This is a genomic window from Viridibacillus sp. NPDC096237, from assembly GCF_050278625.1.
Classification (GTDB): Bacteria; Bacillota; Bacilli; order Bacillales_A; family Planococcaceae; genus Viridibacillus.
Window position 1 is genome coordinate 89,720 of sequence record NZ_JBNNTI010000002.1, and the last position, 57,671, is coordinate 147,390.

Sequence of the window (57,671 nt, forward strand, 5' to 3'; positions counted from 1 at the left end):
TGCTTGTCGGGGCTAAACGGGCCGCTTCAGATTTTAGTTACATATTCCGTCTGTATTGTCCTCCTACTTGGTATAGGGCGTTGGTGATTTGGCCTAGACTTGCATATTTTACTGTTTCCATTAGCTCTGCAAAGATGTTACCTCCTGTTACAGCTACTTCTTTTAGTTTTTGAATAGCTGCTTCGACTTCCTTTGCATGTTGTTCGTGGAATTTTTTTAGATTTTGAATTTGTGTTTCTTTTTCATCTTGTGATGCTCTGGCAATTTCCATACTGTCGATTGCTTCTGATGAAGGAGGATTTGGATTCAAGTATGTGTTAACACCGATTATTGGTAGTTCACCTGAGTGTTTCAACATTTCATAGTACATCGATTCTTCTTGAATCTTGCCACGTTGATATTGGGTTTCCATCGCTCCAAGAACTCCACCTCTATCATTAATACGATCGAATTCTTCCAATACTGCATTTTCTACAAGGTCAGTTAGTTCTTCAATTATAAATGCACCTTGCAATGGGTTTTCATTTTTTGTAAGTCCGTGTTCTTTTGTAATGATCATTTGAATTGCCATTGCACGACGAACAGATTCTTCTGTTGGCGTTGTAATCGCTTCGTCATATGCATTCGTGTGTAATGAATTGCAGTTATCATGCAATGCCATTAATGCTTGTAACGTTGTACGAATATCGTTAAAGTCGATTTCTTGTGCGTGTAAGCTACGACCAGAAGTTTGAATATGGTATTTTAGCTTCTGACTACGTTCATTTGCACCGTATTTATCCCGCATAACGATTGACCAAATACGGCGAGCTACACGACCGATTACTGTATATTCTGGGTCTAAGCCATTTGAGAAGAAGAATGACAGATTCGGTGCAAAATCATCAATATTCATCCCACGACTTAAATAGTATTCTACATAAGTGAAACCATTAGCCAAAGTAAATGCTAGCTGCGAAATCGGGTTGGCACCAGCTTCAGCAATATGATAGCCAGAGATCGATACAGAATAATAGTTACGTACTTTTTGATCTATGAAATATTGCTGAATATCCCCCATCATACGTAGGGCGAATTCTGTAGAGAAAATACAAGTATTCTGCCCTTGATCCTCTTTTAAAATATCAGCCTGTACTGTTCCGCGCACAACTTGAAGTGTCTTTTCACGAACGTCAGTAAATTCTTCAACTGTTAAGCAACGTCCTATTTTGCTTTCTTGAATTTTCACTTGTTGATCAACAGCTGTGTTCATGAACATTGCTAAAATAATTGGCGCAGGTCCGTTGATTGTCATCGAGACAGACGTTGATGGTGCACATAAATCAAATCCATCATAGAGCTTCTTCATATCTTCTAGCGTACAAATACTAACTCCTGATTCACCGACTTTACCATAAATATCTGGGCGGTAATCTGGATCTTCACCATACAAAGTCACAGAGTCAAATGCTGTTGATAAGCGTTTTGCATCATCGTCTTTAGATAAGTAATGGAAGCGTCTATTTGTACGTTCTGGTGTCCCTTCACCAGCAAATTGACGTTTCGGGTCTTCTCCTTCACGTTTGAAAGGGAAAACTCCTGCCGTATACGGGAATGAACCAGGTACATTTTCTCTATACACCCAACGCAATATTTCTCCGTAATCTACGAATTTTGGTAACACAACTTTGGGGATTTTTAAACCTGCAAGGCTAGTAGTTGTTAAAATTGTACGGATTTCTTTATCACGTACTTTTGTAACAAATTCGTCTCCTACGTACGCTTCCTTAAGCGTTTTCCAGTTTGCTAAAATATTCTTTGATTCTGCAGTTAATTGATTTTTTATGTCCTCAGCTAATGAAGTTAGTGACGCAACCAACACATCGTCTGGTGCTTTTTCCTGAACAGTTGTAATTGACCCTTCTAGTTGGAATAGCTTACGGGCAAATTCAACTTGCTGCTCTGACTTTTTATGATAATTACGAATTGCATCTGTAATTTCACGTAAGTAGTATCGTCTATCATTCGGAATGATGACATCTTGCTTTTGTGTTTTTACAAAATGCTCGTAAGACGTTTCCCAATCAAGACTACATTTTCCGTTAATAACCTGTACAAGCTCTGCGAATAAAGAATTCGTTCCTTTATCATTAAACTGGCTAGCAATTGTACCGAATACCGGCATTTCATCTAGATTTTTTGACCATAGTTCATGACTACGTTGGTATTGTTTCTGTACTTGGCGAAGCGCGTCTTCTGACCCTTTACGTTCAAATTTGTTAATGACAATTAGATCAGCAAAGTCAATCATATCAATTTTTTCTAACTGCGTCGGTGCACCAAATTCACTTGTCATAACATACATGGACAAATCAGAAATTTTTGTAATAGCAGCATCCCCTTGACCGATACCGCTCGTTTCAACAACGATTAAATCATATCCTGCCACTTTAACAACATCTAAAACGTCTGCAATTGCATCTGAAAGCTCAGAGTGAGATCCCCGTGTTGCAAGACTACGCATATAAACGCGATTGTTAAAGATAGCATTCATACGAATACGGTCTCCAAGTAATGCCCCACCCGTTTTTTGCTTTGTTGGATCAATAGAAAGAATTGCGACCTTTTTATCAGGAAACTCTTGTAAGAATCGGCGGATCAACTCATCTGTTAATGAACTTTTTCCTGCACCACCCGTACCAGTAATACCGAGTACAGGTGTGTTTTTCGATAAACTTCGAGCTTTTTCTAGGAACTCTGTTAACTCACCATCTTTTGCTTCTTCAGCTGCAGTTATAAGTTGCGCTAATACTTCCGGTTGTTCCGTTGATAATGTATCTAACTTACTACTTAAATTCTTTTTAATTGTTGTGAAGTCACTTTTTTCAATCATTTTATTAATCATGCCTTGTAAACCCAGCTCACGACCATCTTCAGGCGAAAATAACCCGGCAATGCCATATTCATGCAGTTCTTTGATTTCACGTGGCAGGATTACACCACCACCACCACCGAAAATACCTATATGCGGAGCGCCTTTTTCCCTAAATAGATCTTGCATGTATTTGAAATATTCAACGTGACCACCTTGATAAGAAGAAATCGCTACCCCTTGCGCATCTTCTTGGATGGCCGCATTAACTACTTCTTCAACTGAGCGGTTATGCCCGAGATGAATAACCTCTACGCCACTCGACTGCAAAATACGGCGCATAATATTAACCGATGCATCATGGCCATCAAAAAGACTAGAAGCCGTGACAAATCGTACGTGATTTTTTGGACGATATACTGCTGCTTGAACCATATATAAGCTCCCCCTTGTTATGAACGAAAACTAAGTTGATCATTTCTCTTCCATTCCCCGGAAATGATTGGATACAAAAATTGTGCAAGGTTATAGAAACCAAAACTATATGAAAAGTTTGAGTTTTCCTCCCTTGCACAAAGCGTAGAATTATTTCTTCAAAATACCATTTAAGAAAAAAGTCGTTTGCATATCAATATAATCATCGATTGTATAATTCTTTCTGAAAGCCCATCGTCTAAATGCCCATGTTTGACCTTGCACTACAATATCATTTGAGATGAGATTGATTTCTTTTTCTGATAGAGACAGTTCCCCAGACTGAACGCAACCAACTAATAGATTTTCAAATAACCCAACCATCTCAAGTTCCTTTGTTAAAACGTAACGTAATGCGTCTTTTGGTAAAGATTTAGACTCTTGATACATGACTAGAATTTCATCTGACATAGAATCTATAAGCAAAAAATATTGGCGTATGGACGCCTTTAAACCTTCTATTGTACCCGCTTCCGTCGGTAAATTTGCTAACCTTAAACTTACTTCACGATAAATATCGTCACAAACTAGATACAAGACGTCTTCTTTTGTTCGAATATATTCATAAAGCGTCCCTATACTAAAGCCAGCTTCCTTAGCGATTTCTCGAGTCGTCGTACGATGAAAGCCTTTTTGCTTAAACAGTTTAATAGCTCCATGAATCATCTCATTACGACGCTTTTCTATCAGACTTTCGTCTTTAACCGACGATTCTACTTGTCTCTTATTTAGTCTTTTTACCATATATTATTTCGTTAACATACGAGAAATCACAAGGCGCTGAATCTCTTGTGTTCCTTCGTAAATCTGTGTAATTTTCGCATCACGCATATAACGTTCAACTGGATAATCTTTCGTATAGCCGTAACCACCAAATACTTGCACAGCTTCAGTTGTAACATTCATCGCCGTATCTCCAGCCATCAATTTCGCCATAGCTGATGCTTTCCCATATGGAAGATTGTTGGACTCTAACCAAGCTGCTTGGTATGTTAATAATCTTGAAGCTTCAATTGACGTAGCCATATCTGCCAATTTAAAAGATACACCTTGATTTGCTGTGATAGGTTTACCAAATTGAACGCGCTCTTTTGCGTATGCAACAGATGCATCTAATGCACCTTGTGCAATACCAACTGCTTGAGCAGCAATACCGTTACGTCCCCCATCCAACGTCTTCATGGCAATTTTAAAACCGTCGCCCTCCGCACCTAACAAGTTTGCTTTTGGTACACGACAATTATCGAAAATAATTTCAGTTGTAGGTGATGAGCGAATACCTAGTTTCTTTTCTTTTTTACCAACCGAGAAGCCTTCAAAATCAGATTCTACTATGAATGCACTAGTACCGTTCTTAGCTGTTGGATCTGTAACAGCAAATACGACATAAATTTCAGCAATGCCCCCGTTTGTAATGAAGATTTTAGAGCCGTTTAAGATGTAATCATCTCCATCTAATTTTGCAGTAGTTTTCATACCACCAGCATCTGAGCCTGAGCTTGGCTCTGTTAAACCATATCCACCAATTTTAGTACCCTCAGCCATTGGTCGTAAGTATTTTTGTTTTTGTTCTTCATTACCAAATTTATAAATTGGCCAACCTGCTAGAGATGTATGTGCAGAAAGTGTTACTCCAGTCGAAGCACATACGCGTGATAACTCTTCAACTGCAATGCAATATGCTAGGTAGTCAGAACCGATCCCGCCATATTCTTCCGGCCAAGGAATACCCGTTAAGCCTAACTCTGCCATTTTATCGAAGATTGCACGGTCAAAAGTTTCTGTTTCGTCGCGTTCTGCGGCTGTTGGTGCCACTTCGTTTTCAGCGAAATCACGTACCATTTTACGAATCATTTCATGTTCTTCTGATAATTGAAAGTTCATCTCTATTTCCACCTTTGTATAAGTTTTTTAATCCCTATTTATTTAAATGTTTGCTTATGACGAGTCGTTGGATTTCGCTTGTTCCCTCGTAGATTTCCGTTACTTTGGCATCTCGGAAAAAGCGTTCAACCGGATAGTCTATCGTATAACCATAACCTCCAAAGACCTGAATTGCCTCTGTCGTTACTTCGACTGCAGTTTTAGAAGCGAACAATTTCGCCATGGATGCTTCCTTGCCACAAGCTAATCCTTTAGTTCGCAAATCTGCTGCACGGTAAACGAGTAGTCTAGTCGCTTCAACGGCTGTTGCCATATCCGCTAATTTAAAGCCAATTCCTTGATTACTAGCGATTGGCTTACCAAATTGATGACGTTGTTGTGCGTAGGCAATTGACTCTTCTAAAGCAGCTTCTGCAATCCCAAGAGCCTGTGAAGCTATACCGATACGACCAACATCTAAGTTCGACATGGCTATTTTAAAGCCGTCTCCTTCTTCGCCAAGTAGATTATCAGCAGGGACAATCATATTGTCGAAATTTAGTTGAACTGTACGTGAGCCATGTAAGCCCATTTTATATTCGTCTTTGCCAATTACTAAACCTGCGGTTCCTTTTTCGACAAGAAAAGCTGAAATTCCTTTCGAGCCGAGCGATTGATCTGTTGATGCAAAAACAATATATACATCTGCCTCTCCACCATTTGTAATAAATACTTTTGAACCATTAATAATATAATTATTGCCGTCTTTTACTGCTTTAGATTTTAATGAACCTGCATCTGATCCCGCAGATGGTTCTGTTAAACAAAAAGCACCTAAATATTCACCTGATGCGAGCTTAGGCACATACTTTTGTTTTTGCTCTTCATTGCCAAAATAGAGTATAAGATTTGTCACGACCGACGTATGGACAGATAAAATCACTCCAATCGTCGCACTCACTTTTGATAACTCATTAATAGCTATAATGTAGGATATAAAATCCATATTCGCTCCACCGTACTGTTCAGGTGTTGTAATGCCCATTAGCCCTAGCTCTCCCATTTTAGCTAGAATGTCGCGTGGAAATTCCCCATTTTCCATGCTCTCAACTTTTGGTACAATTTCTGTTTGCGCAAAATCTCGTACCATTTTGCGCATCATTAGTTGTTCTTCTGTGAACATCAATTCCATAGTGGAGCACCCCTTTTAAGATTCATAGATGTAAAAGCCACGTCCTGATTTCTTACCTAACCATCCTGCTTTCACGTATTTACGTAATAGTGGGCATGGACGGTACTTGCTGTCTCCAAAGCCTTCGTATAAAGTTTCCATAATATAAAGGCAAGTATCTAAACCGATAAAATCTGCTAATGTTAAAGGTCCCATTGGATGATTCATACCCAGTTTCATAACGTCGTCAATAGCTTCCTTTGTCGCTACACCTTCGTAAAGTGTATAGATGGCTTCATTAATCATCGGCATTAGAATACGGTTTGCAACAAACCCTGGAAAATCATTTACTTCAACTGGCACTTTTTCAAGTTTTTTTGTCATGTCTTCGATTGTTTGATAGACATCATCTGCAGTAGCTAAGCCACGAATAATTTCAACAAGCTTCATCACTGGTACAGGATTCATAAAATGCATCCCTATAACTTGCTCTGGACGATTAGTCACAGCAGCTAACTCTGTAATCGGTAATGATGAAGTATTTGAAGCTAAAATGGCATGTGCTGGTGCAATAGCGTCCAGTTGTTTGAAGATAGATTGTTTAATATCCATATTCTCAACAGCTGCTTCGATGACTAAATCAACATCATTGGCATCATTAATGTCTAGTGATTTTGTTAGACGGGCAAGAACTGCTGCTTTTTCGCTTTCGGTCATGCGCCCTTTTTCAACATTACGAGAGAGATTTTTTGTAATCGTACTTAAACCTCTAGCAAAAAACTCTTCCTTCATATCATTTAGTTTGACGTCAAATCCTGCTTGTGCACATACTTGTGCGATACCAGAGCCCATTTGACCTGCTCCAATGACCATTATTTTTTTAATACTCATTACTCGAATCCCCCTTTTTTGGTACTTCAATCATAATGGCATCTCCTTGGCCTCCACCTGAACAAATAGCTGCAATACCGATACCACCGCCACGACGCTTTAGTTCATAAGCTAGCGTAAGAATAATTCGTGCACCCGATGCCCCAATTGGATGCCCTAATGCTACAGCTCCACCATTTACATTAACTTTCTCTGCATCTAGCTCTGCAATTTGATTACTTGCTAGAGCAACAGCTGCAAATGCTTCATTAATTTCAAATAAATCGATTTCTTGTAATGTTTTCCCTGTCTTTTCTAAAATTTTGTTGATGACTAAGCCTGGTGTTTGAGGGAAATGCTGTGGCTCAACGCCAACTTCTGCATGCCCTAAAATATAGGCAAGTGGTGTATGGTCTTCTGCTTTAGCACGTTTTTCATTCATAAGAACTAAAGCACATGCGCCATCATTAATACCCGGTGCATTCCCTGCTGTGATTGTACCTTCAGTCGTAAATGCAGCTCTAAGTTTTGCTAAAGATTGTAGTGACGTATCTCTTCTTGGCGCTTCATCCGTATCTATTTCTATCGGATTTCCTTTGCGCTGAGGAATCGCCACAGACACAATTTCTTCTGCAAATTTGCCAGCGTCTATCGAATCTAAAGCGCGTCTATGACTGCGATACGCCCACTCATCTTGCTCTAGCCTTGAGAGTGAAAAGTCTTTTGCCGTGCTATCACCGTATGTCCCCATATGTACATGTTGTGGATCGAATGCGCAAGATAATCCATCATATACCAGGCCATCTATCATAGTTGCATCTCCCATGCGTAAGCCAAACCTTCCTTTTGGTAAATAGTAAGGCGCATTTGACATTGACTCCATGCCTCCAGCTACGATAACTTCCTCGTCCCCTAAACGAATCAGTTGATCAGCTAGTGTCACACTACGTAGTCCTGAAGCACAGACCTTATTAATCGTTTCTGTTTTCACTGACCATGGAATTCCTGCTTTTGAAGCAGCTTGGCGAGACGGTATTTGACCTTGCCCTGCTTGTAATACATTTCCCATAATAACTTCATCTACTTGTTGTGGTAGGACTTTTGCTCTTTGCAAGGCCGCTTGAATTGCAACTCCTCCTAAATCACTTGCAGTAAGAGTACTTAATGCTCCACCAAATTTCCCAAAAGCTGTTCGCGCACCACCTAAAATCACCGTTTTTGTCAAATCAGACACCCCTTGTCTTTATTATGCATACGCTTACATTATTCTTTTCAAAGTAAACGAGAGCTCATTTATTCTATTCGACTGAACGCTCGCTCAACAAAATTTTAGAAAAAAAGAGAGCGTCTAGAACTCTCTTTTTCACTTAGTAATATTGTACATAATCACCAATTCCAACACAATTAATTATTGGCTAATTGGTTCCTCAACAACTTCTTCTACTGGTGGTTTATATTCGCCACACACTGATTTCTCTAGTAATTCAGCAATATCATATGTGCCAACCTGCTCTTCAACTTCTTTCGCTTTCGTACCATCTGAAAGCATTGTTAAACAGTACGGACAACCTGATGAAATCATCGTTGGATTAACTGCAAGTGCTTGCTCAGTTCTCGCAACATTCACGCGATTACCAACATGCTCTTCCATCCACATTAAGCCCCCGCCAGCTCCACAACACATACCAGTTTCACGATTACGTTCCATCTCAACTAACTTAACACCTGGAATAGCTTTTAAGATTTCACGTGGTGGATCATAAACATCGTTGTAACGGCCTAAGTAACATGAATCATGGAATGTAATAGTTTCTTCAATTGCGAATTGCGGTTTAAGACGACCTTGTTTTACCAAGTCATAAAGTAATTCTGTATGGTGATATACTTCACCCGTCCAACCAAAGTCACTATATTCATTTTTGAAAATATTATATGCATGTGGATCAATCGTTACTAATCTAGTAATACCTGTTTTTTCAAATTCACTAATATTAGCTGTTGCTAACTCTTGGAATAAGAATTCATTACCAAGACGACGTGGTGTGTCTCCTGAATTCTTTTCTTTGTTACCTAAAATCGCAAACTTCACTCCAGCTTCGTTCATCAACTTAGCAAAAGATAATGCAATTTTTTGTGAGCGATTATCAAATGATCCCATAGAACCAACCCAGAATAAGTACTCGAACTCCTCACCGGCTTTTGATACTTCTTTCACCGTTGGAATATGAACATCCGGACGAGCATCGCGCCAGTTTTCTTTTTCTTTGCGGTTAATCCCCCACGGATTTCCTTGTCTTTCGATGTTTGTCATTGCGCGTTGTGCGTCTGGATTTACACGTCCTTCTGTCATGGTCAAATAACGACGAAGGTCAATAATTTTATCTACGTGCTCATTCATTACTGGACACTGGTCTTCACAGTTACGGCAAGTTGTACAAGCCCAAATTTCTTCTTCAGTGATAACATCTCCAATTAATGATGGACTATAAACATCTTCAATTACAGCCCCCTCTGCTCCAGCTGCAAGAGCTAACTGATTTCCTTTTGCTTTGTTGAACATAAATGATGGTACCCATGGTTGTTGACGTGTTGCAACGGCACCAGTAAATGTTAAGTGGTCTCTTAATTTTGTAATTAAGTCCATTGGTGACAGCATTTTTCCTGTACCACTTGCTGGACACATATTCGTACAGCGGCCACATTCTACACAAGCATACAAATCAATTAGTTGAAGTTGTGTGAAATCTGTAATTTTCCCAACACCAAACGATGGAATTTCTTCTTCTCCATCCTCCCCTTCTTCTTCCATCTCTTCAAAGTTAATAGGCGTTAGCTTACCAACATGATCTAAGCGGTTGAAGTAAACATTTACTGGACCTGCGATTAAATGCGCGTGTTTTGATTGTGGTACATATACTAAAAAAGTTAAAAGAATTAATAAGTGGATCCACCACATAACAAAGAACACAACAGCTGCAGCTGTAGGTGGCAAAAACCCAAAGACTGTAGCAATAGATGAAGCAATGGGCTCTGACCAAGATGCAGCGTGGTCATGCCAAATCATACCCATACCATTACCTGCTAGAACTGTAACCATCAATCCACCGATAAAGATTAATACTAATCCTGATTTAAAACCACGCTTTAAGCGTACAAGCTTTTCAATATAGCGACGGTAAAACGCCCAAACAACAGCTACTAAGATTACTAAAGACACAATCTCCTGCAAGAATGTGAAATACGGATATACCGGGCCTAAAGGTAAGTGTGACCCCGGTTTTAATCCTTTCCAGATGAAATCAATTGCGCCTAGTTGAACTAGTATGAAGCCATAGAAAAACATAACGTGGATAACACCACTTTTTTTATCTTTTAATAGCTTCTTCTGACCAAATACATACACCCAAATTTTGTGTAAACGTGCTTTAACATCATTGTCAAATTCTACTTGTTTCCCCATTTTGACGAATTTATAGCGCGTCTTTAACAAGTAACTGAATAAAAATAAACCATAAGCTACTACTACTAAAAATAGTATCCAGTTTGCAATTAACAATGGATTCATAACATTTCCCCCTCTATGATGCACGATTGTTACATTTCGCTAAAACACACGCTAAGTGAATTACCATGAAATGTATATGTTGTAACCATTGTAAAATATGAATGATCATTCAGTCAACAAAATTCGTAGAATTCATAATTTTAAGTTTATGTATAATTTCACACAAAACCCCCTTTGTCTTGTTGTTTATACACAATTCTCAAAGTTTATTAAAAATTCTAGCATATTTACTGATATTTTACATGCGAATTCAGAATTTTCATCAAAATAACTAATGTTTTATAAAATTCACTAGCGATTTATTCTATTAAAGTACAAAAAAAGACTAACCAATTACTGTTTAAGTAATTGGTTAGTCTTTTTTTCATTTAAAAACTATAGGTTCTAACAATGGTCCAAAATGTTGTTCTGCCGATTCTACATGTTCTTCAGAAATACCTAGTAAAATTACTGTCGCTGGGCCAGCTGTTTTTTTAACTTCTAATGAGCTCGAGATTGCAACATCTCCAAGCAATTTTTTAATTTCAGAAAGAATTCCCTTTGATCCGACTGGCCAAATACGCCCTATCAAATTTGTATCGATTGCTTTTTTCACTAATAATAAATTGGCAATATACTCGGGGTGCTCCAGTAATTCATACCCAACTAACGGTTTACCATATGTAAACCATTGAAGCGTATTGACATCCGCTAAAGGTCTAACCGGAGCTCCTATCATTGTAATGGCAACTCCAGATTGCAAAGTAGGCATATTCGTTTCTGAACTGCCTTTGATTGGTGGCACAGGTAGACTTAACTCATCGAATAGCCAAGTAATACCTTTCACATAACGTCCCCAGCTCGCTTCACTACTGAAATTATGCATAACTATTGCTTCAGGTTCTGCGCCAGCTGCCCATTGCTCTAGTAATGTTACACGAGAGGAATAATAACTTGTTACATCATCCGGCACCTGAACGACATCTTGCTCTTTTTCTCCAATCGCTCCGGAATTATCAGTTGTTACGATAAAGCCATTCGATAATCGCATCGCATTTCTCATTTTTTAATGTGCCTCTTTTCTTTGAAAGGCACGAGATAACACGGGCATTACAACTGCAGCAATTACTACGTTTAACAGCGTTGTCATTAATAGTAATGGCACTATTGAAAAGAAAAATTCTGGTGAATTCAGCCAGTAAAATGGTAAAGGAGCCAAAATTCCGTTAGTAAAAACGGCGAAAATCCATTTTGAATATTTTCTCCCCGCATTATGAAGCTTAGCAAAGCCCCATAATATGATGAACATTTCTACAGCAATAAAGATATGCAATGGACCAAGGAATGAACCACCCGTCATCGCTGAAATTAGATGACCAATTGCTGCTGCTGTACCTGCTGCTACTGGTGGTAAAAAAACTGCACCTAGAAAAGCGGGAGCAGAATCGAGTGCCATAGATCCCATACCGCCAGGCACTTTAATCATTGCTCCAACTGCACATAGAGCTGCAATCATTGATGTTAAAGTTAAAGTTTTAAGTTTCATAATTAATCATTCATTCCTTTGCTTTTTTTGAACGCCCACCATCTTTAAATACCTTTGCACTACGAACATATTCAGTATCTGGTACATTTAAACGTGCATTTACTACGCGTGCCGCTGCAAATAAATAATCAGATAAACGGTTTAAATAACGCTGAACCACTAATGGTACATCGCCCTCTTCAGATTCTTTTAGTAAAGTAACCATTTGACGCTCTGCTCGACGAGTAATTGTACGTGCAATGTGTAAGGTAGCAGCTGCAGGTGAGCCACCTGGTAAAATAAATCTTTCAAGTAATGGTGGTTCATCCATTAATACATCAATACGTTTTTCCATAACTTCTATAGGTCCATCTGTCATTTTGTAATGACGCTCCTTCATAACATTAGCAAGGTCCCCACCACAGTCGAATAATTCGTTTTGCATTGCTTCTAAATCTTCTAATATATCTTTAAAAATCGCAGGGTCTAACTCAGTCATTGCCTTACCGATAAATGAATTTAATTCATCAATTGTGCCATATGTTTCAACACGTTGACTGTCTTTGTCCACGCGTGCTCCGATAATACTAGTTTTCCCCTTGTCACCTGTACGTGTGTATAAATTCATCTCTCGTCCTTCTTTCCTTTATTATTTTATTGTTTCAGCTATACCATACCAAATACGTGTTATTTGTGGGCTAATTTTAAATAACCCCTGATAAAATCTTCCACAAACATCACGGATCTTACGTGTATTAGCATCAATTGGGACAACGCCTCTACCCATTTCTGTAACAATAACAATAAGTTCCTTCTCAGTACCTAACACTTGCAGTCGCTGTAATAATTCCGAAGCTAACGTATCCTCAGCTACACCTAAATGTTCTGCCACTACATTTTCAAGACCTGAGACAACAATTGTCGAAGCTTCTGGCGCAGACATTGGTAACTCACTTTCTAGCCAAGCAATATCTTTTTTCCCCTGCTCTTCTAGCCAGTTTCTTACATAGTCCCTTTTACCATTATAGGCTCCACCGATAAAAACGTGCATCGCTGTCCCTCCTCGAACTCTTTTTTCGTTGACCAGTGTAAAAGATATCGCTCATCATGAGAAACTTGCCATTCCCAAAATGTTTTTTCCTCTGGTGCGAATTGCATTAGCAAAGCTCTAATTGAACCTCCATGCGCAACTATCCTATAAAACGACATATCATTTGGCAAAGATTTTATGGCTTCTATCACACGAAACATGACTTGCGGTAATGTCTCACCATTTGGTGGTGCCAAATCATATGGATTGTCAATCCAATTGCGATATGCTTGTAAAGCTTTTAACTGTTCATAGGTTTTGCATTCAAAATCACCGAAATGACTTTCACGAAAACCACTATTTTCAATGTAAGTAGCATTTGGAAAATAACAAGCAGCTGTTTCCTTACAACGTTTTAAATCACTTCCGAAAACAGTTGTCGCCAATCCATCTATGACCGGCAAATTTTGATTAGGAATAATCGGCTCATCCGTCCAGCCAAGATACTTTTTTTCGACATTACTTTTAGTTTTAGCGTGACGCATTAACTCAATAGTAATAGCGTAATCCATAAAATGGCCTCCATTCCTTCTATAAAGCCGCCAAGTAAATCACCTGAGCTTCCACGAAAATTGCGCACGGTCCAAATTTTATAAAGACCTGACGCAACAACTACAATCACAAATAATATAAGAGATAAGATGATATCCTGACTCCACCAAATTATGAGAGGTAACCCAATAAACATAGATACACATGTCATAACAAGAAATTGTGGTACATATAATTTTTCTTTAAAAAAGTATGCAAGTCCTTTTTCTTTTGAACATTTTGTTTGGATAAAATATAAGGACATTCCCAGCCGTGCTAGAAATGGTACAGCCACGATCCATATTATAGAAAGTCCACCTTTTCCAATCAATTCGGCTAAGAAGAAAATTTTCGTTAGTACTAAAAACACCAAAGACATCGCACCAAAAGCACCTATCCGAGGATCATCTAAAATTTCAAGTCGCTTCTCTGTATCACGATATGAAAAAAAGGCATCTCCCATATCTACCCAACCATCTAAATGCAATCCTCCTGTACAAATGATAAATCCAACAACAAGTAAAAATGCTGTTAGTAATGGACTTATATCCGTCCAATTTTGCAAACTATAAAATACAGTAGCTATGACTGCACCCATACAAGCACCTAACCATGGTAAAAATGAGAACATCCCCGTTATCGTCGGCTTTGTAAGTGGTAATTCCTTTTGTACAGGCACGATGGTGAAAAATTGAAAGGCAAGTAAAATACTGTGAATAATCGTGCGCAAAAGAATATTCCCCTTTCTAAATTGGATTATTTCCAGTGATGTATTTGTCCATATTCCATTTCAATTGCAATAGTTGCTTCTGCTACAAACCATTGATGAATACGACCAAGCCATTGTTGATAAAGTCTAACTTCGTAACTAGTTGAAATGGGCTCATCTAGTACCTCATTAGAGACGACAACAATCGGTACATTTTTTTCACGTAATGCATGAACCGTATTTTGCATCGCTATAAATTTACGTTCGATACATCCCTCTACTTGAAAACAACACACACCAGTTTCATAACCGTCATAAAATTCGTTCGTTAACCATGTAGTCACACAATCCCATAATATCGCGTCACCTTCAGTTATTTTAGAGAGAATCTTGGAAAATTCAGTTGGTTGCTCTATTGTCGTCCACTGTTGTCCAGCTCGATCATTTTGGTGTCTGGTAATTCTTTGCTTCATTTCATCATCAAACGGTACACCTGTTGCAACATAAACAAGTCTTTTTTTAGGCATAGTTGACGCTAAATTTTCCAGGCATTTTTCTGCATATGCACTTTTCCCACTACGCACCCCACCAGTTATAAAGACGAGTTCGCTTGAAACCAATGCGTCATCTCCTCCTCTAATTGATCCATTGCCTTCTGTGTCTTCATACCTACGCGGAACCATGTACCTTCCATACCGATAAAATTCTCTGTATGTCGCAGTACTATGCCTTTCTCAAGCATATAAATAAAGAAATTTTGTGACTGGGCAATATCGGGTAATTGAAAGCTCACATAATTTGTGACACTGTTCGTAACAACACAATGATTTCTTCGCAAAAAGGCTTGGAAACGCGTACGCATTTTTTCAGCATAGTCACAAGCCTGTTGACGGAAAACATCTTCTTCCTTACTTAAACATCGTGCTCCTATTTCTGCTGCTATACCATTAATATGCCAATGAGATGCAAGTTTCCGTATTGCACTCGATATCTCAGGTGCGGCTACCATATAGCCAAGGCGTATACCTGCAATTGCGTACATTTTCGTCATTGAACGGACAATGATCAACTGCGGATTTCCCTTTACTGATTGTATAAAAGATGCACGCTCATCAACAAAATCTATAAAGGCTTCGTCTAAAACAATGCTACAATTAGACTCTTTTGCAAATGCAATTAACTGATGTAACTCTTCTTTTGAAGGTAATACACCAGTTGGATTATTAGGGGTACATAGATATAGTACATCTGCATTTTGCATTGTTTGTTGAAGTTCGTCTAATGGTAACTTCCAATTAACGAGATCTTCACAAATTGCACGCTGTATTTCTACACCATTTTCTTTTAATGTCGCTTCATACTCTGAAAAAGTCGGATGTAAAATAATTGCATTATTTCCCCGGAAATATGTCGCAAGTAATGAGAATATTTCTGCCGCACCATTTCCTAAAACGATGTTTTCTGTAGAAATGTCGTGATATTTAGCAACAGCAGATAGAAATGGCTCACCTTCAGGATCCGGGTAGCTTTGTAATAATTGCAAGTAATCGATCCATTCATTTTTGATAAAATCCGGCGCACCAGATGGATTTACATTTTCACTAAAGTCTAATATATCAGCAGGCGGTTGAATGCCCAGTTGTGTATATAAACGATATGGATTAGCCCCATGATTAGGTAATAACAACGAAAACCCCTCCTAAAATGACCATCAGTAGCCAAAATAATATAGTTACAACTTGCATCTGTTTAATCGAACGTATAATATGCTGTGGTACAAGTTCCATATGGCCCTCACCCATTTTCGCACGATTCGATATAACCCCTTTATAGCTATTCACACCACCAAGCTGAATACCTAATTGATGAGCTGTAGCCGCCTCGAGCCAGCCACTATTTGGACTTGGGTGTTTCTTCGCATCGCTTAGCCACCCTTTCATGCGGTACGTAAATGGTTTTCTACTTTCATTTTTCGTTCCTAGTAAAAGCAGTAAACCTGTGATTCTACTTGGCACATAATTTAACACGTCATCCGTATGTGCAGCGACATATCCAAAATCGGCGAAGCGCTCATTTTTGTAAGCGACCATTGAATCAAGCGTATTAACCGCCTTATACATCCATAGACCAGTTCCACCAAATAAAAACGCCCAAAAGAGAGGTGCTGTTACACCATCACTCGTATTTTCAGATACTGTTTCTACTACACCTCTCGTTACTTCCGGTACGGATAAATGCTCCGTATCACGCCCTACAATCCAAGATAATTTCACACGTGCTTCCTGTAATTCACCTGATACGAGGGGATTGTATACTTCAAGTGCTGCTTGTTTTAGACTTTTCCCTGCTAAACCTACAGCTATTAATATCGATTCTACAAAAATACCTAGAATAATATTGAGAGAATATGCAGTATAAATTATCGCGAATGTAACTGCTGTTGTTAATCCAACAACGATTAAGACAAGAATAAAACCTTTTGATTTACGATGTTTACCATTATTTAAACATTCTGTTAGTTTAGCAATCAAATTACCAATCCATCGAACAGGGTGTGGCATTTTGGGAGGGTCACCTATTAACCAATCTAAGGTAATTCCAATAGTACAAGCAATAATATGTGCTAACATTTTATAACCATCCCTTGGCACGTTTGTATTCTTGTAGTGCTGTAACTGTCGTTTCATAAACCCCATGACCAATCAGCTTGCCAATATCTGTGATAGGGCCAGCGTATTCCATGAACGTACCATTTTGTGTCGCGGCAATTAATAGGCTATCAGTTGATGTACCTGTTGCAATCGTATGTGATATTGGATCCATGATTTCCTCTTGCTGCATTGCTTTTACCTTTGCTTCAGTAGCTGTTATCATTGCTTGCATAAAGGACTCTTCCGTTAATTTCCCGTTAATGATGACCCAAGTATTGATCGTTCCTATATACGGTTTACTTACTCTTTCATGCGCCTTTGAAACATCCACTGCATTTCCAACACCGGCGGTCACAGCAACAATAATACTTCCAATAGAGCTTGAAAACTCGCGAATAACTACATACTTAGTTGCAACTGCCGTCATCATGGCCACTGTATTAGAAGGCATAAAATTATGTTGTTCTAGATAACTTTTTAACTCCTCATGGGCATCTGCACACATATAACTCAAATCGACTGCACGATTGACAAAAGATTGGAACCAACCAAAACCTGCATTATGAACAGCTGAGGATACGGTTTTTAAAGGAAATTCCGTACGAAGTTCAACAAATTCATCTCTTACTTTGAATTGTTCTTTAGTTACTACATATGATTCACGTTCATCAATAGCGGTTGGCATTAATGTAACTTGTGGCTTTGGCAATTCTGGATGCGGATAGCTTGAAACGCGTGTATTATATACTTCTAAAATTTGTTGTTCTTTCAACACTTCATGTGGTTCACCAATAGCCTTAACATGCCCATTCTCCATTAACAACAGCTGATCACAATATAGTGAAGCTAAATTCATATCATGAAAAACAGAGATAACTGTTAAGCCATTTTGTACTGCTTCAAGACGAATCATATCTAGTAGTTGGCGTTGATGTGCAATATCTAAATGATTCGTTGGTTCGTCTAAAAGTAAGATACCGGCTTGCTGAGCAAGTGCTTGGGCTACAAATGTACGTTGTTGCTCCCCACCTGATAAAAACTCGAGATTTGTATGTTCATAGTAATCCACACCGGTTTGATTCATAGCTTTTTTCACTGCGTGTTCATCTTGTTCTGACCATGTTGAAAACCAACTATTTTGATGTGGATAGCGACCTAAAGCTATCGTCTCACGTACTGTATGTGAAAAGGAATGGGCATGAAGCTGAGGTAATACAGCCATTTTGCGCGCAAATTCCTTCGGTGAGAAGTTTTTAATGTTTTGTTCCTCGATAAGTACTTGACCGGTTGTTGAAGGCAAGATACCACTAATCACTTTTAATAACGTGGATTTACCACTACCATTAGGTCCTAATACACCAAGAATTTCACCCTTCTTCACGGTAAACGAAACGTCTTGTACTATTGGCCTGGTAGCATCATAGCCTCCAGTAACATTTTCTACAGTAAGCATAATTACGCACCCTTCGTTCTTCTTTGTCGGAAAAAGATATATGAAAATACTGGCGCTCCAATAAATGCAGTAATAACACCAATTGGTAACTCTGTTGGTGCAATAATCGTTCGGGCAAATAAATCACAAACAATTAGTAAAGATGCTCCATTTAAAAACGATAACGGTAACAAGTGTCGGTGATCTGCACCAAATAAAAGACGTGTCATATGTGGTACAACAAGTCCTACAAAGCCAATTGTGCCAGACACTGCTACTGCAGCACCTGTTAACATAGATCCACCAATTAGTATAAGCATTTTACTTTTCTTCACATCAACACCAAGATACTTCGCACGTTCTTCTCCAAATAACATAGCATTTAATTCACGACGGTTTAGCCATAATAAAAATGAGCCGATGAGTACAAATGGCCACACCATTTTGACATATGGCCACCCACGCATTGAAACGCTCCCCATAAGCCAGCCAATGATTTGGCGTAACTCATCTCCTGTTAAAGCGATTAATAAAGAAATAACCGAACCCAAAAATGAACTAACGATTATACCTGTTAAAATCAGTGTTTCCATCTTCAACGTACGATCGACTAAACGTGCAAAAGCCATTACACCCATCATCGCCAATATGGCCCCTAGCATGCTGAAGACTGGTAATGTATATATACCTAAAATAGGGGTCGAAATGCCGAAAAAGAGCGTCACCACAGCACCTACTGAGGCACCGGATGACACTCCTAACGTATACGGATCGGCGAGTGGATTTTTCAGCAATCCTTGGAAAGCCGCACCAGCGATTGCTAGTGAAGCACCTACTAATCCTGCAAGCACAACACGCGGCATTCGTATTTTCCACAAAATATTCGTCGCTGTTGGATCCGCTGCCGTGTTCCATAACGTACTAATTGGTACTTTAACAGAACCAATTGATACACCTAACCAAATACTAACGATTAAAATCACAAAGGCTATGGTGTATCCTATAATGGTTTTCTTCACTCAAAAGCCTCTGGATATACTGCTTTTGCAATGACCTCTAATCCTTCAGCAAGACGAGGACCTGTACGGCTTGTTAAGTTCGCATCAACTTGAACAACTTCATCATTTTTAACAGCTGTGATACTATCGAATCCTTGGCGTTTTTTCACTTTCTCGACAATATTTTTTAGGTTGTATTTCACAATAATTGTATCTGGATTACGTTTCACAATTTCTTCAGGGTCAATTTGGAACCAACCTGTTTGATCTGCTGTGACGTTTTTAATATTAGCTAGATCAAACAATTCTTGCATAAATGTATCTTTACCTGCAGTGTAAATATTAGGTTCATCTGATGTTTCGACGAATGCTGATTTTTGTTTTACATCTTTCACTTTTGCTTGTACTTCTTTTACTTTTGCTTTCATATCATCAGTAATCTTCTTAGCCTCATCCGCTTTACCAGTAATGTGGCCAATTTGTTCAATTGTTGAATATGTTTCATCAAAATTCTTAGCGTTTTTTACAACGAAAACTTTTAAACCAGCATCACGTAATTGTTGAAGACCTGCTTCAGAAGTACCTAAAAGTGTTTCGTGTGCAAAAACAACTTCTGGATTTAAGCTAATAATTTTCTCGGCGTTAAATTCCATCTCACCGATTTTTTCTTTTTTCGTTGCCGCTTTAGGATAATCATCATTATCCGATACAGCAGTAATTTCTTTTTCTAATCCTAACGCGAAAAGAATTTCTGTGTTACTTGGTACCAAAGTAATAATGCTCTTTGGTGCTTCTGTAAATTTCACATCATTGCCAAGTGCATCAGTCTCTGTTAATGGATACCCTGCTACCTGTTGCTCTGTCGCTGGCTCACTATTTTCCTTTTTCTTTGTATCCTCCGTTTGGCCACAGCCTACTAACACGCCTAGTGCTAAAACGAACACTAAACAAAATTGCCATATTCTCTTCATTTACTTTTCCTCCTTTTTCATAAAAAAAATCCCTCGTTTTACGACGAGAGATACGATGACAGTGGATATATACATAGCAGTACTGATACTGCACTTTTACTGACACCATTTCTATCCGCGTAGTTCTAATTGGTAGTCTCCATGTTGGTAGGTCTCCTGGCTCGTGATCACAGCTTACCGCGCCTTCCCAAAGCGCTAGGCTTCAGTGACAGATTACGACTTGCTCACACTTACAGTGGCGGGACCGCGTCGGATTTCCACCGACTTCCCTTTTCTCTTTACATAATCTAAGTAAAGAACCAGCATGTATCACAATATACAATTTTTTATTACATCGTGTTCAATTATACAGAAAATTAAATACTTGTCCAAGTTGTTTCAAATAGGGGTGGTAGAATTATGAGAACTACCTACTTGAAGTTTTCTATTATTTTCGTTTTTATTATTTATTTTAAAAGTAAAAATGAATTGAATGATTTTAGCTATTTTATCCTTAATTTGAGCAATTTCATTTCATTTTTCTCCTTAATCTGTCTTTATTTAATCAAAAAGACTATTCTTCACTGAAATAGTGAGGAATAGTCTAATTTGTAAGCGTCCATTAAACCCTACAGCAATTTCTGCAGAAGAAGATAGATGGGGCTCCTTCAGTAATTACATTTTTTCAGGTGCTGATACGCCAATTAGTTTTAGTGCATTGGCGATTGTTGTACGAACTGCTGTGATTAGAGCTAAACGAGCTGCTGAGCGCTCTTTGTTGTCAGCATCTAATACTTTTTCAGCATTGTAGAAGCTGTGGAAAGTTGCTGCTAGTTCTTGAATGTAGTTAGTAATACGGTGTGGTGTACGATTCTTTGCAGCATCCGCAACAACTTGTGGGAAGTCCCCTACTTTTTTCAAGACATCAATTTCTTTCTCTGCATTAAGAAGATTTAAATGTTCTTCAGAAGCAGCTAAACCTTGTTCTTTTGCTTGGCGTAAAATTGAAGAAATACGAGCATGTGCATATTGTGCATAGTATACAGGGTTTTCGTTTGATTGCTTAACAGCTAAGTCAAGGTCAAAGTCCATATGAGAATCACCAGCACGCATTGCAAAGTTGTAACGAACTGCGTCTAAACCTACTTCTTCAACAAGCTCACGTAAAGTAACCGCGTTACCTGTACGTTTACTCATTTTCACTTTTTCGCCGTCTTTCATTAAGTTCACCATTTGGATGATCTCAACTTCTAACGTATCTCGATCATACCCAAGTGCTTCGATTGCAGCTTTCATACGCGGGATATAACCATGGTGGTCAGCTCCCCAGATGTTGATTAGCTTAGTAAAACCACGTTGGATTTTATCTTCATGGTACGAAATATCAGGTGTTAAATATGTGTATGAGCCATCATTCTTTATAAGTACTCGATCTTTGTCATCACCAAATGTAGTAGAGCGGAACCAAGTAGCGCCTTCTTCTTCAAATACATGACCATTTGCACGTAATTTTTCTAGAGCAGTTTCAACTTTACCTGATTTATAAAGTGATGTCTCAGAATACCAAACGTCAAAGTCTACACGGAAGTTTGCTAAATCATTTTGTAATTTACCAAGTTCCAATTTCAAACCATGTTCACGGAAAAATTCAAAGCGGTCTTCATCTGGTTTACTTAGGATAGAGTCACCAAACTCAGTAGCTAGTTTACCTGCGATATCAATAATATCTTGTCCATGATAACCATCTTCAGGCATAGTAGCTTCTAAGCCTAAAGATTGTTTGTAGCGCGCTTCTAAAGATGCTGCTAAGTTATTGATTTGATTCCCCGCATCATTGATGTAGTATTCACGTGAGACATCATATCCTGCAAAATCTAAAACGTTACATAGTGAATCTCCTACAGATGCTCCTCGTGCATGTCCTAAATGAAGGTCACCAGTTGGGTTAGCTGATACAAATTCCACTTGTACTTTTTCATTGGCACCAGCCTGTGAACGCCCATATTCTGTACCTTGTGCTAAAACAGTTGTGATAACTTCTGCTAGGTAGTCTTTACGTAGCACAATATTCATAAAACCAGGACCTGCGATGTCGATTTTCTCGATAGCAGTACCTGTTGTATCAAGATTTTCAATAATGGCTTCAGCGATCGTACGAGGTGGCTTTTTCGCTAATTTTGTAAGTTGCATAGCAATATTAGTTGCATAATCGCCATTCGCCTTATCCTTTGGTGTTTCTAAGTGTACGTTCAGTGTTGATGTATCTTCTAAAAGACCTGCTTTAGTTACTGCTGCAAGAAGCGCTTCTTTAATCGCATGTTGCACTTGTTCTACTGCGTTCATTATTTTCCCTCCGAGTAATTAATTTCTAAAGTATAATCGCCTACTGATTGTCCACCAACGATTAGATCATAGTTTAAATAGAATCGTCCGCTCATTTTACTTTCATGCGGTTCGAATTGCATCTCCTTCGTATACGTCACGATTGGTAATGCACCGTATTCACTATCATAATGACCGTTTTGTTCATGATTAAGTAAAAATGGCATACGCATTTTCACATCACCATTTCGTAGAATAACGGCCTCATTATTACCGAATTTTAAAGTTGAACGAATATGTTTATCTTCTTGAACTTCTTCATATTGTAAGTACGTTTGGTCCCTTTTTTGAACTATCGTACCTTCTGACCAAAGCTCATAAGTTTCAGCTTCTCCTTCAGATTGTCGAATTGTCGTTTTTAACTTTAATTTTACGGGTGCTTTAAGTTCACTAGTCATACTTATGGGCCTCCGTTTCATTCTTAATATAACCTTCTTATTATAGGTTAGATTCGCTTGTTTTTTCAAGGTGCAAGTAAATTTTGGAGGTATCTTTAAAACTTAACGATACAACTAACTTTTGTCGTTTTCTAGGGGAAACGCAATTTTTTTCATTTTCCTTGCAAAATTGAATGTTATAATGGAGGGATAAAATGGTAGGAGAGAATCTAAATGCTGCTCGAATTAGTCATTAATTTTTCGATATTATTTACTTTTGTTATCTTTTCATATTGGTTATACGAGTCATTACAACCTTATCAAGCTAGCTTCTCTGAGCTACAGCCATGGATTGTCGGGCTTGTAGCTGGACTTACAGGTTTACTTTTGATGGGTACGGCTGTACATTACCAAAATAATATTATTAGTGATGGTCGTTTTGTTAGTATCTTACTCAGTGGATTAATAGGAGGGCCTATTGCTATTGCAATTTCCTCTCTCATCATTGGGATTTTCCGAATTTATGTGTTTGGTCTGTCAGAGACTTCTATTCTTTCAGGATTAAATATATTAACAATTGGTTGTGTTATCACATTAATTTCAATAAAAAAACCAATTACTTTCCGCAATGTGAATTTCTATTTTACTTATATCGTAGTCCAAGTTTGCATTATCTTCTTTATTCTTTCAGATACTTGGACACATGGCTTACAAAATGTAATTGAAACTGCATTGTTTTATTTTATCTCATTTTACATAACTTTACTTGTGTTGAAATCAATTCGAAATCAATTTGATCGTATGCGTGAAACTGAAAAAATGGCAGAAACAGATTATTTAACTGGGCTACCAAATAACCGGCGTTTCCAGCAAATAATAGATGATTTACTCTCTAATAATGATCCTTTTTCATTAATATTAATTGATATTGACTCTTTTAAAAAAGTTAATAAAACGTATGGTCATCCTGTTGGCGATGAAATCTTACAACAAATTGGTACTCAATTAAAAGATTTCGTAAAACCGATTGATGCAGAGGCAGCTAGGATTAGTGGTGAGGAATTTTATATAGTTTGCAAAGACGCTCCTCCTGCATATGGCATACATTATGCAAATTTAATTCGATCACAAATCGCTAAAACACCGCTCGTTGTGTCTACCGGTCATGTGATATCGATTACAGTATCCGTCGGTATTTGCTCTTATCCTGATAATGGTAAAACATCAAAAGATCTCGCTTTTTCAGCAGATAAAGCAATTATGCAAGCAATAGCAAGAGGTACAAATCAAATTGTTCATGTTAATCAATTGAATAGTTAATGTTTTTTTAACGCTCTGAAAATATTCCACTTTCTTAGCGTTTTTTGTTGCCATCAATAATTACCATATTCATCCTTTTTATTTTTTTTCGCCCGTTTATTTTACATAAAATCATCACATACTATCGCTAAATTGGTGGAACGGAGCTGTTCATATGAAACGAGCAGACTATTGGCGAAAAAGAAGGGTGAATAAACGCTGGAAACGTACTCTTATGTGGGGTGTCGTGGGCATTTCAGCCGTTTTAACAGTTTTGCTGTCACTCAGAATATATGCGCAAATTGCTGGTGCGCCTTCTCTCGCTGTTCCGAAGGCAACCGTTTTTTTAGATGCTGATGGGCACCGAGCTGGCGATAAATTCTCACAAGAACGCCGTTATTGGGTAAGCTTAGATGAAATTTCTCCTTTTGTTTCAAAAGCACTTATTGCAACAGAAGACAAAAATTTCTATTCACATAACGGTTTTGATTTTACCCGTATTGCAGGCGCATTATTAAAAGATGTTAAGGCAATGCGCAAAGTTGAAGGAGCAAGTACCATTACGCAGCAATACGCTCGTAATTTATACTTATCACATGAGAAAACATGGTTAAGGAAAGCGAATGAAGCACTATATGCATACCGACTTGAAGTCTTTTATGATAAGGATAAGATTTTGGAAGGCTATTTAAATACAGTATATTACGGGCATGGTATGTACGGTATCGAAGCTGCAAGTAGATTTTATTTCGGAAAATCGGCGAAAGATTTAACACTATCTGAAGCTGCTTTGTTGGTCGGAATTCCAAAAGGACCAGGCATTTATTCCCCTGTAGTAGATAAAGAAAAATCAATAGGTCGTCAACAATTGATCTTAAGTTTAATGACGAACCAAAATGTCATTTCAGAAGAACAATCAGAGCGTGCGAAGAAGGAGCCCCTTGATTTTAAATTTGAGGAATGGGAAAATTCGAAGTCGCTTGCACCATACTTTTTAGATACAGCTTGGCAGGAAGCAAAAGATATCTTAACGGAGAAAGGTCGTCGCTTTGAAGAAGGTGGTTGGGTAATCAAAACAACATTAAATACTTACCATCAAAAAGCTGCTGAGGAAGCTGTTGAAAAAGCTTTACCGAACGATGAGCTAGAAGTTGGCTTTGTTAGTATGGATCCATCAACTGGTTATATTACTGCGTTGGTTGGAGGGCGACATTATTTAGCAAGTACATTCAATCGGGTAACACAAGCAAAAAGGCAACCAGGATCCGCTATTAAGCCATTTTTGTACAGTGCAGCATTAGAGAAAGGTTACACTCCATTAACGTTTATGGATACTAGTCCTACTATTTTCACTTATGACGATGGACGTTCAAAATACGAACCTAAAAATGTAAACGGTCAATTTGCTAATCATCCAATGTCATTGGCACAAGCAATTGCCATTTCGGATAATATTTACGCAGTTAAGACATTTGAAACTATCGGCTATAAAGCATTTAGTAATGTACTGAATCGATTTAATATCCAAGGTAAATTACAAAATTCACCGGCAGTAGCTCTTGGTACTTCTGAAGTAAGCTTAATGAATTTGACTTCTGCCTATAACACTTTAGCTGCAAAGGGCGTTCAAAAGAAACCGACAACAATTATTTCGATTACAGATGCACATGGTAAAGTAATTTATAAAGCGGAAAAGAAACAGAAAAAGAAACAAATAATTAATCCAGATGATGCGTTTTTAATCACTCAATTGATGACAGGCATGTTCGATCCCGTCTTTAATGATTACGCACCTGCAACTGGTATATCAATTCGTAACAAACAAACAAGACCTTATGCAGCAAAATCCGGTACAACTTTAACCGATCAAATGATGGTTGGTTTTACCCCTTCTTTAACTGCTGGTGTATGGAACGGTTATGATAAAGGAAAACAGATGACAAGCCCCGAAGATTCACGAGCTACAAAGCAAATTTGGATTGACTTTATGGAAAAAGCACATGAAGGATTACCAAGTGAGCCATTTATAGCACCAGATAATATTGAAGGTGTAATTGTCGATGTAAAAACAGGCGGTCTCGCAACATCAACTTGTGATCGACAACGACTTGTTTATATGAAAAAGAAGGATATTCCGAAAAAATTATGTACTGACCCAAGTATTGTCAGTGATTTAACGAAAAAAGATGAAACGTCTTGGCACCTGTTCCCTTTTTCACTATTTGAATAAATAAAAAAGCTTCATCTTCTAAGGAGTCCGTTATCCTTAGCAAGATGAAGCTTTTTGGTTCCTCGAAAACGTGAGTTACATGGGGCATCCGGCTTGGGTTTGTCAAAATGCCGCATGTCACTCATAGAAATCGGTTACCTAGTGTCCTAGCTTACTTTCGCAAGTTGTAGTTAAAGTGTACTGCCTTTCAAGGACAGTTTCAACCACGGATTGAAACCGCTTAATAAATGTCACACTTTGTTCAATCATTTTCAAAATTTTAGAAGTCTAATTCTTTACGCAATTGCTCTGAACTTAGAGACCACATTTTCTCGTTAAAGCCGTGTAAAAACTCGCCTAATACTTGTTTTGACTCAGTATCCATATGCTCTACGATGATATGACGTTTCATAGATTTATCCATTTTATTGACATGGTCTGCTAAAATTTTATAACCGCGGCGTTTTTCTCTATTGACAATCATTTCACAAGCTGTTATACCTGCAAAATACGCTCCGCCTTCTTTATGATCAATTGTCACCCATACTAGCCAATATGGTTTGCCACCTTCTGAATCTTCTCGATTAGTTGTAAATTTAATACCTCTTTCAACATCACTACGTGCGTGCATAGCCCCTACTTCTACTGTGGCTTTTTTTTCTTCAATATCAATGATAACTGGTGATACGTTCTCAAGTGTTAAAGAACCTACACCAAACCCTTTATGTCCGTCTGTTGGATCGTTTTTAATAATCGTAAATCCTAATTTTTGTTTTGGTTTTTCTTCATTAGTCATTCGCATAATCCCTCCGTTCTGTTATTATAACGAATATACACTATATTTTAAATGAGGAGGACTCTTTATGCCTATAGTAACAATCAAAATGATCGAAGGTCGCACTGACGAACAAAAACGTAATTTGGTTGAGAAAGTAACAGCTGCAATTTCTGAAACCGTAGACGCACCAAAAGAAAATATTTCAATTATTATTGAAGATATGCAAAAATCTCATTTCGCTGTTGGTGGCGTACGTAAAAGCGACATTTAATTATATATATGCAAAACCGGCTGTCCCTTTAAGGGATGGCTTTTTTATTGACTATGTTGAAACCGATTGTTGATATTTGACTATAAATCTAAAATCGATTCTAATATAAGAACTGATTTCCAATGAAATTCTTGACCCTAAAAACACTGATAGCTATTCTTGTTCTCATTTTCAACTAAAGAAATAGTACGTTTCGGTCTATCGATGGTTACGGAGATATAGATGTTTATGAAGAATATACAATTGTTTGGAAAAACTCTGCTAAATCTAAAAGAGATTTAACACAGCGAAACAATGAAAATAAGAAATGCAGAAACAGGTAATGGTTCAACTCTATTTTGATGAGCTCGAGGAAATAGGCTTGCTTCTATGGAAATAGAACCAAGATTTATTTTTATTTCAGTGTAAATGGACATTGAAATCTAACGGAGCCTATGTAAAAAAATCCCCACTTGGAGGATTTTCTTACTGGATTGAAGCTGTTGCAAGTTGCGCTATAAATTCGAAGGCATCTGTCATCTCTTCTTCTGTGAAGTTTAACTTCCCTTTTACAACATGTACCTTTTCAATTTGCTCTTCTTTTGTGAGTTCATCAAAATATAGTAGTGTTGAAACGAGCTCTAGAAAACGTGCACTTCTATCATTCATCATATGAATTACTTTTGGTAACTTATCATGTTGCTTTCCTAGCATTGTTGAAAAACTTGTCCCTTCAGCAGTTACCGCATAGCGATATTGCACATATGATCCTTTATCTTCTTTTTCTTCTGATAAAAAACCCATGTTACAAAGCTCTTCAACGCGTAATGTAAGCTCTTCTGAGTAAGGACCATATATATGAAATTGGTATTTTTCTTGGAATGGAAATTGCATTTTCTTTGCGATATAGACCATCTTTTGTAATTTTTTTCGACCAGTGACTTGACCTGCTAATGACACAAATTGTACGACTTTTGCGTGTTCTTCTAGCACATTTAAATCTCCTTCCGGAAGGTTATTAACCTTTTAATATATCTAAAATTTGTTTTCTTAGTATTTTTTTCTTACCATTCTCAAGTAAAATATCTTCTGGAAAATATAATTTATGATCCGTTCTGCGTTTTCCGGATATAGCATCTACGACGTCCGATGATCTTGATAATTCACGAATTTCCTCATTCGGCATTAATAGATGAATCGGTAACCTCTCCTCTTCTTCACCTGGACGATAAAAATCATATGGTAAATCTGAAGATGAATCTAAAACTAAATAGTACTGAGGGTCAATATTGGCTTTTCGGAATAGATTCTCTAGTTCACGTAGTTTTTGATAATCTTTTGCAGGGTCAATTTCCACATAATTAAACAATTTACGGTTCACAAAGCGTCTGCTTAAATCACTTAAAATAGGATCCGTCTCACGTATCCACAGTTGGAAATATGTCAGTAAAATACTTTCATCTAATGCCAAATAATCTTCAAGTTCAATATTTCCGTCAAAAAACGCTTGGAAATGCGTTGGCTCATGTAAGAATGAATAGCCTTTTTCACTTAGCGCTTTCGCACGATGTAAAATTTTCGTCAAAATTACTTCCGCACTTCGGGATACAGGATGGAAATAAACCTGCCAATACATTTGATAACGACTCATAATATAGTCTTCTACCGCATGCATTCCACTTGATTTGATGACCACTTGATCCTCACGTGGACGCATCACGCGCAATATACGTTCCATATCAAAGTGACCATAACTTACACCTGTATAATAAGCATCACGTTGTAAATAATCCATTCGGTCAGCATCAATTTGGCTTGAAATCATACTGACAACTTGTTTATTTTCATACGTTTTCGCAATAACATTCGATACTTTTAATGGGAAATTAGCTGCAACGCGACTTAGTACTTGATTGACTTCGGTATCGCCCATAATAATATGACGTGTAAATTCCTCATGATCTAAGTCAAAAACATGTTCAAAAGCATGTGAAAAAGGTCCATGTCCTAAATCATGCAATAATGCAGCACAAAGAACGACAAGCCGTTCACTTTCATCCCATTCTGGTCTACCCTTGAACACGTCATCGACCATCCGGCGGACAATTTCATAAACACCGAGCGAGTGATTAAATCGACTATGCTCTGCACCGTGGAACACTAAATAAGTCGTACCTAGTTGCTTAATACGGCGTAATCTTTGAAATTCTCTTGTACCAATTAAATCCCAAATCACTTGATCTCGCACATGTACATAGCGATGGACTGGGTCCTTAAATACTTTTTCTTCCTCTAACTTTGCTGTCGCGTAACTCATAAGGCACCCCGCTTTCGCTCTTTGTATTTATTAATTGAAGTTTTATTGCGAATTATAAAAAAAAATTACACTAGTTCTATCTACAATAATTGATGATCATCCAACTTCGTAACAATCATCTACTCAAGTTATCAAAACATAGCATAATTACTTAAAAACAAAAAATTCTTAACGAATTAACCATTCTACTACAACTATATTTACAAGTATAAATGAAAAAACCACCTTTCGGAAAGGCGGCTAAAGTCTGACTTCAAGCTAGGGATTTAGTAAGTTTATGAACTAAATTCTGCACTAATCAGCCTACATTTTATTACTCTTATTACAAAAATGACTGTCATATCAACATACTAATCGTCTGTTATAGTCGATTCTGTGATTTTAGTTTGGCACGTACTTTTTCCATTAATTCCTCTTCTGTTAAAGCAGCACAAGGACGATTATTTACGAATGCGAATGTTTTCTTTCGTCCAGGACCACAATATGACTGACATGCGATATCGACTGAAGCATTAGCATCGATTTCTTTTAATTTCGGGATTAATGTTTTTAAATTAACGGCCTGACATTCATCGCAAACTCGGAATTCGTTTGCCATCTGTCTACAACCCTTTCTATATTTGAATCTAAAGTCTAACAGTCATTGTATCGTATTTATAGCGGTTCCTTCAAGTTTATAATATGCCATTACCTCATAGCATTCTCTTTTCTTTTCGCTACAAAAGCATTCACAACAACACCTAGCATAATATTTTGCAAGTTTGTGAATAAAAAATAGAGAAAGTGACCACGCTAAGACTATCAACATTATAGGAGGTTACAAAATGGTAAAAATAAGACAAGATGCTTGGTTAAAAGAAAACGATGAATTATTAGCAGAAGCAGTTATTCGTCACGTCAAAGAAGGGAGTACACAGTTAAATGCCTTTGAAGAGGCTGGAGATGCCTTAAATCGTACCGCAGCTGCATGTGGATTTCGTTGGAATGCTGTTGTTCGCAAAATCTATGAAAATGAATTAGCAGATGCTAAAAAAGAACGTAAGGAACGTATGCGTGTATTCGGCCAAACTGTACGTCGTCGAAACACAGGAATCTATGTGCTACCTACTAGTGGTAATACTGATAGTAACGGTGCTCCTGAGCAACAACGTTCCATCCCGTTATCTTCACTTTCACTGGATGTAGTGATAGCTTACTTAATGCGCTTACAACATATTGGTAGTGGCAATGATTCTGAGGCAACAAGATGGCGCCATTTAGCGAATGTGGCTAATGAAAAAGTATCTCGCTTAGAAGCTGAGCTTAATAAGCTAGAGAAGGAGAATCGCCACATGCGCAAAGATTACGAGCAATTTGCTCAAATTATGAATCGCGCACGCCGTATGATTACACTAGATGAAGAGGAAGAGCATATCGCTCCCGTTTTCACAATGGAGCGCAACGGAAATTTAGTTGTAAAAGAACCACCTATGAATTAATAAGAGTGATGTAGAGATAGTGTTACTCTAAGAATTTCACTACCACTCTTCTACTTCCTAATATCATTTATTATCAATCTAATACTAAAACCCGACCCGCTTGCGAGTCGGGTTTATTATTTTTCTCTGTCATTTACTTAGCATCTTTTTATTACGTTCGAAAACACGATTCAAATAAAAACTATAAAGCTCCATCTCTTCTTGTTGTAATGAGCTAATTTGTAGTTCATCACTGAGTTCCATTAATAATTTTTGTAAATCTATAACTGTTTGTTGAACAGTCAATTTTTCATCTAATAACTCTGATAGGGAAGCCATAACTTCTGGACGTACTTGTGGATAATCAAATTTCGTTTGCTCACCCTGCAAACCTTTTTCATAGAAATCTCTTATTAAACTAGCACGCTCTGATCCACTGCCTTCTATGCATAAATAGATTTGAACTGCGATACCTTGGCGCAATCTGCGTTGTGAAATACCCGCGAATTTCTTTCCACCTATACTTAAATCATAGGAGCCTGGGCAATACGAACCAACAATTTCATATGCTTCTACCCGTTCTGCCGCTTTTGGAAATAATGTTTTGATGAGTTCGACCATCACATCATAGCCTGTATTAATATCGATATGTGAATGTCGTTCAGACAGTACAATGGAAATATTTAATACACCTGGATCTAACACAACTGCAAGTCCACCTGAGTTACGAACAATTGGTGAGAAGCCTTTTGCCCTTAAATAGTCCATGCCATCTACAATATGTGGTAAGCGATGGTCTTGAATGCCGAGTACGACTGAGCGGTCATGTACCCATGTGCGAACTGTTGTTGGTGACATGTCTTGGCCAACTAAATGGCATAAGGTATCATCAGCAGCGAATGATTCTAATGGTGAGTGTCCAATACCACTCACGGATTGGTCCCAAAATCGCCATAATTTTTGCTGTAGGTATGCTAACATTTTTTTAATCTCCCGGACTTTAATGGTTTTCTTCACTAGCATACACGAATCAGTCAAATTTCTCATGTCAAATTCATGACTTTCAAGCAATAGAGCGACTTATATTTCTATTTTATGCTAAACTAATTTGGAATGATTCTCACTTAAAGGAGTGTCCATAATAATGATCGAAGCAGCACAAACATTAGATGGTTGGTACGTATTACATGATTTCCGTTCAATCGACTGGGCTTCTTGGAAACTAGTTTCTGAAGAAGAACGTCAAGCAGCGGTTGAAGAGTTCATCAAATATCTAGAAAAAATTAACGAAGCTGACATTGCAAAAACAGGCAGTCATGCTTTCTACTCAATCGTTGGTCAAAAAGCAGATTTCGTGCTTATGACATTACGCGAAACAATGGAAGAATTACAAGAGCTTGAAACAGAATTTAATAAATTAGCAATTGCTGATTTCACAATTCCTTCTTTTTCATACGTTTCAGTAGTTGAACTTTCAAACTACCTTGCTGGAAAAGACTCTGACGAAGATCCGTATCAAAATCCACATGTACGCTCTCGCTTATATCCTGAATTACCTCGTTGGAAGCATATTTGCTTCTATCCAATGGATAAACGCCGTCAAAAAGGCGCTAACTGGTACATGTTACCAATGGATGAGCGTAAAGAATTAATGCGCAGTCACGGTTTAATTGGCCGTAGCTATGCAGGTAAAGTTAAACAAATCATTTCAGGTTCTGTCGGTTTTGACGATCATGAATGGGGCGTTACTCTATTTGCTGAAGATGTATTACAATTCAAAAAACTAATATATGAAATGCGCTTTGATGAAGTAAGTGCTCGCTATGCAGAGTTCGGCGCATTCTTCGTTGGTAATATTTTAGATAACGAAAAATTAGTGAAACTGCTAACTGTTTAATCAACTTCACCCTAAAGAAAGCTCTTTATTTTAAAGTGCTTCAGTATGTCGACAAAAGGCATTCAGAATGCTCACATCCTGAATGTCTTTTGTTATTTTTATATATTTTGGTTATTTAAGGTCCGCTTTTATAGATAACATACTCTTTGAGTGTTAACTTGTAGGCCATTTTTTGACTTTGCCAAGTCCCCTTGGCGAGTTTTTTTAAATTCATAACAGCAAAAGTAAGCATCTCCTACATGGACACTTTTTTAGGCCTTTGAAGATTATCCACCGCATCCTCAATTTTCCTCATAAGATGTTCTTGAAGTACTAGCGGATACAAAGCAATTATTTCAATTTAATCTCTTTCAGCATTTATGTTTATATTACATGTGCAGTTGATTGGAGCGCAGGTGGCGACTCCTGCGGGAAAAGCGGGACAGTCCAAGACCCTGCAGGAGCGTAGCGACGAAGCGGCTTGGCACTCCGCCTGCGGAAAGCGTCCATCGCAACGGCCTTATCTATTTATACAAATTAAAAAGACTGTAGATAAACTCAAATTTCTTCGAGTTTATCTACAGTCTGAATCTCTTTATTTTAAAGATCTTTTTAACTCTTAACTGTCTTTACACCTGTTGATATTAGATGTATACTTCATAAAAGCCCAACATTTGGAGGATGCTATGAAAGATTGGACATTATTTGAGAAGATATGGCTAACAAGCTTTACACTTATTAATATTTATTTATTTTTTGCTTGGGATGATACTCTTTTAGGATTAATCAGCTCTATTACAGGAATGCTTTGTGTTGTGTTAGTAGCTAAAGGAAAATTGTCAAACTACTATTTTGGTATGATTCAGACATCAACATATGCTTATATTTCTTATACATACGGATTATATGGCGAGGCCATGTTAAACGGACTTTTTTACTTCCCCATTCAGTTTATTGGGCTTTATATGTGGAGTAGACATAAGGTAAAAGAAGGTGCTATTGGCGAAGACGTTGAAGTAAAACGTTTAACGACAAAGGGCTGGATTACGGTAATTACCATTAGTATCGTAGCCTCTCTAGTTTACGCAGAAGTATTATCACTAATAAACGCACAACAGGTTCGCATTGACTCCATGGCTGTAGTGTTATCAATTATTGCACAGTTCTTGATGATTAAACGTTATGCTGAGCAGTGGATCATGTGGATCGTTGTTAACGCTTTGTCTGTTGTTCTGTGGATTGTTACATTAACACAATCAGGTGGTAATGACTGGAGTATGCTCGTCATGTGGATTGCTTTCCTATTCAACTCAATTTTCGGCTATTATAACTGGATCAAAATGTCTAAAGGCCAACCGTAGAACGAATAGAAACAGCAAACTCTTAAAATGGAGAGTTTGCTGTTTTTGCGTTTTTTTAAACATATGATTTTATTCGGAAAACATCTTATGCATATCGAACATTAAATTCCGCTAATTTCTCTATAATTTGTTGTTCAACATTTACATCATTTGTAATAGCTTCATCAGAATAAGGTGCAAGAATCTCATGGTACCCTATCATAACAGCATGATGAGCATGCTCGAACATAGAGATATCATTGGTATCATTACCAAATGCAATATAACTCCCTTTAGATATACAGAGCTGCTGTAAGGCACTCCATTTATGAATACCTGTTGGGCTAATATCCAATATCCCTTCATCTCTATGTAAGTGAATGATGACATCCAGTTGTTTCAGCTCTTCATGAAGGGCTTCCATATTACAGGAGGTTAAAATAAGCATTTTAATGATTGAGTTTAGTTTTTCAAGCGGCTTCTTTTCTGCTAAATTATGAGGATTCAGGTTATTTAGAATTGGATGATCTGCAGGACCTGTATAAGCATAATCCCAGTCGCCATCAATTAGATAGGTAACATGGTATTTTTCTAGTAACGCTTTTAGTTTCACTAATATTGTTGGGCTAAATCGAGCTACTTGTTTAATATTCCCATTCTGACATATAAGTGAGCCGTTTCCTCCTATCATTTTATAACCGTGAAACCTTTTATGAAGTACCGGCAATAAGTCACGAATCGGGCGTGCGGATGCAAAAATGACTTCATGTCCACTGGCTGTAAGTTGTTCTAAGCTTCGTAGTATGGGTTCTGTGACTGGTTGGCCTTTAAAGCAAATCGTACCATCCAAATCGAAAACAAAATGCATGTATGACACTTCTTTCTATGAGGCTTCGTGAGTTTTATCCTCTTATTATTTGACTGCGACAATTTTGCCGCCTGTGAGCTGTAAGAGTTCATCTGCAGTTAGCTGGAACACAGCTTTTGGATGACCCGCAGCTGCCCAAATTGTATCATATTGGAAAAGATCTTCGTCAATTAAAGTGAAAATTTCTGATGCATGTCCAAAGGGCGCTACTCCTCCTATGACAAATCCTGTATGTTCACGAACAAATTCTGCATCGGCTTTACCTAGCTTGTCTTCTACAACTTCGGCAATATACTTCTCATTTATACGATTAATACCACTTGCAACAACTAAAAGTGGAGCATTAGTATTTTTCATGCAAAAAATGATTGATTTTGCAATTTGCGCAACCGTGCAACCGATAGCGTCTGCAGCTTCTTGGGCTGTGCGCGCACTGTCAGGTAACTCTACTACCTGATTATTAAAACCTAGTGATTGCAATTTTGTCTGAATAGCAAGTGCACTTTCTTTCATAAAATACAACTCCCTAAATAGATATTTTTTTTATTATACACGAAGAGGCGGTCTTATTTTCATAAAATTGCATATATTTTAATGAGGAGGTTTTGCGATGCCTGTCATAAAATCGACTGATGCGCAACTAGAGTTGCTAGCAAGGTTGATGCGAGCCGAGGCAGAAGGTGATGGTGAACTTGGTATGCTGATGGTTGGCAATGTTGGTGTAAACCGGGTACTTGCTAGCTGTCTCGACTTTAATGATATTCGAACAATTGAGCAAATGGTTTATCAAAGACCAGGTGGATTTGAAGCAACACAGAAAGGGTATTTTTATCAACGGGCACGCGAACAAGATAAACGTTTGGCGCGTAGAGTAATTAACGGCGAAAGATTTCATCCAGCAACACGCTCGCTATGGTTTTTCATGCCTGAGGGTGGTTGTCCTGCTCAATGGTATGGTCAATGGAATACGGGACGCTTTAAGTCGCATTGCTTCTTCTCTCCAAGTGAAAGTGATTGTCCGCAAATTTAACTGTTAGAAAGGATGAATGAATGGTCCAGTATTATTGGACACCTAGCTATCAACAGATGACTCCTCCCCAAGTGACAATTCCGAGTGGTAGACCACCGGGTGGTCTACCACGTGAGGAATCTTATATTGAAAATATTTTACGACTAAATCGTGGGAAGCCGGGGAATTTTCACTTTTCGTTTGAACATAAAGTAAATGGTGGCGAAAATACGCTTACTGTACGCGGTGTCGTGGAGGCAGCTGGGCGTGATCATGTCATTATAAGTGATCTCAGAACGAAGCACCGTTTTCTCTTCCCGATGATTTACTTTGATTATGCAGAATTTGATGAGGAATTGGCTTATTTTAATCAATCTCGGTAAATAGTAAAACCCTTCCTTAGATTGGAAGGGTTTTGTTTTTTTATTCACTAAATGAGTGTTGTTGTAACGCTTGTTTAAAGGCTATTGGGTCATCAAGACGAATAGCGACACGTGAATATTGCTTTTTAAAACCTAATAACAAAGAAGCTGTACATGGTCTTTTCAATTCTAAAATAATATGGGGGTATACTGCTTCAAAATCTCTTGCAACAAATTCAATCGTTGTCTTAGTATTAAGCTTTTTCTCGAGTTCTTCTTGATCTGTTGTGATTGACTTAATGTCATCTAACGAAAGTTCCATCTGCTTTACTAGTCCTAACGATAAGTATAATTTCTGCCCTTTCAGACGTACTGGATTCAAACGTACTGCCTGTATATCTCCAAGAAAAAAAACAACACTATAAACGTTTAATATGAGTAAGATAATGGATAAGATTATTGATTTTTCGTGAAGCCACCAATGGATACCGATTGTTTCGATCACAACCCCGTGAATAAGCATAATTTGAAAGGCGAGTAGACTAGATTTTTTGTGTAAAGTAAAGCTGTTAGGTGTGATTGGAATAGGCTTTTTCCATGAAGCAAAAGCATAATAAAACATAAGTAAATCTGAGATAATCATCTGCACGATTCGTTGCTTCGATACCTTTTTTTGAACCGCCTTTGGAAAGGCAAATAATAAACCTTCATCATAGGTTCGCACTTCACGAATAATGGCTGGCATTAGGATAAAGAGTAATGCAATTAAACTAAGCTCAAGCAAAACTATGGAACCTTCTATGGCAAAACCTACATAAGAAAAACCTACATATGGTGCAAGATGCTGGGCTGGAATTAATAGCTTTGCGAAAATTAATCCACCTGCCATTAGCATTATGAAACGTTTAATCGAAAATTTGTTTTTTCGATTGATTGCAATGATTAATAACGGTGCAACAATTGCTAAACCAAAAAGACTTCCTAGAATAACGCCTTTTGTTTCCTCTGACAAAATAATTTCCGACAATGGCGTTCGATATAATGCAAAGTTCGTCGTTAAAACAAGTAAAAGTAACGCCATCCAAATATAACTTTTCAAATCTCGTTGACTTGCTACCATTTCATCACCCCATCTTCATTATTTCACAAAAAAGCATTAGGTATTTTTAATAAAGAATCAACCTTTACCAAAAAAAACCATCTGATAAATTAACAAGTAGGATTTCTTTCAAAATTAAACATGTTTAAGCGTTGCTAGAATAACCATTACCCAAGCAGCTAAGAATAGGACTCCACCAATTGGTGTAATAGCCCCTAAAACGCCAACACCGCTTAAGCATAGAACGTATAAGCTACCTGCAAAAAATACAATTCCTGCAAGCATTAAATATCCTGCACGTGAAAGTTGAGTAACAGGTCCGATTAATGAAGAGCTCATTAAAATACCAATCGCGATTAATCCTAAAGCATGGAACATTTGATATTGAACAGCTGTATCCCATACGGCTGCATAATGATCGGATAATTTCCCTTTAAGTGCATGCGCCCCAAATGCGCCCAATGCCACTGCAAGGAATGCGTTCACCGCACCTGAAATAATAAAAAATCTCATCTTCTTTTGACACTTCCTTTTCTAAAAATCAAAAATCGAGTCACCATTTGCATCCACTTCATGAAGCTTGTTTGTAGTAACGGAAGCCGGTATCTGCGTCTGAGCCATCTGTTGTGGCAGTTGCGTATTTCGTGCTTGAACTACTTGAATATCTTGCATACCATGTTGTCTCGATGGTGTTGTTGCAACCCCTGGAGATTTAGTTAGTACTACATCGCATAATGCGCGAACAGCAGAAAGTGCTTCACGAATCTCCTGCTCGTTTTGAGCATGCTTTGCCTGCAATAAATGTTTATCAATTTCAGCAACAATTATTTCATTCGAAATCATTTGATGTTTCCCCCTTGTTTCGGCTCAAATTTCAAACACTCAAGACCCGATGACTTTTTTACGATTATTGAAGGCAGCTCTTTACTTTTGAATTGGTATGCTCGGCATCCTCTAGGACTCCGTTGGTCCCAAGTAACATAAAAATGCCTACATTTAAAACAACTCTCTTGCATGACGCTCCCCCTCTTCATACTTCACTTTACCATGATTATAAAAAACCATAAAGTGACGGGTTTTTGACTTTAATGCTAAAGTGGTCTGTTTAGTGGAGGAATTCCGTTGGGAGATTTGATTGTTGCGCTAACTGTGGTGATTGTTGCACTAACTCGGCTCATTGTTGCTCTAACTGCGATGATTGTTGCACTAACTCCACCCATTGTTATTTAGCAGAATATTCACGTCTTAAAAACTCCGATTCCCCACTTTTAAGGTCCATTGGGACATACGTAATTGACCTGCAGATCCCACACCAATATCATTTAGGCTCTCGGCCAAAGGAGAAAAGCCGTTGGGAGATTTGATTGTTGCGCTAACTATGGTGATTGTTGCACTAACTCCACCCATTGTTATTTAGCAGAATATTCACGTCCTAAAAACTCTGATTCCCCACTTTTAAGGTCCATTGGGACATACGTAATTGACCTGCAGATCCCACACCAATATCATTTAGGCTCTCGGCCAAAGGAGAAAAGCCGTTGGAAGATTTGATTGTTGCGCTAACTGTGGTGATTGTTGCGCTAACTCGGCTCATTGTTACTCTAACTGCGATGATTGTTGCACTAACTCCACCCATTGTTATTTAGCAGAATATTCACGTCCTAAAAACTCCGATTTCCCACTTTTAAGGTCCATTGGGACATACGTAATTGACCTGCAGATCCCACACCAATATCATTTAGGCTCTCGGCCAAAGGAGAAAAGCCGTTGGGAGATTTGATTGTTGCGCTAACTGTGGTGATTGTTGCACTAACTCGGCTCATTGTTGCTCTAACTGCGATGATTGTTGCACTAACTCCACCCATTGTTATTTAGCAGAATATTCACGTCCTAAAAACTCCGATTTCCCACATTTACACGCCATAAATCCCAAACAAAAACCGTTCTCTACAATAAGAACGGTTTTTGATATCGTTATTTCGTTAAATCAAAATCTATTGGAGATACTCCCCACTCTCGGAGCTGTGTATTGATTTTAGAATATGGTTTACTGCCGAAAAAGCCTCGATATGAACTAAGCGGACTTGGGTGAGGTGCTTCGATAATTGCATGGCGACTTGTATCAATCAGTCGTTTTTTTTGTTGTGCAGGTTTTCCCCAAAGGACGAAGATGATCGGTTGTTTACGGTCTGACAGCTTTTGAATAACCTTATCTGTAAACCGCTCCCAACCTTTCTTTTTATGAGAATGAGCTTGTCCTTCTCGAACCGTTAAGACGGTGTTTAACAAAAGTACGCCTTGCTCTACCCATTTTGTTAATGTCCCGTCCTCTGGAATCGGAAGGTCCAAATCCGATTGCATTTCCTTCAGCATATTTTGCAAGCTTGGTGGGTGCTTAACACCTTGTTTCACAGAAAAGCTCAATCCGTGTGCTTGACCTGCTCCATGATAAGGGTCTTGACCCAATATAACAACCTTCACATTTTCGTATGTTATATAACGAAAAGCATTCCAGAGCTCCTCTTTAGAAGGATAAATTGTTTGTGTGTCATATTCTTCTTTCAAAAATTCCTGAAGCTGCAAAAAATATGCCTGATCAAATTCAGTGCTGAGTACTTGCTGCCAATCATTGTCGAAAACTTGCTTTGTCATCTATTCTACTCCTTAAATTTAACTGTCACTTCATATCCAACAAGTGCGAACATATCGGCAACAGAACTCTGTGCATTACTTTTTGCTGTTTTTATAACTCCTTGAGTGGATGCTTCCTCAATCATTAGTTTTTTTGCTTCTTTTGCCAGTTCATATGCTTCGCTAATATCTGCTTTTTCTCGGAACAGACCTTCACTTGAAAAAACTTGAACATGATCAAAGTCTATTTCCGGTTCTCCTAGGATCTTTACACTTGGCAATGTTATCGTAGCTGTTTTCTTCTCTTCATTTAATTTTATATCTTTTTCAGAAATCTTCGAAAAGTCTACTCCTGCTTTAACACCACCAGGGATAACAACTAATAATTCTCTTTTAGTTCCTGGCAAATTTAAACCAATCTCTTTACCGAAAAGTTTATTGTCAGAGCGCTCAATCATAACCTTTGTATACGCCTCTGCTGTTGTTAGCTCATTTAAATTTTGAATGCGTTCCATGATTGAACCTTTATTTTCTGTGAACGTACTGCCTTTGATGATATTCATAGTTGCAATCGGAATGATAAATAATAGTGCGAGTACAATAATTATTGCCCATACATACCATTGCATAAAGAACTTCCGCATAAATATATTCCGCAAAAAGCCTTTCTTTCTATCTTTCCTATAGTAAAGAGGCTCTGAAGAATCAAGAATCGTGGCAGATTGTTCTTCTGACTTTAATTCTTTTAACATCTTCTCAAGCTCTCGTATTTTCTTGTTTGAAGTCATCTTAATCCCTCTCTTCAATTATTCTAAAAAGGAGTTTACTATTCCTGAAATCCATTTTCGACATTATTCTACTATGTTCACTCCTATTATAAGAGTTTCTGTTCTATTAATACAGTCCATTGAATTTGGTTTTTAACGGCAATTTTATGTAAAATAATTTTAAAGTAAGTATAATGGGATGGAGTTGGAGAAATGGCTGATTTGCAATGGCGAGAAAAGGTGAAAAGAATTACGAATGTGGCTGAAAGTGGGCAACATGTGCCGGAGCAGGCAAAAATATTTGGCATGGGTTGTTTCTATATATTTTTTGCTTTTATTATTTTAATTTTTCTTTTTCTATTAATTGGATTTATTCAAAAGGGACACTATATAGCAGCCTCAATAGTAGGATTAATTTGTTCAGGTGGGATTGTTATCATTCGAAGAATTATAAATGCAGATCGATTACCTTAATAAAAATCCAAACTGACCTTATCAAAAAGTTAGTTTTTGACCATTTTATTCTAGCCAGTTGTTTCGTTATAATAGGACTATAGAATCGCATTTTTTATATTCCGAAAGTTTAATAAAATAAGTTTTCATTAAAAGGAGTCTTTATCAATGTCACTAAAAAAAACACTAACAATAGCCGGCACAGATGCTTCTGGTGGTGCAGGTTTACAAGCTGATTTAAAAACATTCCAAGAGCATGGCACATACGGTATGTGTGCAGTGACTGTTGTTGCTACAATGGATCCAGATAATAACTGGTCTCATGGCGTATATACATTACCAATCGACGTTCTTAAAGCTCAATTAAAAACAACTCTTTCTACTGGCGTGGATGCAGTAAAAACAGGGATGATTTCTACTGAAGAAGCGATTCAAGTAGCTGGAGAGTCAATTGCAAACTCTGGTACAACGAATGTTGTAATCGATCCAGTAATGGTATGTAAAGGTGAAGATGAGGTATTAAATCCAGGTAACGTTGAAGCTATGATTAAATACCTTTTACCACAAGCACTTGTTACAACTCCAAACCTTTTTGAAGCTGGACAACTAGCTGGAACAGGTACACCAAAAACAATTGAAGAAATGAAAGTAGCAGCTCATAAAATTCATGAACTTGGCGCTAAAAACGTTATTATCAAAGGCGGTAAAGCGTTACAACATGAAAAAGCTGTAGACCTATTCTCAGATGGTGAAAAATTCATTTTGCTTGCAGCTGATAAAGTAGATACTACTTATAATCACGGTGCTGGTTGTACTTTCGCTGCTGCTGTAACAGCTAACCTAGCAAACGGTTTACCTGTTAAAGAAGCAGTGTTCGAAGCAAAAGCATTCGTTGCCGCTGCAATTGAACATGGTTGGAAATTAAACCAATTCGTTGGACCTGTTATGCATGGCGCAAAAGGTGTTTATGGTGTTCCGAACATCACTATTACTGAAGTTTAATATTAAATAATAGAACCTTCGCAATTTCACTTATTGCGGAGGTTTTTTTATGTATATTTTTTCATATTTAATCAACTTCTATAAATTTATGATAGGACAAGAGTTCTTTATGCAAAAAAAATCTTTTTAATTAAACGGCTTATTTAGTCGAGTGTAAGCGGCCAACTACAAATTGATTCTTTGATTATTTTTGTTATGGAAAAGAATAATTACTCCCCCCTCTTTAGTGTTAGCCTATAGAATTGCAAATTTTTTCGAAGTAGATATTAAGGAAATATTTTCATATGTAGGAGAGGAAGATAACAATGATTGATGTATTAGACAGATGGATGCTTGAAAGCGTAGTAAATTTTAATATTTTTGTAGGAATTACGACATTGATTTATATTGGTTCTTTGCTGGTTCTATTTTTTGTGAGAAAGAAGTTTGTTGGTAAACCAGACGAAAGAACAAATGCCATATATTTAAAAGTCATTTCTAGCTCTAAGGCTTCTGCAAAAACAGGCTATTTATCTTTTCCTTTTTAAAATTTTTAATACAGCGTTTCCTATTAAAACCGCTAATATAAAGATCCATACATAAAAGCTTAATTTATCAGGTAAAAATTTCAATACCCATATAGACAGCATAATCGTTGCAATCGTAAGGTAACTGATTTTTTCCTCATACTCAAATTTCTTTAAATTGCTAACGAGAATTATATAACCGATTGGAGGAGTTATTATACAAAAAAAATATAGCGGTCCTTTTTTTAAATACCACGGTAATTTATTTCGCAAAAATTTCCCTTCCTTCCTATTCATCTATCTAATCCTAGTTTAAATAATAACTTACCTTTACACAAAACTTATTCACTTACTTTATTTAAAATAAAAATATAATATCCACATGAAAATCGGAAATATAATACCTACAATATACCTAAAGATAAACACTAAGAAATATAGAGGTTCGAAATCTCTATTTCTAAAACATTTATATAGCACCAATTGGACTCAAAACACATTATCTGCTGTTGCAATTTGTTCCTCTGATAAACCTATATTTCTAGCTGTATTAGCATCAAATTTATAAATACCATTTTCATCTTCAATAATTGTTCATTTTATAATTTCTGATAATTCATTTAACTCTTTTTATTCTTGAATTGATAATTGATTTAACAAATTGTTTGATGATTCTTCTTGTAATTGATAAGAATCATCAGAAGTTTCTGCAGCTTTAGTACTTGAAATTGTAGGAAGAAATAATGTCATTAATAAGGCTGAACTACTAGCTACTAAAATGTTTTTTCATTTTCCTGTTTATTACGTTTCTCAAAAATCCGCCTTCTTCCCTTTAAGTTTTATACAAACTAAAGAAACAAGATCACTTTCTATATACGCTATTTTTCTAGGTAGCTTGTCCTCAAAAAATTAATTCTGACAAAGCTTATGAAGAAAATAGATTTTTTGAGCATACGAATCGCAATCGTAGAATTTTTTCTCTATACTAGAGAATAGATTGCTAGCTGTTGGAAGGAGAATTTAAATGGAAATAGTACAAATCGAAAAGCTTCAACAACTTCTTAATTCCTTTGCGAATAAAGATGTTTATATACATTTAGAGACGACCAACGGGGCTTATGCCTCTCATTTCAATGAAAAAGTATTCAACGCCGGTGCATTTATCCGTAACATTAAACTTCAATATGAATTGGGTAAAGTTACAGCAGGTGTTCCTCACCGCGTTGGCTTGAAAATGGCTCATGGTTGGGTTTATGCGCAAGGCATTACTCACTATGAAATAGATGAACAAAATCGCTTGTTAATGGCTGGACATGACTATGACGGCAAATTAGCAGTAGCACTTGAAATTAGCGAAACACCATTTACTTATTAATTAAGGAGTGATACAGATGACACTACAACCTGAACGACACGTACTTGTCGTATTCCCGCATCCTGATGATGAAGCATTTGGTGTTTCTGGCACCATTTCTACATATATCAATCAAGGTACACCTGTCACATATGCATGCTTAACACTTGGCGAAATGGGACGTAATCTTGGAAATCCCCCATTCGCGACACGTGAGACTTTACCTTTAGTCCGTAAAAAAGAATTGATAGCTTCATGTGAAGCAATGGGCGTTACAGATTTACGTATGATGGGATTACGCGATAAAACAGTAGAATTTGAAGATGACGAGAAAATGGTTCAAATGATGACTGACCTTATCGATGAGTTGAATCCATCGTTAATCATCACGTTCTATCCAAATTATGCTGTACACCCTGACCATGAAGCAACTGCTCGTGCTGTTGTACGTGCCGTACGTCGTATGCCTGTAGAAGAGCGTCCGAAGTTACATGCTGTAGCTTTTGCGAATAATACCGGTGAAGGTCTTGGTGATCCAGATATTGTCAACAATATTCGCGATGTACGTGAGCAAAAGCTTGGCTCAATGCGCGCTCATATTTCTCAAACAGCTTGGATGCTTGAGGAGAATGAAAAACGACTAGAAGCTGGTGAACCAGAAGCTGAGAACTGGTTAACTTATGAACGTTTCTTTAGCTACCGCTGGAATGAAGATTTTGAAGAACAATTTTAAAAGAATACTGACTCCCCCTAGTAATATTTTTTTAAAAGAATGCTAGGGATGTTTTGTTTTCTAGAGACCAATAAATGTATTCATGTTTATTATTGTCTGAAAATTATGTCTTTTACATAAACTATTTACATCTGAATGTAAACTCTTTATGATGAATAAATATTCAACTATAAAAATGAGGTATTTAATATAAAATGAAAAAATTCCCTATATCTACTTGGCTATTATTTATATTTCCGTCACTGATTGGCGTGTTCTTATTTATGACGCCACTTAAGACTGCTGATGGTTGGAAAGTTCCTATTGCGATTTTGGCGAATTTACTTGCCGGATCTTTGGTTTCATTCATTTCCTGGTTTACAGTTATCGTATTCTTCATCGCAGCATTAGGTTCGGTTGCTTATCACTTTATTCCGCAAAAGAACCCTGAAAAGCCAACAATGTTCGATGGTATTTTCCGTGTAAATTGGTTTTGGACAATAGCACGTGTTCTTGGTTTTGTTTTTGCATTTATGGTTGTACAAGACTTCGGTCCTAGCGCAATCCGTAATGAAAATACAGGTGGTCTGTTAATGAATCCAGACGGTGGTCTTGTGACTTTCCTATTCACGATTTTCTTATTTGCAGGCTTACTGCTTCCATTCTTAACTCAGTTCGGCTTACTTGAATTCTTCGGTACAATGATGGTTAAAATTATGCGACCATTATTCAAAATTCCGGGGCGTTCTTCAATTGATGCATTAGCTTCTTGGATTGGTGATGGTACAATTGGTGTCCTTTTAACTAATCGTCAATATGAAGAAGGCAATTATACGCAAAAGGAATCTGCAATTATCGCGACTTCTTTTTCAATTGTATCAATCACATTCTGTATCGTGGTAATTGATACAGTGCATTTAGGTGAGTATTTTATTCCATTTTACGGAGCGGTTGTTCTATGTGGCTTAATACTAGCCTTGATCATGCCCCGTATTTATCCCCTTTCTAAGAAAAAGGACACATATATCAATGGGAAACCACTTGATCTTGAACGCGAAAAATTACCAGAAGGCTATAATATGATTACACACGGTTTAGAAAATGCATTAAATACAGCTGAACGTAATCGTAATTTCAGTAAATTTTTCGTTGATGGTTTTAAAAACGTTTTAGATATGTGGTTCGGTGTTGCACCGATTGTTATGGCTTTTGGTACTGTAGCATTAATGCTTGCCGAATTTACTGGTATCTTCACGTTCTTAGGAAAACCATTTGAGCCAATTTTAACAATGCTTGGTTTACCTGAAGCTGCTGAAGCTGCACAAACTATAGTTGTAGGTTTTGCTGATATGTTCTTACCTACTATTCTTGGTTCTGGTATTGAATCAGACTTAACACGTTTTGTAATTGCGGGTGTTTCTGTTTCTCAGTTAATTTACATGTCAGAGGTTGGTGGCTTAATCCTTGGTACGAAAATTCCGCTTAACTTTTTTGAGTTAATCCTTATTTTCTTATTACGTACTTTAATTTCTTTACCAATTATCGCTGGTATCGGTCATTTAATTTTTTAATAAAAAAAGAAGGACAGTCTTATTTAAAAGGCTGTCCTTCTTTTTATTTATATAGTAAGCATATTATAAATTAAATAACTTGATAAACCTATTGTTTCTGTATTCTTATATAGGTTTCTTTTTAAGGAAATTAACTTTAATATAAGTTATTTTCTTTAAAATATACCATAAAAACAAAGTCTATTCTTTTATACTGCAAAGAAACCCTTGCTTCAAACATATATCAATCATAAATTTCTTATAACCTACTGATTCAAATTCAACACCAATTGCTTGTCCACTTAACTCTCGTATTTCACCTTTACCAAAGACATGATGCTCTACGCGATTATTTAACTGCAAATCTTCTTTTTTAGTAATGGCATTTACGGGAATATCCCGAGCGTGTTTACTTTCTCGATAACTAATTTCTTTTTTCACTAACCCCTTCCCCTTCACTAAACGGCGAACTTGTTTTATGAACTGAGACTCCTCTACATGTTCATCATCTTTTAAATGATAAGTAAGCAATTCTAAATGCTTGCGTGCTCGAGTCATCCCTACGTAAAAGAGGCGTACGGCTTCTTCTATCGGTTCACTATTATCTTCATCCTGTTGTTTTATATCATCCTTTGAAGGAATAACGCCATCAACTAGATCAATCATATACACGTTGTCATATTCAAGCCCCTTTGCACTATGCAAAGTAGATAAAGTGACTACATCACGCCCTTTGTTTGACCAAGAAGTTTTCATAATTTCTTCTAGTTCTTTTAATCGTTTTGCGAATGCTTCAAGATTCGTTAAACCAATTGCTATATGCTCTAATTGATTTAGGACACCTAATAACCCTTCCTCATTAAAGCCAAGATGTTCAGCCGTATTGCGAATCGATTTTTCATAACCCAAGTTTTTACGAATGATTTTAATTGCTTCTTCTGGTTCTAAAACATTTATCTTATTAATTAACTGCTTTGTTTTTTTTAATGCCTGCTCTTGATAGTCTGCATGCCTCACAGTTTGAAGCTGATCAAAAACTGAAGTTTTGTCATTATTGTTTTTTAAATACATCATTTGTTTTTTCGTAATGTAAGCACTCATTTTCGTATGCACTTTTTCAAGAATGTCTACACGTGAATCATTATAGGAAAGGCGCATGAAATTGATAATATCTTCTACAATCCAATGTCGGAAAAATTTCAAATCTACGTCTTTCATATAGAATGGCAAACCTGCTTTATTTAACTTATCCACTAAACGGATGGCGGAAGAATTATTACGGTATAAGATGGCTGTTTCTTGTGGATTGCTACTCTTCTCAATTTCTTGAATGACATAGTTTAGTTGTAGCTCATAGCGCTGCATATTATGGATTTCAATTGACTCCCCAGTTGGATTTTCCGTAAACATTTCCTTTGCATAGCGCTTTGGATTTCGTTTAATGAAGTCATTTGCTGTTTTCACGATTTCTGGTGTAGAGCGATAGTTTTGAGTCATTGTTAAAATTTTTGCTTGTGGATAAATCTTTTCAAATTCTAATAACTTTTGTACGTCTGAACCACGCCACATGAAGATAGATTGGTCATCATCAGCTACAACACAAAGATTATTTTGTGGTTTTGCTAAGATTGTAATAATTTCATGCTGTATCACGGAATTATCCTGACTTTCATCCGTTAAAATGTATTCAAAGCGGTGCTGATATTTCGTACGAATTTGCTCATCCTCTTGTAAAATGCGTAAGCAGTATGTGAGCATATCATCAAAATCGAGAAGTGGGTGATGCGGGTTTTGCATTTTGAATTGTTCATACGCTTTATACATATCCTCTATGCCTGAGATGGAGGATTTCACGGTACTTAGCTGCTTACTTGAAAGCATACGGTTCTTCACATAGCTAATATAGGTGAGGAGTTCGTCCATTTCATCTTCAGTTGGATTTGTATCCTTCATTTCAGTAAATATATTTCGAAGGATTATTTTTTTATGCAGCGGAACGTCATTACCCCCTTCCACTAGTTGAAAAGTTATTCGTTGCTTTGCAAAGTATTCTCGTACTACTTGAAAAGCAAAGCTATGAATTGTGGAGAAATGTACCTTTTCACGCGTAAGTTTGCCAAAGAATTGGTCAAAGCGTTGTGCCATGTCTTGTGCGGATGCTTTACTAAATGTAATGGCTAAGATCGTATGTGCTGGTATTTTCTTCACTAGCAATAGATAACCAATTTTCATATTCAAAGTCGTAGTTTTTCCTGAACCGGGTGATGCTAATAATAGCAATGGACCGTCCGAATATCGAACTGCCTGTTTTTGTACATCATTTAATGATACACCCGTATGTTGTTGCATCTTATCAAAGAAATTCATTTGTACTTTTAATCCTTTCCGTTCATTCACTGTTATTTACATTATAACTGAAAGCTGGTTGGAAACGTTTTTTTGCCCGCTTAAACAATAAATTGCGAAACATTTAGAATTAACTTAATATTTAGTTCATTACGATTAGATAATATGTTAAAATGAATAAATGAATTTTCAGGAATCGGAGGTTAGACGAATAATTATGACAGTATCAGATGTGAAGACCGTTCAGGTGGAAAATGTACTAATTGCTTATCAATTTTTAAAAGATGTTGTTGCACACACACCATTACAAAAAAATGACTATTTATCTGAAAAATATAGTTGTACTGTTTATTTAAAACGCGAAGACTTACAACATGTACGTTCTTTTAAACTACGAGGTGCCTATTATAAGATTAAAAGTATAGAGTATGATGCACGTGAAAAAGGTGTTGTCTGCGCAAGTGCGGGCAACCACGCGCAAGGGGTTGCATATGCGTGTGCACATTTAGGTATTCGTGGTCATATTTTCATGCCAACAACTACTCCTTCTCAAAAAATTGAGCAAGTGAAAATGTTTGGACGTGAATTTGTAGAGGTTATTTTATCGGGCGATACTTTTGATGATTCTGCTAGAAGTGCGCAGGCATTTTCAAAGGCTGAAGAACATATTTTCATTCACCCATTCGATGATATAGATGTAATTTCAGGACAAGGTACCGTTGCCGTAGAAGTGATGAATGATATTGAAGAGCCGATTGACTATGTATTTGGTAGTATTGGTGGGGGCGGTTTAATTGCCGGAGTATCTGCCTATATTAAAAATCTTTCACCTCAAACTAACATTATTGGTGTTGAGCCAGGTGGTGCTGCGAGTATGAAGGCAGCTTTTGCTAACGGTGGTCCTGTTGCCTTAGATTATATCGAAAAATTTGTTGATGGTGCAGCTGTACAGCGTGTTGGCGATACTACATATGCACTTTGCAAAAAGTATGTTGATGATATTATTGCTGTTCCTGAAGGTAAAGTATGTACGACAATTTTGAGCTTATACAATAAGCATGCAATTATTGCCGAACCAGCTGGCGCTTTACCTGTTGCGGCACTGGATGCTTATCAAAATCAGATTAAGGGTAAATCCGTTGTTTGTATAATTAGCGGTGGTAATAATGACATCGGTCGTATGCAAGAAATCAAAGAGAAATCCTTAATTCATGAAGGCTTACTATATTATTTCATCGTTAATTTTCCACAGCGCGCAGGAGCCCTTCGCCAGTTCCTTAGTGAGGTACTTGGTCCAGATGATGATATTACAACATTCGAATATACTAAGAAGAACAATAAAGAAAGTGGTCCAGCCCTTGTAGGCATCGAGTTAAAACGTCCTGAAAATTATGCGGGTTTAATTGGTCGTATGAAACTTAATGGCTTCTCATTTAAAGAAGTAAACAATGATAGTACGTTATTTGCTCTTTTGGTTTAGTATTCACAAAAAAAACGGAATCTTCTAAGTTAGAAGATTCCGTTTTCATTTCTATGTTTTCCAACCCTGGCTTGCACTAAGGTGGAATTCTTTTGGATTCTGGAATCGAACCCACCTTAAAGCGGGATTTTATACATGACAGTCCTATAGGATGTACTGTAATCATGTATTCCCCTAAATATAAATTTCTATAAACTAACCTTCTTTAATTTTCTCTATTTCAGTCTAAAGGAGCTTATCAATTACAGCCCCTCCTTATTCTAATAAACACTTCTACCCTTTAAACTTCAGTAATATATAGTAAAAACACGCTAACGCTAACCCCAAGGCCATTATAAAAATTTATACGAATACATCAAAAGAATCTCAAGGTGAACTATTTTTTATCTATCAACATCTTTATAGCTATTAAACTTGGCAAGAGAGTTACTACATAATTTCGATTTATAAACCTTTGCTATTGTAAAAATTATACTAAAAAGAATCGCACTATATTCTTGTATTCTCCATGTTGTTATTTGTAAGTCTTCAAATAACAACATGAAAAAACTGGTCATAGAAAATATACCCGCTCCTATGCAGATGAAAATCACTTTGAAACTTGGTAAAATATACCTTCAATATTGCAACTCCTTTTTAAGTTATTCAACTCTATTATAAATAAACTATATTTTTCTTACTTGAGGCTAAGAAACGGTTTTATACTATGGATTTATTTTATCATTCAAGCTATCTCTGATATCAGATTTTACGATATAGGTAAACAAAAAGCAGGAACCCTTAGACAGGGTTCCTGCTTTGCAATTTCTTCTTACTATACACTTAGTAGAGTTCGATCTGATACAAGCTTTTCACCGCGAATACATTGGAATGCATTCATTAAATCGGCGATTGTTAAGTCTTTTTTCGCTTCTGGTTCTACTTCTAATATAATTTGGCCTTTATCCATCATTATGAGGCGATTGCCGAGATCAAGCGCTTGTTGCATATTGTGGGTAACCATTATTGTCGTTAGATTATCCTTTTCTACTAGCTGCTTAGTTAAATTCGTAATGAGCTCTGCACGTGAAGTGTTCACTCTATCCCATTTTTAAATTAAGCACTTTAAAGAAATTGAACTGGGGTAGAAATAAACACTTCTTGCAATGACAATTGATTTAAATATGATTCGATCTATTAGATTTTTAATCCATGTACAAACTAAATCTACTATGATATGCTATGATGCATGCTTTTTATTACGTGGTTCGAAACCATCCCACGAAAAAAAACTAGGGGGAAATGAATAATGAAAGTAAAATCTTTGGCTACTAGCGGAATTATCGCAGCGCTTTATATTGCTGTGTCCATGCTAATTGCCCCACTAGCATTCGGTGCTATACAGTTCCGTATTGCTGAGATGTTCAATCATCTCGTTGTCTTCAATAAAAAGTACTTTGTCGGCATAGTACTTGGTGTATTTATTACGAATCTATTTTCACCACTAGGTATGTATGACTTACTCTTCGGTCTTGGCCAATCGGTCTTAGCCTTAGGTATTACAATTTTTGCGAAACGTTTCATTAACGGACATATGAAGCAAATGATTTTTGGAACAGTCATATTTACATTTACAATGTTCATAATCGCAATCGAATTGTATCTCGCTTTCGACCTACCTTTCTTATATACTTGGTTAACGGTTGCTTTTGGTGAATTAGTAGTAATGGGTATTGGTATTCCGGTTATGCTAGCACTGAACAAACGTATTAACTTTAATAAGCTAATTGAAGGTTAATATTATAACCACCTCCCCGCAATTTTGCGGAGAGGTGGTTTTTTGTTTGATATCTATTCAATGTATTTCCCTATAAAAAAGAGACAGTCTCAAGTTGAGATTGTCTCTTTTTATTTAAAGCTGGTAATCCTTCACTTCATCACGCAATTTTGCCTTTAAGAATTTACCGACTGATGTTTTTGGAATTTCTGTTAAGAAAACAACATGATCTGGTACCCACCACTTTGCAAATTGCCCTTCTAAATAAGAAAGGAGTTCTTCCTTTGTAGCACCACTACCTTCTTTTAAGACAACACATGCTAATGGGCGTTCTTGCCATTTTTCATCTGGAACCGCGATAACTGCAGCTTCAAATACTGCTTCATGTGTCATAAGGGCATTTTCTAAATCTACAGATGAGATCCATTCCCCACCGCTCTTAATCAAGTCTTTTGTACGATCTGTAATTTTGATATAACCTTCTGGTGTCATGACGGCAATATCACCTGTATATAACCAGCCGTTTTTGAAAGCCTCTTCTGTACGATCATCCTTATAGTATTCATCCGCAACCCAAGGCCCACGAACAGTTAGCTCACCCATTGTTTTGCCATCCCATGGAACTTCTCCTTTTTCGTTGACGACACGTGTTTCGATGAGTGATGTCGTTAAGCCTTGTGTGGCACGAATATTAATTTTTTCGTCCATTGACCAATTTTCCATTTCCGTTGTGTATGTGGATAGGCTGACAAGTGGTGTCGTTTCGGTCATACCGTAGCCGACGATAAATGGTACTTTGTATTTTTCTTCGAAGGCGCGAATTAAGCCTTTTGGTGAGGCTGATCCACCACATACGATGACGCGTAATGACGATAAATCGCGCGGATTATGCTCTTGTTCATTTAATACGCCAAGCCAAATCGTTGGGACACCTGCCGTTAATGTTACTTTTTCTTGCTCGATTAGATCGAGTAGTAGCTGCGGAGTGAACATTGGACCAGGTAATACTTGTGTTGTACCAAAATTCACTGCCGCAAATGGCATACCCCATGCATTTACATGGAACATTGGTACGACTGGCATGGCTATATCACTCTCACGAATACCAAGCGAATCTGCTAGACCAAGCGCTAAGCTTTGTAGCACCAAACTACGATGTGTGTATACGACTCCTTTTGGAAAGCCAGTTGTGGCACTTGTGTAGCACATGCCTGCAGGTAAATTCTCGTCTAAATCATCAGGGAATTCATAAGAATCTGATGCCTCTTCTAGCAGTTTTTCGTAAGAGTGTACGTTTTCTAAATTTGTTTCAGGTAAGTCTGTTCCGTCTTGCATAACAACGAAGTGCTTAACTGTTTTTAATAATGGTGCAGCTTGTGCAATTAACGGGAAAATATCGCTATCTACTAGTAATATTTCATCTTCCGCATGATTGATAATATACACAATATGCTCTGGTGACAGGCGGATATTAATCATATGGAGAATGGCTCCAGCACATGGCACGCCGAAATACGCCTCTAAATGACGGTGATGATTCCACGCTAATGAGCCAACCTTTGTTCCCTTTGTCATCCCCAGTTTTGTTAATGCTTCAGACAATTTTCGTGTACGTTGCCCAAACTCTTTATAAGTAATACGATGAATCATCGTCTCACTCGTTCTAGAAATGATTAATTTTTTCGGAAAATATCTCTCTGCACGTTTTACAAAATCAGTTAGTACTAATGGTGTTTGCATCATAATAGCCCTACTCCCCTTTGATTAAGTAATATGATTTTATTTAAAAGCATTGCTTATAAACCGATATTTTTTGCAATAATCATTTTCATGACTTCGTTTGTACCTGCGTAAATAGATGCTACTGAGATGTCTCGGAAGCGTCTAGCAATCTTATATTCTTCCATATAACCGTAACCACCGTGTAGTTGCATGCATTGTACTGAAATATCTCTGGCACTTTCGGTAATCCAGTATTTTGCCATCGATACTTTGGTTACGACGTTTTTACCAGCTAAATGATCTTCTATTAAAGATTCAAGAAATGCTTTACCGAGTTCAATTTTCGTCGCCATTTCAGCGATTTTAAACTGTGTATTTTGGAAAGAGCTGATGGCTTTACCAAATGCCTGTCTTGATTTAGTATAGTCTAGCGTCATTTCCAGCATATCTTCAGCTGCAATTTGAGCAGCGATGGCTACCACAAGGCGCTCTTGTTGTAATTTTTCCATTAAATATTGAAAACCTTTGCTTTCAGTACCTAATAAATTTTCTATTGGAACTTTACAATCTTCAAAGTAGAGCTCAGCTGTATCTTGAGAATGCATACCGACTTTGTCCAACTTTCGCCCTTTCGTAAACCCTGGTGTCCCTTCTTCTATGACTAATAGGCTCACACCTTGATGCTTACGCGCTGCATGTGGGTTTGTTTTTACAGCAACAACGACTAAATTGCTATTTATACCATTTGTGATAAAGGTTTTTTGACCATTTACGATATAATGATCCCCTTCTCGAATCGCCGTTGTTTTTATATTCGCTAAATCTGATCCCGTTCCAGGTTCGGTCATAGCAATTGCAGTAATGACATCTCCTGTCACGCATTTAGGTAGCCATTTTTTCTTCTGCTCTGCTGTGCCGTATGCCTCTATATAAGGTACGACGATATCATTATGTAGTCCAACGCCTGTTAGACCTCCACCTACTCGTTCCAATTCCTCTCCGATAATAACACCGAAACTGAAATCCAAATCGAGCCCGCCGTACTGTTCCTCGATTTGAGGACATAAAAAGCCCATGTCACCGAGCTTTTTCCAAAAGGAAGTAGGAATAAGCCTATCTCGTTCCCAAGTTTCATAATGTGGCACTGCTTCATCTTCTAAAAACTTGCGTAAGGACTTGCGAAATAGTTCGTGCTCTGTAGTTTCAAAACGATATCTCCTCATAACTTGTCACCCCTTAACATTGGCTATCTCGGCTGTAATCGAACGGCTCCATCTAGTCGAATTACTTCACCATTTAACATTGTATTTTGAATAATACTTTCAACTAACTGAGCATATTCTGACGGCTTCCCTAAACGGTGAGGGAATGGTGTTAAATCAGCGAGTGCCCTCTGTGCATTTTCCGGTAATCCTGCAAATAATGGCGTTTCTACTAATCCTGGTGCAATCGTCATCACACGCACGCCAATTGAAGCTAACTCACGGGCAATAGGCAAGGTCATACCCACAATGCCACCTTTTGATGCACTATAAGCTGCTTGACCAATTTGCCCTTCATACGCTGCAACTGAAGCAGTATTAATAATGACTCCTCGTTGACCATCTAAATCTGCCTCGTTATGCTGCATAGCGTCTGCTGCTAAGCGAATCATGTTAAATGTACCAACTAAATTCACCTGTAGTACTTGTTCAAATTGCTTTAAAGAATGCGGACCTTTTTTCGATAATACCTTGCCCGGTGTCGCAATACCTGCACAGTTTACCACTACATGAATGTTGCCAAATTTCTCAAGTGCTATTGCTAAATTCCCCTCTACCTCTGTAGCATCTGAGACATTTGTTTTCAAAAACAAAGCAGTATCTGCTCCAATTTCTTTTGCTAGTGCGTGTCCTTTTTCTTCATTCATATCGAAAATTATGACTTTACCACCAGCTGCAGTTATATGACGTACTGTCGCTTCTCCCATTCCAGAAGCGCCACCTGTTACGATTGCAGTTATATGTTTTAGCTCCATTCCCATCTCCCTTTCTGAAATAAACTATGATTGATAACGTTCAATAATTGTAGCGTTCGCCATACCCATGCCTTCACAAATAGCGAGCAAACCATATCTACTACCTGTGCGCTCTAAGTAGTACAGCATCGATACAAGTAATTTCGTACCCGTTGCACCTAATGGATGGCCAAGTGCAATAGCACCTCCATTTGGATTTAACTTTTCAGGGTCTCCGCCCATATCTTGAAGCCACACAAGAGGAACTGGCGCAAAGGCTTCGTTTACTTCATAGACTGATAAATCACCCATTGTTAAATCTGCCTTTTGTAGTACTTTATGCGTCGCAGCAATTGGCCCCGTCAACATCAATGTTGGATCTGAGCCAACAACCGAACGGGCGACCACTCGTGCTAGTGGTTTAACACCCAGTTCATTTGCTTTTGCTTTAGACATCAACAGAACCGCTGAGGCACCGTCGCTCATTTGACTTGCGTTACCAGCTGTAATGACACCATTTTCATCAAAAACTGTTTTCAGTCCTGCTAAAATTTCTCCTGTTGTATCTGCTCTTGGACCTTCATCTTCTTGGAATGTATAACTATCACCTTGATTATCTTGTACTTCAATCGATACAATTTCCTTTTCGAAGTAACCGTTATGAATAGCTTTTAAAGCCTTATGGTGACTAGCAACTGAATAAGCATCGAGCTCTTCACGGGATATTCCCCACTCTTTGGCAATCCGTTCTGCTGATAATCCTTGATTGATCAATTCATATTGCTCCGTTAGCCTTACACTTTGTTTAGCCTCTCGCATATTAGAAAACATTGGTTCACGCGTCATGCTTTCCACTCCCCCTGCAATGACGATATCCATATCACCGGATAATATGGCTTGCGAGGCAAAGTGTACAGCTTGCTGACTTGAGCCACATTGACGGTCAATTGTTACTCCTGGTACTTCAATCGGAAATCCTGCGATTAACGCTGCTGTTCTCGCGATATTGCCTCCTTGCTCACCCGATTGCGTGACACAACCTAAAATTATATCTTCGACTGCCGCTTTTTCTACTCCAGCTCTTTGCATTACTTCTTCAAGGACAATTGCTGCT

Annotated in this window: 53 protein-coding genes, 3 pseudogenes and 2 riboswitches (1 of these 58 cut by a window edge); of the genes and pseudogenes, 17 read left to right on the forward strand and 39 right to left on the reverse strand. The window is 37.5% G+C overall.

The features are described from left to right. Nucleotides 1-37: 37 nt before the first annotated feature. From icmF to ACQKMD_RS03400, 21 genes are all read right to left on the reverse strand, one after another. Complete coding sequence (gene icmF / locus ACQKMD_RS03300; RefSeq protein ID WP_427749443.1) at nucleotides 38-3,286, reverse strand: fused isobutyryl-CoA mutase/GTPase IcmF; 3,249 nt, start codon at nucleotides 3,284-3,286, stop codon at nucleotides 38-40. 150 nt (nucleotides 3,287-3,436) lie between these two features. After that, entirely contained in the window at nucleotides 3,437-4,069 is a 633-nt protein-coding gene (locus tag ACQKMD_RS03305) for a TetR/AcrR family transcriptional regulator (RefSeq protein ID WP_427749445.1), read from the reverse strand. Nucleotides 4,070-4,072: 3 nt separating this feature from the next. Beyond that, nucleotides 4,073-5,209 (reverse strand): acyl-CoA dehydrogenase, encoded by a 1,137-nt coding sequence (locus ACQKMD_RS03310; RefSeq protein ID WP_427749447.1) that lies wholly within the window; start codon nucleotides 5,207-5,209, stop codon nucleotides 4,073-4,075. A gap of 34 nt (nucleotides 5,210-5,243) precedes the next feature. After that, nucleotides 5,244-6,380 (reverse strand): acyl-CoA dehydrogenase, encoded by a 1,137-nt coding sequence (locus ACQKMD_RS03315; RefSeq protein ID WP_427749448.1) that lies wholly within the window; start codon nucleotides 6,378-6,380, stop codon nucleotides 5,244-5,246. Between the two features lie 15 nt (nucleotides 6,381-6,395). Continuing rightward, nucleotides 6,396-7,250, reverse strand: a complete 855-nt coding sequence (locus ACQKMD_RS03320; protein ID WP_427749450.1) for a 3-hydroxybutyryl-CoA dehydrogenase — start codon at nucleotides 7,248-7,250, stop codon at nucleotides 6,396-6,398. Then, nucleotides 7,240-8,454: an acetyl-CoA C-acetyltransferase gene (locus ACQKMD_RS03325; protein ID WP_427749452.1), complete on the reverse strand. Its 1,215-nt coding sequence runs from the start codon at nucleotides 8,452-8,454 to the stop codon at nucleotides 7,240-7,242. The genes ACQKMD_RS03320 and ACQKMD_RS03325 overlap by 11 nt, the downstream gene beginning before the upstream one ends. A gap of 183 nt (nucleotides 8,455-8,637) precedes the next feature. Beyond that, nucleotides 8,638-10,794: a (Fe-S)-binding protein gene (locus ACQKMD_RS03330; RefSeq protein ID WP_427749454.1), complete on the reverse strand. Its 2,157-nt coding sequence runs from the start codon at nucleotides 10,792-10,794 to the stop codon at nucleotides 8,638-8,640. A 364-nt stretch (nucleotides 10,795-11,158) separates the two neighbouring features. After that, nucleotides 11,159-11,836: an alpha-ribazole-5-phosphate synthase gene (locus tag ACQKMD_RS03335; RefSeq protein WP_427749456.1), complete on the reverse strand. Its 678-nt coding sequence runs from the start codon at nucleotides 11,834-11,836 to the stop codon at nucleotides 11,159-11,161. A gap of 3 nt (nucleotides 11,837-11,839) precedes the next feature. Then, nucleotides 11,840-12,319: an ECF transporter S component gene (locus ACQKMD_RS03340; protein ID WP_427749458.1), complete on the reverse strand. Its 480-nt coding sequence runs from the start codon at nucleotides 12,317-12,319 to the stop codon at nucleotides 11,840-11,842. Between the two features lie 10 nt (nucleotides 12,320-12,329). Further along, nucleotides 12,330-12,926, reverse strand: a complete 597-nt coding sequence (locus ACQKMD_RS03345; RefSeq protein WP_427749460.1) for a cob(I)yrinic acid a,c-diamide adenosyltransferase — start codon at nucleotides 12,924-12,926, stop codon at nucleotides 12,330-12,332. Between the two features lie 21 nt (nucleotides 12,927-12,947). After that, nucleotides 12,948-13,349 (reverse strand): bifunctional adenosylcobinamide kinase/adenosylcobinamide-phosphate guanylyltransferase, encoded by a 402-nt coding sequence (locus ACQKMD_RS03350; RefSeq protein WP_427749461.1) that lies wholly within the window; start codon nucleotides 13,347-13,349, stop codon nucleotides 12,948-12,950. Next, nucleotides 13,301-13,900, reverse strand: a complete 600-nt coding sequence (locus ACQKMD_RS03355) for a histidine phosphatase family protein (RefSeq protein WP_427749463.1) — start codon at nucleotides 13,898-13,900, stop codon at nucleotides 13,301-13,303. Before ACQKMD_RS03355 ends, ACQKMD_RS03350 begins: the two co-directional genes overlap by 49 nt. Then, nucleotides 13,873-14,649: an adenosylcobinamide-GDP ribazoletransferase gene (gene cobS, locus ACQKMD_RS03360; protein WP_427749465.1), complete on the reverse strand. Its 777-nt coding sequence runs from the start codon at nucleotides 14,647-14,649 to the stop codon at nucleotides 13,873-13,875. The genes ACQKMD_RS03355 and cobS overlap by 28 nt, the downstream gene beginning before the upstream one ends. A gap of 26 nt (nucleotides 14,650-14,675) precedes the next feature. Next, entirely contained in the window at nucleotides 14,676-15,248 is a 573-nt protein-coding gene (locus ACQKMD_RS03365) for a bifunctional adenosylcobinamide kinase/adenosylcobinamide-phosphate guanylyltransferase (protein ID WP_427749467.1), read from the reverse strand. After that, the gene (locus ACQKMD_RS03370; RefSeq protein WP_427749469.1) at nucleotides 15,221-16,315 is read right to left on the reverse strand and encodes a pyridoxal phosphate-dependent aminotransferase; all 1,095 of its coding nucleotides are present in this window, start codon (nucleotides 16,313-16,315) and stop codon (nucleotides 15,221-15,223) included. The genes ACQKMD_RS03365 and ACQKMD_RS03370 overlap by 28 nt, the downstream gene beginning before the upstream one ends. Further along, nucleotides 16,302-17,258, reverse strand: coding sequence for an adenosylcobinamide-phosphate synthase CbiB (cbiB, locus tag ACQKMD_RS03375; protein WP_427749471.1), 957 nt, complete (start codon nucleotides 17,256-17,258; stop codon nucleotides 16,302-16,304). The genes ACQKMD_RS03370 and cbiB overlap by 14 nt, the downstream gene beginning before the upstream one ends. A 1-nt stretch (nucleotide 17,259) precedes the next feature. Beyond that, on the reverse strand, nucleotides 17,260-18,732 hold the full coding sequence (locus ACQKMD_RS03380) for an adenosylcobinamide amidohydrolase (protein WP_427749473.1): 1,473 nt from the start codon (nucleotides 18,730-18,732) through the stop codon (nucleotides 17,260-17,262). A gap of 2 nt (nucleotides 18,733-18,734) precedes the next feature. Then, nucleotides 18,735-19,730: a FecCD family ABC transporter permease gene (locus ACQKMD_RS03385; RefSeq protein WP_427749475.1), complete on the reverse strand. Its 996-nt coding sequence runs from the start codon at nucleotides 19,728-19,730 to the stop codon at nucleotides 18,735-18,737. Then, complete coding sequence (locus ACQKMD_RS03390; RefSeq protein WP_427749477.1) at nucleotides 19,727-20,680, reverse strand: ABC transporter substrate-binding protein; 954 nt, start codon at nucleotides 20,678-20,680, stop codon at nucleotides 19,727-19,729. The genes ACQKMD_RS03385 and ACQKMD_RS03390 overlap by 4 nt, the downstream gene beginning before the upstream one ends. A 129-nt stretch (nucleotides 20,681-20,809) precedes the next feature. Continuing rightward, a riboswitch (cobalamin riboswitch) is annotated at nucleotides 20,810-20,999 on the reverse strand. A gap of 335 nt (nucleotides 21,000-21,334) precedes the next feature. Next, nucleotides 21,335-23,002 (reverse strand): arginine--tRNA ligase, encoded by a 1,668-nt coding sequence (gene argS, locus ACQKMD_RS03395; RefSeq protein WP_427749479.1) that lies wholly within the window; start codon nucleotides 23,000-23,002, stop codon nucleotides 21,335-21,337. Beyond that, nucleotides 23,002-23,439: a DUF1934 domain-containing protein gene (locus tag ACQKMD_RS03400; protein ID WP_427749481.1), complete on the reverse strand. Its 438-nt coding sequence runs from the start codon at nucleotides 23,437-23,439 to the stop codon at nucleotides 23,002-23,004. The genes argS and ACQKMD_RS03400 overlap by 1 nt, the downstream gene beginning before the upstream one ends. A 213-nt stretch (nucleotides 23,440-23,652) precedes the next feature. Here ACQKMD_RS03400 and ACQKMD_RS03405 point away from each other — a divergent pair, with 213 nt between their 5' ends. Both ACQKMD_RS03405 and ACQKMD_RS03410 read left to right on the forward strand, forming a co-directional pair. After that, nucleotides 23,653-24,738, forward strand: a complete 1,086-nt coding sequence (locus ACQKMD_RS03405; RefSeq protein ID WP_427749483.1) for a diguanylate cyclase — start codon at nucleotides 23,653-23,655, stop codon at nucleotides 24,736-24,738. A gap of 154 nt (nucleotides 24,739-24,892) precedes the next feature. Beyond that, the gene (locus ACQKMD_RS03410) at nucleotides 24,893-26,947 is read left to right on the forward strand and encodes a transglycosylase domain-containing protein (protein WP_427749484.1); all 2,055 of its coding nucleotides are present in this window, start codon (nucleotides 24,893-24,895) and stop codon (nucleotides 26,945-26,947) included. 259 nt (nucleotides 26,948-27,206) lie between these two features. On the opposite strand, the gene ACQKMD_RS03415 is transcribed toward ACQKMD_RS03410, so the two are convergent. Beyond that, entirely contained in the window at nucleotides 27,207-27,722 is a 516-nt protein-coding gene (locus ACQKMD_RS03415; RefSeq protein WP_427749486.1) for a YwhD family protein, read from the reverse strand. Between the two features lie 67 nt (nucleotides 27,723-27,789). Here ACQKMD_RS03415 and ACQKMD_RS03420 point away from each other — a divergent pair, with 67 nt between their 5' ends. After that, on the forward strand, nucleotides 27,790-27,975 hold the full coding sequence (locus tag ACQKMD_RS03420) for a 2-hydroxymuconate tautomerase (RefSeq protein ID WP_427749488.1): 186 nt from the start codon (nucleotides 27,790-27,792) through the stop codon (nucleotides 27,973-27,975). 465 nt (nucleotides 27,976-28,440) lie between these two features. Here ACQKMD_RS03420 and ACQKMD_RS03425 read toward each other — a convergent pair whose 3' ends face one another. The 3 genes from ACQKMD_RS03425 to ACQKMD_RS03435 form a co-directional block, all read right to left on the reverse strand. Further along, nucleotides 28,441-28,947: a YwgA family protein gene (locus ACQKMD_RS03425; protein ID WP_427749489.1), complete on the reverse strand. Its 507-nt coding sequence runs from the start codon at nucleotides 28,945-28,947 to the stop codon at nucleotides 28,441-28,443. A 25-nt stretch (nucleotides 28,948-28,972) separates the two neighbouring features. After that, the gene (locus ACQKMD_RS03430; RefSeq protein ID WP_427749491.1) at nucleotides 28,973-30,271 is read right to left on the reverse strand and encodes an HD domain-containing protein; all 1,299 of its coding nucleotides are present in this window, start codon (nucleotides 30,269-30,271) and stop codon (nucleotides 28,973-28,975) included. Between the two features lie 361 nt (nucleotides 30,272-30,632). Continuing rightward, entirely contained in the window at nucleotides 30,633-30,869 is a 237-nt protein-coding gene (locus ACQKMD_RS03435) for a DUF1450 domain-containing protein (protein WP_427749493.1), read from the reverse strand. A 226-nt stretch (nucleotides 30,870-31,095) separates the two neighbouring features. Between ACQKMD_RS03435 and ACQKMD_RS03440 the strand changes: the two genes are divergently transcribed. Continuing rightward, nucleotides 31,096-31,749, forward strand: coding sequence for an RsfA family transcriptional regulator (locus tag ACQKMD_RS03440; RefSeq protein WP_427749494.1), 654 nt, complete (start codon nucleotides 31,096-31,098; stop codon nucleotides 31,747-31,749). Between the two features lie 129 nt (nucleotides 31,750-31,878). On the opposite strand, the gene ACQKMD_RS03445 is transcribed toward ACQKMD_RS03440, so the two are convergent. Next, nucleotides 31,879-32,709, reverse strand: a complete 831-nt coding sequence (locus ACQKMD_RS03445) for a lipoate--protein ligase family protein (RefSeq protein WP_427749496.1) — start codon at nucleotides 32,707-32,709, stop codon at nucleotides 31,879-31,881. A gap of 163 nt (nucleotides 32,710-32,872) precedes the next feature. On the opposite strand from ACQKMD_RS03445, the gene hemQ reads away from it, so the two are divergent. Next, entirely contained in the window at nucleotides 32,873-33,625 is a 753-nt protein-coding gene (gene hemQ / locus ACQKMD_RS03450; protein ID WP_427749498.1) for a hydrogen peroxide-dependent heme synthase, read from the forward strand. Nucleotides 33,626-34,290: 665 nt separating this feature from the next. Then, nucleotides 34,291-34,965 (forward strand): nicotinamide riboside transporter PnuC, encoded by a 675-nt coding sequence (pnuC, locus tag ACQKMD_RS03455; RefSeq protein WP_427749500.1) that lies wholly within the window; start codon nucleotides 34,291-34,293, stop codon nucleotides 34,963-34,965. An 85-nt stretch (nucleotides 34,966-35,050) separates the two neighbouring features. Here the strand turns inward: pnuC and ACQKMD_RS03460 are convergent, their stop codons facing one another. Both ACQKMD_RS03460 and ACQKMD_RS03465 read right to left on the reverse strand, forming a co-directional pair. Further along, the gene (locus ACQKMD_RS03460; protein ID WP_427749501.1) at nucleotides 35,051-35,812 is read right to left on the reverse strand and encodes an HAD-IIB family hydrolase; all 762 of its coding nucleotides are present in this window, start codon (nucleotides 35,810-35,812) and stop codon (nucleotides 35,051-35,053) included. Nucleotides 35,813-35,857: 45 nt separating this feature from the next. Then, complete coding sequence (locus ACQKMD_RS03465) at nucleotides 35,858-36,325, reverse strand: YbaK/EbsC family protein (protein WP_427749503.1); 468 nt, start codon at nucleotides 36,323-36,325, stop codon at nucleotides 35,858-35,860. Nucleotides 36,326-36,422: 97 nt separating this feature from the next. On the opposite strand from ACQKMD_RS03465, the gene ACQKMD_RS03470 reads away from it, so the two are divergent. Together ACQKMD_RS03470 and gerQ are read left to right on the forward strand one after the other, a co-directional pair. After that, nucleotides 36,423-36,842, forward strand: a complete 420-nt coding sequence (locus ACQKMD_RS03470; protein ID WP_427749505.1) for a cell wall hydrolase — start codon at nucleotides 36,423-36,425, stop codon at nucleotides 36,840-36,842. A 20-nt stretch (nucleotides 36,843-36,862) separates the two neighbouring features. Beyond that, a complete protein-coding gene (gene gerQ / locus ACQKMD_RS03475) occupies nucleotides 36,863-37,204 on the forward strand; it encodes a spore coat protein GerQ (protein ID WP_427749507.1) in 342 nt (113 codons plus the stop codon). A gap of 40 nt (nucleotides 37,205-37,244) precedes the next feature. On the opposite strand, the gene ACQKMD_RS03480 is transcribed toward gerQ, so the two are convergent. The 5 genes from ACQKMD_RS03480 to ACQKMD_RS03500 all read right to left on the reverse strand — a co-directional run bounded on the left by ACQKMD_RS03480 (nucleotide 37,245) and on the right by ACQKMD_RS03500 (nucleotide 41,701). Continuing rightward, nucleotides 37,245-38,303 (reverse strand): beta-carotene 15,15'-monooxygenase, encoded by a 1,059-nt coding sequence (locus ACQKMD_RS03480; protein WP_427749509.1) that lies wholly within the window; start codon nucleotides 38,301-38,303, stop codon nucleotides 37,245-37,247. A gap of 114 nt (nucleotides 38,304-38,417) precedes the next feature. Continuing rightward, nucleotides 38,418-38,795 carry a DUF423 domain-containing protein gene (locus tag ACQKMD_RS03485; RefSeq protein ID WP_427749510.1) on the reverse strand — a complete coding sequence of 126 codons (378 nt, stop codon included), beginning with the start codon at nucleotides 38,793-38,795 and terminating at the stop codon, nucleotides 38,418-38,420. Nucleotides 38,796-38,816: 21 nt separating this feature from the next. Next, complete coding sequence (locus ACQKMD_RS03490) at nucleotides 38,817-39,125, reverse strand: YwdI family protein (RefSeq protein ID WP_427749512.1); 309 nt, start codon at nucleotides 39,123-39,125, stop codon at nucleotides 38,817-38,819. A gap of 1,131 nt (nucleotides 39,126-40,256) precedes the next feature. Next, on the reverse strand, nucleotides 40,257-40,934 hold the full coding sequence (locus tag ACQKMD_RS03495) for a uracil-DNA glycosylase (RefSeq protein WP_427749514.1): 678 nt from the start codon (nucleotides 40,932-40,934) through the stop codon (nucleotides 40,257-40,259). Nucleotides 40,935-40,939: 5 nt separating this feature from the next. Then, nucleotides 40,940-41,701 (reverse strand): DUF4230 domain-containing protein, encoded by a 762-nt coding sequence (locus tag ACQKMD_RS03500; protein ID WP_427749515.1) that lies wholly within the window; start codon nucleotides 41,699-41,701, stop codon nucleotides 40,940-40,942. Nucleotides 41,702-41,893: 192 nt separating this feature from the next. On the opposite strand from ACQKMD_RS03500, the gene ACQKMD_RS03505 reads away from it, so the two are divergent. From ACQKMD_RS03505 to ACQKMD_RS03535, 7 genes and pseudogenes are all read left to right on the forward strand, one after another. Continuing rightward, a complete protein-coding gene (locus tag ACQKMD_RS03505) occupies nucleotides 41,894-42,154 on the forward strand; it encodes a hypothetical protein (RefSeq protein WP_427749517.1) in 261 nt (86 codons plus the stop codon). Nucleotides 42,155-42,301: 147 nt separating this feature from the next. Continuing rightward, complete coding sequence (gene thiD / locus ACQKMD_RS03510; protein ID WP_427749519.1) at nucleotides 42,302-43,135, forward strand: bifunctional hydroxymethylpyrimidine kinase/phosphomethylpyrimidine kinase; 834 nt, start codon at nucleotides 42,302-42,304, stop codon at nucleotides 43,133-43,135. A 186-nt stretch (nucleotides 43,136-43,321) separates the two neighbouring features. Beyond that, nucleotides 43,322-43,448: pseudogene (locus ACQKMD_RS03515) on the forward strand (helix-turn-helix transcriptional regulator); the annotation flags it as partial. After that, nucleotides 43,441-43,614: pseudogene (locus tag ACQKMD_RS03520) on the forward strand (6-aminohexanoate hydrolase); the annotation flags it as partial. The pseudogenes ACQKMD_RS03515 and ACQKMD_RS03520, both read left to right, overlap by 8 nt. A gap of 1,051 nt (nucleotides 43,615-44,665) precedes the next feature. Next, nucleotides 44,666-45,016 carry a YojF family protein gene (locus ACQKMD_RS03525; protein WP_427749521.1) on the forward strand — a complete coding sequence of 117 codons (351 nt, stop codon included), beginning with the start codon at nucleotides 44,666-44,668 and terminating at the stop codon, nucleotides 45,014-45,016. Between the two features lie 16 nt (nucleotides 45,017-45,032). After that, entirely contained in the window at nucleotides 45,033-45,728 is a 696-nt protein-coding gene (gene bshB2 / locus ACQKMD_RS03530; RefSeq protein WP_427749522.1) for a bacillithiol biosynthesis deacetylase BshB2, read from the forward strand. Between the two features lie 194 nt (nucleotides 45,729-45,922). Beyond that, a complete protein-coding gene (locus ACQKMD_RS03535; RefSeq protein ID WP_427749524.1) occupies nucleotides 45,923-47,278 on the forward strand; it encodes a YjiH family protein in 1,356 nt (451 codons plus the stop codon). Between the two features lie 180 nt (nucleotides 47,279-47,458). On the opposite strand, the gene ACQKMD_RS03540 is transcribed toward ACQKMD_RS03535, so the two are convergent. Next, nucleotides 47,459-49,624, reverse strand: coding sequence for an ATP-dependent helicase (locus ACQKMD_RS03540; protein WP_427749526.1), 2,166 nt, complete (start codon nucleotides 49,622-49,624; stop codon nucleotides 47,459-47,461). 196 nt (nucleotides 49,625-49,820) lie between these two features. Between ACQKMD_RS03540 and ilvA the strand changes: the two genes are divergently transcribed. Further along, entirely contained in the window at nucleotides 49,821-51,083 is a 1,263-nt protein-coding gene (ilvA, locus tag ACQKMD_RS03545; RefSeq protein ID WP_427749527.1) for a threonine ammonia-lyase IlvA, read from the forward strand. An 814-nt stretch (nucleotides 51,084-51,897) separates the two neighbouring features. Here ilvA and ACQKMD_RS03550 read toward each other — a convergent pair. Then, nucleotides 51,898-52,161: pseudogene (locus tag ACQKMD_RS03550) on the reverse strand (ABC transporter ATP-binding protein); the annotation flags it as partial. Between the two features lie 158 nt (nucleotides 52,162-52,319). Beyond that, nucleotides 52,320-52,364: riboswitch (PreQ1 riboswitch) on the forward strand. A gap of 7 nt (nucleotides 52,365-52,371) precedes the next feature. Between ACQKMD_RS03550 and ACQKMD_RS03555 the strand changes: the two are divergent. Further along, nucleotides 52,372-52,860: a QueT transporter family protein gene (locus ACQKMD_RS03555; RefSeq protein ID WP_427749529.1), complete on the forward strand. Its 489-nt coding sequence runs from the start codon at nucleotides 52,372-52,374 to the stop codon at nucleotides 52,858-52,860. 114 nt (nucleotides 52,861-52,974) lie between these two features. On the opposite strand, the gene ACQKMD_RS03560 is transcribed toward ACQKMD_RS03555, so the two are convergent. The 4 genes in view from ACQKMD_RS03560 to ACQKMD_RS03575 are tightly spaced (at most 53 nt apart) and all read right to left on the reverse strand, a layout consistent with a single transcriptional unit that may run on beyond the window. Then, nucleotides 52,975-54,582, reverse strand: a complete 1,608-nt coding sequence (locus ACQKMD_RS03560) for a long-chain fatty acid--CoA ligase (protein WP_427749531.1) — start codon at nucleotides 54,580-54,582, stop codon at nucleotides 52,975-52,977. Between the two features lie 53 nt (nucleotides 54,583-54,635). After that, the gene (locus tag ACQKMD_RS03565) at nucleotides 54,636-55,784 is read right to left on the reverse strand and encodes an acyl-CoA dehydrogenase family protein (RefSeq protein WP_427749533.1); all 1,149 of its coding nucleotides are present in this window, start codon (nucleotides 55,782-55,784) and stop codon (nucleotides 54,636-54,638) included. 23 nt (nucleotides 55,785-55,807) lie between these two features. Then, a complete protein-coding gene (locus ACQKMD_RS03570; protein WP_427749535.1) occupies nucleotides 55,808-56,578 on the reverse strand; it encodes a 3-hydroxyacyl-CoA dehydrogenase in 771 nt (256 codons plus the stop codon). Between the two features lie 24 nt (nucleotides 56,579-56,602). Beyond that, on the reverse strand, nucleotides 56,603-57,671 hold the 3' portion of the coding sequence (locus ACQKMD_RS03575; RefSeq protein ID WP_427749536.1) for a thiolase family protein. The gene runs 86 nt beyond the window's last position; 1,069 of the gene's 1,155 nt are visible here — the last part of the coding sequence; its start codon lies beyond the right edge, outside the window; its stop codon occupies nucleotides 56,603-56,605.

Bases quoted from the DNA above. Each gene is read 5' to 3' on its own strand.
- icmF (WP_427749443.1), bottom strand. From the start codon at position 3,286: ATGGTTCAAGCAGCAGTATATCGTCCAAAAAATCACGTACGATTTGTC.
- ACQKMD_RS03305 (WP_427749445.1), bottom strand. From the start codon at position 4,069: ATGGTAAAAAGACTAAATAAGAGACAAGTAGAATCGTCGGTTAAAGAC.
- ACQKMD_RS03310 (WP_427749447.1), bottom strand. From the start codon at position 5,209: ATGAACTTTCAATTATCAGAAGAACATGAAATGATTCGTAAAATGGTA.
- ACQKMD_RS03315 (WP_427749448.1), bottom strand. From the start codon at position 6,380: ATGGAATTGATGTTCACAGAAGAACAACTAATGATGCGCAAAATGGTA.
- ACQKMD_RS03320 (WP_427749450.1), bottom strand. From the start codon at position 7,250: ATGAGTATTAAAAAAATAATGGTCATTGGAGCAGGTCAAATGGGCTCT.
- ACQKMD_RS03330 (WP_427749454.1), bottom strand. From the start codon at position 10,794: ATGAATCCATTGTTAATTGCAAACTGGATACTATTTTTAGTAGTAGTA.
- ACQKMD_RS03335 (WP_427749456.1), bottom strand. From the start codon at position 11,836: ATGAGAAATGCGATGCGATTATCGAATGGCTTTATCGTAACAACTGAT.
- ACQKMD_RS03340 (WP_427749458.1), bottom strand. From the start codon at position 12,319: ATGAAACTTAAAACTTTAACTTTAACATCAATGATTGCAGCTCTATGT.
- ACQKMD_RS03345 (WP_427749460.1), bottom strand. From the start codon at position 12,926: ATGAATTTATACACACGTACAGGTGACAAGGGGAAAACTAGTATTATC.
- ACQKMD_RS03350 (WP_427749461.1), bottom strand. From the start codon at position 13,349: ATGCACGTTTTTATCGGTGGAGCCTATAATGGTAAAAGGGACTATGTA.
- ACQKMD_RS03355 (WP_427749463.1), bottom strand. From the start codon at position 13,900: ATGGATTACGCTATTACTATTGAGTTAATGCGTCACGCTAAAACTAAA.
- cbiB (WP_427749471.1), bottom strand. From the start codon at position 17,258: ATGTTAGCACATATTATTGCTTGTACTATTGGAATTACCTTAGATTGG.
- ACQKMD_RS03380 (WP_427749473.1), bottom strand. From the start codon at position 18,732: ATGCTTACTGTAGAAAATGTTACTGGAGGCTATGATGCTACCAGGCCA.
- ACQKMD_RS03390 (WP_427749477.1), bottom strand. From the start codon at position 20,680: ATGAAGAGAATATGGCAATTTTGTTTAGTGTTCGTTTTAGCACTAGGC.
- argS (WP_427749479.1), bottom strand. From the start codon at position 23,002: ATGAACGCAGTAGAACAAGTGCAACATGCGATTAAAGAAGCGCTTCTT.
- ACQKMD_RS03400 (WP_427749481.1), bottom strand. From the start codon at position 23,439: ATGACTAGTGAACTTAAAGCACCCGTAAAATTAAAGTTAAAAACGACA.
- ACQKMD_RS03405 (WP_427749483.1), top strand. From the start codon at position 23,653: ATGCTGCTCGAATTAGTCATTAATTTTTCGATATTATTTACTTTTGTT.
- ACQKMD_RS03410 (WP_427749484.1), top strand. From the start codon at position 24,893: ATGAAACGAGCAGACTATTGGCGAAAAAGAAGGGTGAATAAACGCTGG.
- ACQKMD_RS03415 (WP_427749486.1), bottom strand. From the start codon at position 27,722: ATGACTAATGAAGAAAAACCAAAACAAAAATTAGGATTTACGATTATT.
- ACQKMD_RS03420 (WP_427749488.1), top strand. From the start codon at position 27,790: ATGCCTATAGTAACAATCAAAATGATCGAAGGTCGCACTGACGAACAA.
- ACQKMD_RS03430 (WP_427749491.1), bottom strand. From the start codon at position 30,271: ATGAGTTACGCGACAGCAAAGTTAGAGGAAGAAAAAGTATTTAAGGAC.
- ACQKMD_RS03435 (WP_427749493.1), bottom strand. From the start codon at position 30,869: ATGGCAAACGAATTCCGAGTTTGCGATGAATGTCAGGCCGTTAATTTA.
- ACQKMD_RS03440 (WP_427749494.1), top strand. From the start codon at position 31,096: ATGGTAAAAATAAGACAAGATGCTTGGTTAAAAGAAAACGATGAATTA.
- ACQKMD_RS03445 (WP_427749496.1), bottom strand. From the start codon at position 32,709: ATGTTAGCATACCTACAGCAAAAATTATGGCGATTTTGGGACCAATCC.
- hemQ (WP_427749498.1), top strand. From the start codon at position 32,873: ATGATCGAAGCAGCACAAACATTAGATGGTTGGTACGTATTACATGAT.
- pnuC (WP_427749500.1), top strand. From the start codon at position 34,291: ATGAAAGATTGGACATTATTTGAGAAGATATGGCTAACAAGCTTTACA.
- ACQKMD_RS03460 (WP_427749501.1), bottom strand. From the start codon at position 35,812: ATGCATTTTGTTTTCGATTTGGATGGTACGATTTGCTTTAAAGGCCAA.
- ACQKMD_RS03465 (WP_427749503.1), bottom strand. From the start codon at position 36,325: ATGAAAGAAAGTGCACTTGCTATTCAGACAAAATTGCAATCACTAGGT.
- ACQKMD_RS03470 (WP_427749505.1), top strand. From the start codon at position 36,423: ATGCCTGTCATAAAATCGACTGATGCGCAACTAGAGTTGCTAGCAAGG.
- gerQ (WP_427749507.1), top strand. From the start codon at position 36,863: ATGGTCCAGTATTATTGGACACCTAGCTATCAACAGATGACTCCTCCC.
- ACQKMD_RS03480 (WP_427749509.1), bottom strand. From the start codon at position 38,303: ATGGTAGCAAGTCAACGAGATTTGAAAAGTTATATTTGGATGGCGTTA.
- ACQKMD_RS03485 (WP_427749510.1), bottom strand. From the start codon at position 38,795: ATGAGATTTTTTATTATTTCAGGTGCGGTGAACGCATTCCTTGCAGTG.
- ACQKMD_RS03490 (WP_427749512.1), bottom strand. From the start codon at position 39,125: ATGATTTCGAATGAAATAATTGTTGCTGAAATTGATAAACATTTATTG.
- ACQKMD_RS03495 (WP_427749514.1), bottom strand. From the start codon at position 40,934: ATGACAAAGCAAGTTTTCGACAATGATTGGCAGCAAGTACTCAGCACT.
- ACQKMD_RS03500 (WP_427749515.1), bottom strand. From the start codon at position 41,701: ATGACTTCAAACAAGAAAATACGAGAGCTTGAGAAGATGTTAAAAGAA.
- ACQKMD_RS03505 (WP_427749517.1), top strand. From the start codon at position 41,894: ATGGCTGATTTGCAATGGCGAGAAAAGGTGAAAAGAATTACGAATGTG.
- thiD (WP_427749519.1), top strand. From the start codon at position 42,302: ATGTCACTAAAAAAAACACTAACAATAGCCGGCACAGATGCTTCTGGT.
- ACQKMD_RS03525 (WP_427749521.1), top strand. From the start codon at position 44,666: ATGGAAATAGTACAAATCGAAAAGCTTCAACAACTTCTTAATTCCTTT.
- bshB2 (WP_427749522.1), top strand. From the start codon at position 45,033: ATGACACTACAACCTGAACGACACGTACTTGTCGTATTCCCGCATCCT.
- ACQKMD_RS03535 (WP_427749524.1), top strand. From the start codon at position 45,923: ATGAAAAAATTCCCTATATCTACTTGGCTATTATTTATATTTCCGTCA.
- ACQKMD_RS03540 (WP_427749526.1), bottom strand. From the start codon at position 49,624: ATGAATTTCTTTGATAAGATGCAACAACATACGGGTGTATCATTAAAT.
- ilvA (WP_427749527.1), top strand. From the start codon at position 49,821: ATGACAGTATCAGATGTGAAGACCGTTCAGGTGGAAAATGTACTAATT.
- ACQKMD_RS03555 (WP_427749529.1), top strand. From the start codon at position 52,372: ATGAAAGTAAAATCTTTGGCTACTAGCGGAATTATCGCAGCGCTTTAT.
- ACQKMD_RS03560 (WP_427749531.1), bottom strand. From the start codon at position 54,582: ATGATGCAAACACCATTAGTACTAACTGATTTTGTAAAACGTGCAGAG.
- ACQKMD_RS03565 (WP_427749533.1), bottom strand. From the start codon at position 55,784: ATGAGGAGATATCGTTTTGAAACTACAGAGCACGAACTATTTCGCAAG.
- ACQKMD_RS03570 (WP_427749535.1), bottom strand. From the start codon at position 56,578: ATGGAGCTAAAACATATAACTGCAATCGTAACAGGTGGCGCTTCTGGA.